We start from the raw sequence: 57671 nt of genomic DNA, 5'->3' as shown, positions 1-57671 counted from the left end.
AGCGACGCTCTGAAGGTACTTTCCGGGGCCGCCACGATCTTGGTCCCCGAGGTAGTCCAGCAGCAGCGCACCGCGCGAGCGCGCCTCGGGCCGTTCGTCGCACGGATTGCGCACGTTCGTCACCGCCGCGAACCGGTTCGTGCCGGTCGCCAGCCCGAGCCAGGTGCCGATCCGCCCGCGCGCGCCCAGATCGCGCCCGGCCAGCAATCCCGGCGTCTCCGGCCACCACCGCATCGACTCGGTGGGCCGGACATAGAACTCGTCCCGGTTGGCGGCGACGATCAACCGGTACTCCGGATGCGCGCGCCAGCCGAGCAACACCAAACACATGTCTTCAGAGTGCCCCAACAATGCGAAAAGGCCGACAGCTGCCCGCTGTCGGCCTTTTCACAGGGCTGTCAGTTGGTGTTGATCCGCAGGCCCGGGTTGTCGGAGAGCACCACGCTCAGCGGCTGCGCGAACAGCTGCGGCGTATTGCCGGTGAGTAGGCCGAGCAGGTTGGGGATCTCGCAGATCGGGTAGTCGGCGACCGAGGAGGCGCTGGAGATGCCGAGCGCGAGCCGGCCGCTCACGATCGGGCCGCCGCTGTCACCGGGCAGGGCGCAGATGTTGGCGGAGAAGCTCTGGGTGAGCTCCCGGTCGCCGACCTGCACAGTCTGATCGATGCCGTTGACCACGCCGCAGCTGAAGCCGGTGCGCGAACCGGACTTGCAGACCGGGGCGCCGACGACCGGGGTGGCCACGCCCTCGAGCACGATCGGCGCGCCGCCGGAGCGGACGCCGCTGTTGTCGAACCGGCCCCGGTGCTGGTCGGCGATCTTCACGATGGAGTAATCCTGGCTGCCCAGCACCGACTTCTGGAAGGAGCCGAGCTGCTGGCCGAGCTTCTCGCCGCCGATCAGCTCGTGCACTGCGGTGGGGGCGTCCAGGGCCGGGTTGCAGTGGCCGGCCGTGATGTTGACGGTGTTGCCCGCGCGGTCCACACCGTTGAAGCCGAAGGAGCAGCGCAGCGAGGAGCGGCCCGCGACGGAGGCGAAGCCGTCGCCGCCGGTGAGCGAGCCGCGGTTGATCTCGCCCGCGACCGGGGCGGCCGCCGGCAGCTGCTCGGCGGCGATCGGCGGGGCCATCACCAGCACCCGGGCCGGATCGACGAAGGCGGGCATCGAGATGCCGGCCTGATCCACCCGGACGGCGATGGTGTTGTTGACGGTGTCGATCACGACGCCGCGGATCAGCTTGGCGACCGCCTCGGGCTGGCCGTCCACCCAGCGCTCGAAAGCCGACTTCTCGCCGCGCAGCGCGGTTTCGCTCTTGGCGACCGCGCGCACCTCGAAGCCCGCGTCCTGCGCGGCCTTGCGGGCCTCGTCGGCGCCGGGGCCCTCGGTGAGCGCGACCACGGCCTGGCCGGCCTCGTTCAGCCAGGAGCCGCCGTAAACGGACGGGAACTGCCGCTGCGCGGTAGCCGCGAAACCGGCCAGCTGCTGGGACAGATCGGCCCGGCGCAGGTACTCCTCGGGGGAGATCTTCAGATCCCGCGTGACCGCGGCGATCAGCTCGGCGGGCAGTGCCGGAGCCGGGGCCGGTTCGGGTTCGGCATTCGCCATCGCCGCTGTCGGTGCGAACAGCAGAATCGCCGCCGAAGCGGCGATCGCGGATTTCGAACGGAACAATCCCAGACGTGGCAGACGCATGCCGAAACTATATGGGGTAACGACCGGGATCACTACTCCAAAGATGCTGTTTCGGCGAACTACCGAATTCGCGTCAGCCGGCGTTGGGCCGGGTCCGCACGGTGATCCCACTGCCCAGACCGCCGCCCGCGGAAGCATCGATGTCGGCCAGGATCGCCCGGATCGGGATGCCCAGCGTCGCGGTGCCGCCGTAGGGCGCCAGCGCGGTGTTGGCCTCGTCGCAGCTCGGGGCGTCGGCGGCGTTGGAGCCGCTGGTGATGCCCAGCGCCAGCGTGCCGGAGACGATCGCACCGCCGCTGTCGCCGCCCAGGGTGCAGGCGGAGCTGGCGAAGCCGCGCACGATCCGGCTCACGCCGTCGGCGGTGTAGAGCTGGGTCTCGACCCGGTCGGCCACCACGAACCCGCAGGTGAAGGTGGAGGACTGGCCGGACTTGCAGATCGGCGCGCCGGTGATCGGCTCGGCGGTGCCGGTGATGGTCAGGGTGGTGCCGTTGGCGCCGCGCACCGAGGGCTGATCCATGCCCGAGCGCACCGCGCGGTCCGACAGCTTGATCACCGAGTAGTCCAGGCCGGTGTCGCCGCCGACCTTGGCGGCCACGAAGGTGCCCAGCTCGGGGCTGGCGGGGATGTCCTTGATGTTCGGGTAGTACACCGTGGCGGTCTGATCCGGCTTGCCCAGATTCGGATCACAGTGGCCCGCACTGATGTTGAGCGCGTTGCCGGCCGCGTCGACGCTGTTGAAGCCGAACGAGCAGACGTCGACGCCCGCCAGCGAGGTGTCGCTGAGCGCCGTGGGGGCGCTGATGTAGGTGTCGCCGCCCATCGGCCGGCGCTCGACCGGACCGCCGCCGCCGGGCGAGAGGATGACCTTCACGTTGGCGATCAGCGTGGGCAGGTTCAGCGCGTGGCCGACGGTGGTGTTGGCGACGCTGAGCACCAGCTGGCTGTTCAGGAAGTCGATGGCGACGGAGTTGATCGCGTCGGACAGGCTCATCGGCAGCGTGCCGATCCACTGGTTCACCTGCGTCAGCGAGGTTTCCAGCTTGGCGGCCGAGATCGGGGCCATGTGGGTCTGGTAGCCGTCGTCGGCGGCCAGCTTCGCGGCGTCCGGAGAGGTCACGGCGACAACGGGTTTGCCGTCGGCGCCGATCCACGCGCCCGCGTAGGTGTCGGGCTGGGCGGCGCGGAAATCGCGGGCGTAGGCGCTGAGCTGCTGGGCCTTGGCGGCGCGCTCCAGATACTGGGCCGGCGAGATCTTCAGGTCGCGCTCGATGGCCTGCGCCAGTTCGGCGGGCAGGTTCTCGGCGGTCAACTGCGCGGGCTCGGCCGGTTCCGCCGAGGCGGGGTTGGCGGCGAGCACGGGGGCGAGGAAAACGGTCGTGGCCGCGCCGATCGAGGCTGCCTTGACCGCGGCGCGACGCGCCACCAACTTGCGCATGAAGTCCCTTCGTAGGCACAGGTGTGCCAGCTACATCCGTGCACCAGATCCGTTGGCGCGCAGTCTTCCCAGCAACGGACCGAAGTTCCGCTATCTTTCCGGCAACACCGGTCAGCGGATCACTTTAAGGCACAAACCCCGGTTGGTCGCTAGTGAATCGAATGATTCAGTTCGGGACCGGTATCACGAAGGTCGGCGGGGTCCAATCGTTCTGCGGCGGTTCCCACGCCGGGGGCGCTTGGAAGCCGGGACGCGTGGTGGTGGTGCGCCGCGTGGTGGTGGGAGTCGTGGTCGGCGGTTCGGTGGTGGTCGGCTCCGCCGTGGTGGTCGGCGGCGGCGCGGTGGTCGTCGGTTCCGGCGGCTCGGTGCTGGTGATGCTGATCGGCGGCTCGGTGGTCGGCGGCAGAACGGGCTGCGGCGTGGCGCTCGGCGTCACCGTCACCTGATCGGATTTCGCGTCGCGCTCCGGCGGCACCGCGGGGGTGTCGTCGCCGCGGAAGAGCAGCGCGACGCCGATGCCGCCCAGCACCAGACCGATCAGCGCCGCGGCCGCGATGAGCAACGGAATACGGCGGTCGCGGGCGGGCGGTGGCGCAGCGACGTCAGGTGCCGAATTGGCCAGCACCGCCGTCGGAGTCGGGGCGGGCAGCGGGGAGGCGGCCGGCATGGTGGCCGAATACGCCTGCGCCGTCGCGCCCGCGGACACCTGCGGGATGATGTCGGTGACCACGGTCGAGTTCTCGGCGTTGCCGGGATCCGGCGGGGTGGTGCCGGCCGGGGTGGCGAGCACCGCGGCCAGGGCGGCGCGCGCCGCGTCGTAGGCGAACGCCTTGTTCGGTTCGGCGGTGTCGATCGCGGGCAGATCCGCCTCGCTGACCAGCACCACCGAACGTAGGCCCAGATAGTCCAGGGCTTCGCGCAGGCCCTGCACATCCTGGAGGAGCCAGTGCGCGGGATGGGTGGCGTAGAACTCGGCGGGGCCGCTGAGGTGCTCGGCGGTGAGGTTGATCAGGCAGAACAGCGCGGTCGCGACCAGATCCTCGGCGCGATAGGCCTCGCCGTCGTCGACCGGGATGCCGGCCGGATCGCCGACCGAGCCGAGGAAGCCGCTGATGGAATGCGCGTTCGCCGGCGCGGGGCCACCGAGCACGGTGTCACCGTCGTCGGCCATGTGCAGGATCGACTCGCGGACGACGTACTGCAACTCACCGGCGTCGGTGACGATCGCTGCCGTACTTTCGTCCTGGGCGATCCGCAGGCCCACCCCAGTGGCCATCCCAAAACCTCGCTTCGATCTCGATCAACCCACGCCGCGCGCGAGCCGGGCGCCGCCGTCGGACACCACTCACACGGACAGCGAGCCCTGCTGGTGAGCCGCACACCCCATGGCGCGAAGCATCGACAATAACTCCGAGCGTGAGGTCGCACCGATCCGGCGTCGGATCCGGGCGACATGATGCTCCACCGTTTTGGCGGAAATGTATAGCCGTGCTCCGATCTCCCGGTAGGTCAGACCGAGCAGCACCAGCTCGGCGACCTCGCGTTCGCGTTCGCTCAGCACCGCCTCGGCCTCGATGACGGGCGTGGGTTCGGCGCCCGGGCGGCCGTGCGCCGGCGGCGGGGCCGGCGGTTGCTGCGGACGCAGGGTGGAGCGCGCGGCGCGAGCCAGCTCGCCGAGCGCCGCGGAGGTGATCGCGTCCGCCGCGGCGGCCGTCGCGGACGCCGCGGCGAGCTGCGCCGCCTCGCGGGCCAGGCCGAAGTCGCGCAATCCGGCGACGGCGGCCTCGGCCCGGGTGGCAACGATCTGCTTGCGCAGGACCGAGGTCCAGGCACGCGCGGCCAGCGCGAGCACGCCCGCGTGCCGGTCGCCGGTGGCGGCCGCGGCGTCGAGCGGGCGGGACGCCGCGAGCAACCGCTCCGGATTGTGCGCCGCGATCGCGGCCTGCACGGCGTACCAGTGGAAGATGTTGGCCCAGCCGGGCGGCTGGCGCAGGCGCCGCAGCAGCGCGTGCGCGGCCTCGACGAGCGGAGCGATGCGGCGTTCCTCGTGCAGCAGCACGCCCGCTGTCCAGAGCTCCCCGATCGGCAGCATGGTGAGCAGGTCGGCGTCGACCGCGTCGAACAGCGGGCAGGCGGCCTGCCAGGCACGGGCGAGCGCGGCGTGGTCACCGGCCCGGCGGGCCAGCCCGACCACCACGCCGTGCGCGAGCAGCCGGTCCCGGATGTCGAGCCGGTCCCAGTTCAGCGTGGCCGCCGTGGCCGCCGCGCCCTGCTCGTCGCCGTCCAGCAGCGCCGCCCAGGCGGAGAGCACCTGCAGTTGATGACAGCGCAGGCCGCCGGCGGTGGCCCGCTGCAATGCGTCGGCGGCGCGCTGCGGCGCGCCGGTGCTCAGGCAGAGCAGGGCCGCGATCGACACCGCGGTGCAGGGCAGGAAGACATCCGGGCCGGACCCGCTGTCGGCGGCCTGCACGAGTGCGGAAACCGCGGCGGCGGTGCGGATTTCGGTCTCGGACTCGGCCAGGGTGTCGGCCAGCGCGACGGCGATGAGCCGGGCCTGGGCACCGGCCTCGGTCGGCGGCCACTGCGGCGCGGATTCGGCCAGCTTCGCCGCGGCGGCGGTATTGCCGGCGAGATAGTGCACGGTCGCGCCGACCGCCCAGTCCGCGCCGGTGCGGTCCGGGCCGAGCCAGGTGTAGAGCTGGGCGGCCCGGCCGGTGAGCCCGCGCCGGGCCAGCACAGCCGAGCAGATGCGCACGGCGTCGGCGAGGTCGGTCCCGGAGCTGCCGGTGCGGGCCAGCATCGGCTCGGCCAGGCGCATCGCGGTCTCGCCGTCGCCGGTCTGCGCGGCCGCCTCGGCCCAGCGCAGCGCCATCCGGTTCAGATCGGCGCCGGCCGCGGCCGCGGCGGCGTAGTAGCGCACCGCCTCGCGGCCCGCGTTTTCGGCTGCGGTGCAGAGGAATTCGGCCAGGTCCGGGTCGCGGACACCGGATTCGGCGACCAGCAGGGCGGTGTGGTCGCGTAGGAGCCCGGCTTCCAGCCGCGCGGCGAACAGCCGCCGCTGCACCGCGAGGTAGCGGTGGTCACCGAGCAGCGTGCGCAGCGGCCCGATGGCCGGGGCGAGCAGCAGATCGGCGTCGGTGACCAGGGCGGTGGCCCGGGCTCTGTCGATCAGCGCCTGGGCGTCGGCCGTTTCCACGCCCAGCACCGCGGTCAGCTCGCTGGAATCCAGACCGGTGCCGGTGGTGGCGACCGCCAGGGTTTCCAGCAGGTCGGGGGCGAGATCGTCGAGCTGGGCGCGGGCCCAGTCGGTGACGGCCGCGTCCACCGCCGCGATGCCGGCGTCCAGGCGCGCCGAGCAGGCCGCGGCCAGCGCGGTGACCACCCCGCCGCGGATTCCGCCGGTCTGCTGGTGCAGGTGCTGTGCCACGTGGCGCGGCACCGTCATCCCCAGTTCGCGGGCGAACGGGCCGATGTCGGCGACGCCGAGCGGGCGCAGGTCCAAAACCCGGCCGCGCCGCGAGACCGCGTCGGCGAGCGCGCGCAGGTCCGGATCGTGCGGGCGCGGCTGCACCGTGACGATGATGGTGCAGCGCCCGGATTCGATGAATCCGCACAGGGATCGGAGATCCTGTGGGCTCAAGGTGTGCGCGTTGTCGATCAGCAGGGCCGGGCGCGGGCCCTCCGGATGACTTTCCGGGCACGGGTGACAGACCGTGTCGCACAGCGGAATTCCCTGTTCGTGCAGGCGCGTCCGCACCGCCGCGAGCAGCGTGGACTTCCCCGTCCCCGAGCGGCCGCGGATGAGGGCGACGACCGGCGCGTGCGTGCTGCGGCGCGCGGCGGCGGAATCCAACTCCCGGAAGATGTCTCGCGCACACGGCATGGTGTCGAATGCAGTGTCAGGCACGGGCAGCTCCGATCATGTTTGCCAGTTCATAGCTTATCGACGCGTGATCGACTCTGTCACCGGTTGCGCAGTGGCGCAACAGATCCGGGGCGCGCAGCGGCCTTGCGGCCGGGCAGTACCGGGCCCCGGTATCGCCGATAATCCCCCATGCCGCCGTAGCGGCCGAATTCGACGCTGCGACAGTGCCGCCGAGCGTCAGACGCTGTGTCATTGGTGAACCTCGTTCGAAACCGGGTGCCCCGGCAATGCTGGTCTTGACAATCCGCAATCGCGGAATTCGGGTCCGGAAAGACCCACCCGTAGTGTCGGTTGCTGGCAAACCGCCGTTACCGCGAAACGCCGATTCAATTGTCTACGATGATTCGACGCGGCGCGCGGCGCGGAGCCATTTGCGGTGCGCGAAAGTCGCGGAGCGTGCGCTCGGCGCGCCTCGTAGACCCGGCGAAGGCCGGGATCCAGTCGCCAACATGCGGATAGTCGTCACCCGCTTGGATCCCGACCTTCGCCGGGACGGCGAGACGCCGCCCGGTCCAGGGCATTTCCGCTCAGAACAGCGGATCGTGCCGGATGTTCTTGGTCTGCGTGCCCGCCGCCATCAGGCGGAACTTGGTGGTCTGCACCATCGACGGCGAGCCGACGATCTGCACGTCGCGGTCCGCCCAGGGGCCGAAACTCGCGACCACCTTGCCGATCTGACCCGTCATGCGCGGCTCCAAACCCGGCAGGTGCGGATCCGGCTCGCCGGAGTCGACGTGCCACCACGGGTTGTCCTCGTATTCGGCGACCGGGGTGACGGTGAGCCATTTGTTCGCGGTGGCGAGCGTGCTCAGCGTCTCGAGGTCGTAGAGATCGCACGGGTGGTGCCCGCCGACGAACAGGTGCACCTTCGGGTTGGTGCGGCGCTGGGCCATCTGCAGCAGTTGGGCGCGCAGCGGCGCGATGCCGGTGCCGCAGCCGATCATCAGCATCTTGCGCTTGGTGTTGCGGGGGACGCCGAGCCCGCCGAGCGGCGAGCCGAGCAGCCATTTGTCGCCCACCTCGGTGTGGTTGACCATGGCCGGGCTGACCCACCCGCCGAGGACGCCGCGGATGTGGAATTCGATCTCGCCGTTGGCATTCGCGGGGACCGACGGCGAGAGGTAGCGCCACATCCGCGGCCGCGCCGGGACCTGCACACTGATGTACTGCCCGGCGGCGTATCGGATCGGCTGGTCCAGCTGGAGCCGGACGACGGCCAGATTGTGCAGGACCATGCGCCGCTCCAGCACGGTGCCGGTCCACACCGCCGGCGTCGTTTCCTTGGCGGCGGCGCCGATCATGGTGTCGGCGATCAGCGTCAGGCCCTCGTCCCAGGCCCGGTCCACCTCGTCGGTCCACATCTCGTTGCCGGCGAAGCGGCTCATCGCCGTCTTCAGGGCGTGTGCCACGGCCTGGTAATGCTCGTCGCGCACACCGTATTTGCGGTGGTCACGGCCGAGCTGGGCCAGGAAGGGGAGCAGCTTGTTCGGTTCTTCCAGGCGGTCCAGGGTGTAGGAGATGGCCCGCACCAGACGGTCGCGCTGGGAATCCATGGCCGCGGGGAAGAAATCGCGGGTCTGCGGATACTCGGTGAACAAGATCGAATAGAACGAGCGGGATAGTTTCTCGGGGCCGCTCTCCTCCGCAGCAACCGCCTTGAACGTGGTTCTGATCAAAGCGACAGTCCGCGAATCCATATGCGTCACAACCCCATTCCGCGCTCGAACACAGACCGTGCAGGCGAGTGAAAGTAGTGTGGGTCACTCGACAGCAGCCGATGATTGGAGTGTAGGGGAGGTTTGCCAGCAACGGAATCATTCGTATAAACATCACGCGTGTAATTCCTCGAAAACGAGGACGTGTAATGAGAAAGTCCTTGGAAACCAACTGGTATTCAATCTTTGGACGAGAAATCGGCCAGTCTCTCGTTGAATTCGCAGGACCCGATTTGGATGATTCGCCCGGTTCGTCGCTGTCGGGCGATCATGTGGCAACAGCGCGTATATCCTCAGTTACCTTGCCTGGCAACCGATCCGCATCCCGTCACCTGGGCGGAGTCGAAATTCGCCGGACGATCCGACAATCCGCGCGCGCCAGCAAACATCGCTAGTGGACAGCAAACCTGGCGTTCGGTCGGCTATCTTTCGCGCATAACGCAAACGGGCCCCGGAACCCGGCTCGCCGCGTGGCGAGCCGAGCCCCGGGGCCCGTGGTGTTGCTGACTATCTGCTGGCGGCCCAGCTACCGCTGATGCCGCGGCTTCCAGACCACCAGCGCCGTACTGCGTTGCGGCGGAGCGAAGTCGGGCCGATAGCCCGCGCGCATCCGCTCCAGCTCGGCGGCCAGCTCGCCCACCCGCTGCTGCAACTCTTCGACCTGGTTGGTCAATTCGATGATCCGTTTGATCCCCGCCAGATTGACGCCCTCGTCCTGGGACAACCGCTGCACCTCGCGCAGCAGCTCGACATCCCGGGACGAGTAGCGCCGGCCGCCACCCGAAGTGCGTTGTGGCGTCACCAGACCCAGGCGGTCATACGTGCGCAGGGTCTGCGCGTGCATGCCCGCCAGCTGAGCGGCCACCGAGATCATGAAGAACTCGGTACGCGACGCCCCGGAGCCCGGCGCGTTCTTCGGATTGTGGGACATCAGGAACCTGCCCATCCTGCACGTGGATCGAAACCGCTGGCCTTCTCCGCCGCCTGATAGCGCTCCAGCGCCTGCTTGGCCTCGTCGTCCAGCTTCTGTGGAACCGCGACCTTGACGGTGACCAGCAAGTCACCGGCGCCGCCGCCGCGCTTGGGCACCCCGCGCTCGCGCACCCGCAGGATGCGGCCATCGGCGGTGCCCGGCGGCACCTTCACCCCGACACGACCCTCCAGCGTAGGCACGGAAACCGTTGTGCCCAGCACCAACTCACTGTAACTGACCGGCAGCACCAGGGTCAGGTCGTCGCCGTTGCGGCCGAACACCTTGTCCTGGCTGACGTGCACCGTCACGAACAGATCGCCCGAGGGCGCGCCCCGCAGGCCCGCCTCGCCCTGCCCGGCCAGCCGGATCTTCTGCCCGTCACTGACGCCCGGCGGGATCCGGACCGTGATCGTGCGCGTGCGGTTCTGGATACCGCTGCCGTGGCAGTCGACGCACGGGTCGTCGATGATCGACCCCGAACCCCGGCAGTCGTCGCACGGCTCGCTGAACCCGAACGCGCCCTGGTTCCGGCTGATGATGCCGGTGCCGTTGCAGTTCGGGCAGACCCGGGGACTGGTCCCCGGCTTCGCGCCGCTGCCGTGACACGTGGTGCACGGTGACGGACTGGTCATCCGCAGCGGAACGGTGACACCCTGGGCCGCCTCGCGGAAACCGAGGGTCGTCTCGGTCTCCACATCGGAGCCGCGCCGCGGCCGGCTGGTGGGCCGCTGCCCGCCGGTCCGGTTGAACAGACCGCCGAACAGATCGCCGAGCCCGCCGTCGGCGCCGCCACCGGCCGCGCCGAAGATGTCGCCGATGTTGAAGTCCTGCGAGAAACCGCCCGAGGCACCGGGATTGAACCCGCCGCCCCGGCCGTACCCGCCGCCCGCGAACAGCCGGCGGGTCTCGTCGTACTCCTTGCGCTTGGCCGGATCCGACAGCACGGCGTGCGCCTCGCTGACGGACTTGAACTTCTCCTCGGCCTTGGTGTCGCCGGGGTTGGCGTCCGGGTGCAGGTCACGAGCCAGCTTGCGGTAGGCCTTCTTGATCTCGTCCTGCGTGGCGCTGGAGGAGACGCCCAGCTCCTTGTAGAAGTCTTTCTCGATCCACTCCCGTTGGCTCACCGTACGTCTCCTCCTCTCCCTGATTCGCGGGACTCGCTACGCCCTTCATGGTCACGCTGCGCTACCGCCTCCGGGCGCTGAGCTCGCCCCGCGGTCGCTCTAGTCGTTATCGGTTTCGGCATCAGCATCCGATGCCTCTGTCTCTGCCACCGGCTCGGCGGCCGCGGCCACCGGATCGGTTACCCCGACGAGCGCGTGCCGAAGCACCCGATCGCCGAAGCGGTAGCCCTTGCGCATGACGAGCCCGATCACCGGATCGTGGCCGGAGCCCTCGTGCTGCACGGCTTCGTGCAGCGTCGGGTCGAAGGGCTCGCCCTCGACGCCGAACTCCTCGAGGCCCTGCTTCTGCAGTGCGCCGGCGAGCTTGTCGGCCACCGCCTTGAGCGGGCCCTCCAGGTCGCCGTGCGCCCGGGCGCGATCCAGATCGTCGAGGACACCGAGCAATTCGGTGACCACGGCGGCCTTGGCGCCATCGATGGCGGCCTTGCGGTCGCGATCGACCCGGCGCCGGTAGTTGGCGTACTCCGCGGTCAGCCGCTGCAGATCGGCGGTGCGCTCGGCGAGTTCGATGCCGATGGTGTCGGCGACCTCCTCGACGACCTCGTGCGCGTCACCGGCGCCGTTCCCGGCCGCGGCCTCCTCGGCCACGACCGGTTCCCGCACCTCACCCGTCTCGGGATCGATCTTTCGCTTGTCCACGAAGGTAACCGGCTCCTGCTCCGAGTTCCCCTGAGTCACTTCTTCTCCGTGTCGATCGGATCGTCGACGACCTCGGCATCCACCACCTGATCGTCATCGGCCTGAGCGGAAGAGCCGTTGCCCGAGGCGGCGGCGTCGGCGGCCTGCGATTCGTAGATCGCCTGGCCGAGCGCCTGCGACTCGGTCGCCAGCTTCTCCACGGCGGCCTTCACGGCGGCGATGTCGGTGCCCTTGAGCGCCTCGTTCGCCTCGGCGATGGCGGCCTCGACCTTGGACTTGACCTCGCCGGAGACCTTGTCCTCGTTGTCCTTGATGAACTTCTCGGTCTGGTGCACCAGCGACTCGGCCTGGTTGCGGGTCTCGGCCTCCTCGCGGCGGGCCTTGTCCTCGGCGGCGTGCGCCTCGGCGTCCTTGACCATCCGGTCGATCTCTTCCTTGGACAGGCCGGAGCCGTCCTGGATCTTGATCTTGTTTTCCTTGCCGGTGCCCTTGTCCTTGGCGGTCACGTGCACGATGCCGTTGGCGTCGATGTCGAAGGTGACCTCGATCTGCGGCACGCCGCGCGGGGCCGGCGGCAGGCCGGTCAGCTCGAAGGAGCCGAGCAGCTTGTTGTGCGAGGCGATTTCGCGCTCGCCCTGGAACACCTGGATCTGCACCGAGGGCTGGTTGTCGTCGGCCGTGGTGAAGGTCTCCGAGCGCTTGGTCGGAATGGTGGTGTTGCGCTCGATGAGCTTGGTCATCACGCCGCCCTTGGTCTCGATGCCCAGCGACAGCGGGGTGACATCGAGCAGCAGGACGTCCTTGACCTCGCCCTTGAGCACACCGGCCTGCAGTGCGGCGCCGACGGCGACGACCTCGTCCGGGTTCACGCCCTTGTTCGGCTCGCGGCCGCCGGTCAGTTCCTTGACCAGCTCGGAGACGGCGGGCATACGGGTGGAGCCACCGACCAGCACGACGTGATCGATATCGGCCACGTTGATGCCGGCGTCCTTGATGACCTGCTGGAACGGCGCACGGGTGCGGTCGAGCAGATCGGAGGTGATCTTCTGGAACTCCGAGCGGGTCAGCTGCTCGTCGAGGAACAGCGGGTTCTTGTCCGCGTCGACGGTGATGTAGGGCAGGTTGATCGAGGTGCTCTGCGAGGAGCTGAGCTCGATCTTGGCCTTTTCGGCGGCTTCGCGCAGCCGCTGCAGGGCCATCTTGTCCTTGGTCAGGTCGATGCCGGCCGAGGCCTTGAACTTGTCGACCAGCCAGGTCACGACGCGCTCGTCCCAGTCGTCGCCACCGAGGTGGTTGTCGCCGGAGGTGGCGCGGACCTCGACGACGCCCTCGCCGATTTCCAGCAGCGAGACGTCGAAGGTGCCGCCACCGAGGTCGAAGACCAGGATGGTCTGTTCCTTGTCGCCCTTGTCCAGGCCGTAGGCCAGCGCGGCCGCGGTCGGCTCGTTGACGATGCGGAGCACGTTCAGGCCCGCGATCTGGCCGGCCTCCTTGGTGGCCTGGCGCTGGGCGTCCTCGAAGTAGGCGGGGACGGTGATGACCGCGTCGGTGATCTCCTCACCGAGGTAGGCCTCGGCGTCGCGCTTCAGCTTCATCAGCGTGCGCGCGGAGATTTCCTGCGGCGTGTACTTCTTGCCGTCGATCTCGGTGGTCCAGTCGGTGCCGATGTGGCGCTTGACCGAGCGGATGGTGCGGTCGACGTTGGTGACCGCCTGGTTCTTGGCGGGCTGGCCGACCAGAACCTCACCGTTCTTCGCGAACGCGACGACGGACGGGGTGGTGCGCGATCCTTCGGAGTTCGCGACGACAACGGGCTCGCCGCCTTCGAGAACGGCGACGACCGAGTTCGTGGTCCCGAGGTCGATTCCGACCGCACGAGCCATGGTGGTTCCTCCTAGTTGACGTATTACTTGTCGGTGCCGGGCGCGGGGTTGGCGGCTCCAGACACCTTTCGCGGAGCACGGTCCCAGCAACGCTGAGCGTGGTCGGCTCAATCCTGCCCTCGGCTCGGCCGGGAGTCAACTGAGACTTGAGTCGCACACGCTCAACATCTAGATCTGCTCAACCGGCGGCCTGCGCGATCTATTCCCAGATCCCGGCGGACGCCCTTCGCCATTGTCGTCAGGCAGGCGGCACCCGGCCACGATGTAGCCGGTTCGTAATGGAAATAGACCGAATGGTCCGGTCTACTGCAGGCCCTCGAACTGGATGCGCTCGGCCGGCGTACCAGTCTCGAGCAGCCGGTTCACCGTGGCGTGCACCATCGCCGGCGAGCCGCAGACCAGCACCTGGTGCCGATCGAAGGCGCCGTGCGTGCCGATCACCTCGGCCAGCGTGCCCTGCAGCAGATCCTCGGGACCGAAGCCGATGTCGACCCGGGAGTGCTCGTACCAGTCGTCGGTCCAGCCCGGATCCTCGACGCTGTCGACCACGGGCACCACCGTCAGCCAGGGCAGTTCCGCGGCCAGCAGCACCAGCATGTCCCCGGCGTAGAGATCGCGCGGGCTGTGGCCGCCGAAGAACAGATAGGTGGGCGGCGGCTCCGCGTGCCGGGCCAGCTCCAGGATCTGCGAGCGCATCGGCGCCAAACCGGTGCCGCCCGCGATCATGACCACCTCGTCGCCATCCGGATCCACCTGGAACATGCCCGCGGGCGCGGTGATTCGCCACTCGTCACCCGGCTGCGTCTCGGTGACCAGCGTGCTGCTGAGCCAGCCGCCCGGCACCGTGCGCACGTGGAATTCCAGCTTCCCGTCCAGCGAGGGCGGCAGCGCGGGGGACAGCCGCCGCCGCACCTCCGGATGCTGGGGCACCCGGACCTCCACCGACTGGCCCGCGGTGAACGGCACGAACTCGCCGATCAGCCGGATGACGGCCAGGTCGTGCCGGAGCCGGTGATGCCCGACGACCGTGGCCGTCCACTCTGGGGACGCGATGCGGCTGGGATCGATCTCCAAGGATGTCTCGCTTACACAGGATCGGAGGTGATGATGTGCTCGGGGGTGCCGACGGAAATCAGGGCGCGGCGGGTGTCGGCGATCATGCGCGCCGAACCGGCGATCTGGATCTGCCGGTCCGCCCATGCGCCGAAGCTCGCGACCACCGCGCCGAGATTGCCGGTCAGCCTGCGGTGCATGCCGTAGGGCTCCTCGGCGGGCGGGTGCGGGAACCACCACGGATTGGTCTTCTCCTCGCAGACCGGGACGATGGTGAGCCACGGATTGCTCTGCGAGAGCTGCCACATGTTCTCCACGTCGTAGAGATCGCAGGGGTAGTGGCCGCCGATGAAGAAGTGCACGCGCGGGTTCACCCCGCGCTGGCCCATCTCGATGAGCTGGGCGCGCAGCGGCGCGATGCCGGTGCCCGCGCCGATCAGCAGCACGTCGCGACCGCTCTCGCGGTCCACGTGTAAGCCGCCCAGCGGGCCGGCGATCTGCCAGCGGTCTCCGACCTTGGTCTCGTTGACGATGGCCGGGCTGACCCAGCCGCCGCGGATCTTGCGGACATGGAATTCGATCTCCCCGTACGGATTCGCCGGAATCGCGGGGGAGAGATAGCGCCACATCTTCGGGCGCTGCGGCACCGCGATCGGCACGTACTGCCCGGCCTGGTAGGGGATCGGGCTGTCGGATTGCAGCCGGACGATCGCCAGATCCTCCAGCACCCGCCGGTGCCCGACCACCGTCGCCTCCCAGAACGGTTGCGACTTATCGGAATTGGCGCCGATGGCCATGGACGCGGAGATCAGGATGGTGACGTCGCGCCAGCCCTCGTGCAGTTCCCGGTTCCAGCCGGGGCCGTTGTAGGACCGGAACGCCTGCAGCAGCGCGTGGCCCGCCGCGTCGTAGTGCGTGGCCTGGACGCCGTACTTGCGGTGGTCGCGGGCGAGCTGTTCGAGGAACTTCTGTGCTCGCTCCCAGTCCTCGAGGTGATCGATGACGAACTGGATCGCGGTGACCACCCGCTTGGCCTGCATGTCCATCGCGGGTGGGAACAGCTCTCGGAGCTGGGGGTTCTCGGCGAACAGAAAGCCGTAGAACGTGCTGATCAACCGCTCGGGTCCGTTCGGTGCGTCGGTCACCGAACGGAAGTTGGCGCGGACCAGCGCTGCTGAACGCGCATCCACGACGTGGAGCTTCCTTTCCCTCGTCTTGCCCAGGGACATACCCGCGGCCGTGTCGGAACCCAGTATCCAGGAAAAATCGACGGCCGTCAGGGTATGACCGCTGCGGACCGGGGCCAACCGTAGCCGACCCTGCGGGGCGACGTACAAGCAGTCGCAAGCAGTCGGCAAACCGGACTGTCAGCGGACCTATAGCGGAAGCGGACGCTGGAGTTACAGGTCAGATCGTCAGGACGGTCTTGCCCCGGGCTCCGGGTTTGTCCAGGACCGCGGCGAGCTGGGCCAGCGGCGCCGTCTCCGCGACCGGGATCACCACGTCACCCTCGGCGATCCGGCGCAGTAATCGGGCCAATTCCGGCGCGGCGCCGCATGTTTCGAAGTTGCCGCCCTCGATGCCGCGGTCCCGCAGCAGCTCCGGATCGGCGGCGCCGACGGTGGAGTACACCGAGCCGCCGGGTCGGACCAGGTGGGTCAGCCCGGATAGCTCCTCCGGGGCGCTCACCAGATCGAAGAGCGCGTCGATGCCGCCGGGGTGACGCGCGGCCACCTGCTGGGCCACCGAACCCTGTGTGTAGTCGACGGTTTCGGCCGCGCCGAGCCGGTTCATCTGATCCGCCGCGTCGCCGCGCGCGGTCGCGATGACATGCGCGCCGGCGAGGTTGGCCAGCTGCACCAGGAACACGCCCACCCCGCCGGTGGCGCCGACGATGAGCACCGTCTGATCGGGCTCGAGCTTCGCGGCGTCCACCAGATCCTGTGCGGTGATGCCCGCGGTCGGCACCGCGGCGGCCGCCGGGGTCGGGACGGGCTCGGGGATCCGGACCAGGGTGGCGTCCTCGGGCAGCACCGAGTGCTCGGCGAACGAACCGTGCCCGGCCCGGCGTGCCAGGAACTTGCCGACGACCCGGTCGCCGACCGCGAAGCGAGTGACCTCGACACCCGCCTCGACCACGGTGCCCGCGCCGTCCACGCCCAGGATGAGCGGGAAGTCGTGCGGCAGCGCGCCGTCGAGGACGCCCTCGGCGATCTTTCTGTCGAACGGGTTCACCCCGGCGGCCTCGAGCTGCACGCGGACCTCGCGCGGACCGGGTTCCGGCACCGGCATATCGGACGCTTCCGGGGTGGCTCCGAACTGACGTATCACGATCGCGCGCATCGTTCCGCTCCTCGATTTCGAGCTGCATACACCGTCCTATGAATCCCTACACCACCTGCGCCGGGATTCATCGCATTCGACCCGGGTGCGGCGTAGCGTGGACGATTGGTGCTGGTCGACCGGCTCCCGGATAGTTAGCTGCAAAATTGCAAACTTGAGCGGAACAGACTCAACCTTTCCAGCGTTGGACGGTGTAACCAACTCGACTCGTAGGAAGGTGACCGTGGACTCGTTCAATCCCACCACCAAGACCCAGGCGGCCCTGACCGCCGCCCTGCAGGCGGCCTCCGCGGCGGGCAATCCGGAGATTCGTCCGGCGCACTTGCTGGTGGCCTTGCTGGATCAGACCGACGGCATCGCAGCGCCGTTGCTCAAAGCGGTCGGCGTCGACCCGGCCGCGGTCCGGCGCGAGGCCCAGGACATCGTGGACCGGCTGCCGCGCGCCAGCGGCGCCACCACCCAGCCCCAGCTCGGCCGCGAGAGCCTGGCCGCGATCACCGCCGCCCAGCACCTGGCCAAGGAGATGGGCGACGAATACGTCTCCACCGAGCACGTCATGGTGGGCCTGGCCGCCGGCGACTCCGACGTCACCATGCTGCTGAAGAAGTACGGCGCCGACGCCGACGCGCTGCGCGAGGCGTTCACCGCCGTGCGCGGCAGCGCGAAGGTCACCACGCCGGACCCGGAGGGCAGCTACCAGGCGCTGGAGAAGTACTCCACCGATCTGACGGAGCTGGCCCGTGAGGGCAAGCTGGATCCGGTCGTCGGCCGCGATTCCGAAATCCGCCGGGTCATCCAGGTGCTGAGCCGCCGCACCAAGAACAACCCGGTGCTGATCGGCGAGCCCGGCGTCGGCAAGACGGCCATCGTCGAGGGCCTGGCCCAGCGCATCGTGGCCGGCGACGTACCGGAGTCGTTGCGCGGCAAGACCGTCGTCTCGCTGGATCTGGGCGCGATGGTGGCCGGCGCGAAATACCGCGGCGAATTCGAGGAGCGGCTCAAGGCCGTGCTCGAGGACATCAAGAACAGCGCGGGGCAGGTCATCACGTTCATCGACGAGCTGCACACCATCGTCGGCGCGGGCGCGACCGGCGAATCCGCGATGGACGCCGGCAACATGATCAAGCCGATGCTCGCCCGCGGCGAGCTACGCCTGGTCGGCGCGACCACGCTGGAGGAGTACCGCCAGCACATCGAGAAGGACGCCGCCCTGGAGCGCCGGTTCCAGCAGGTGCTGGTCGGAGAGCCCTCGGTGGAGGACACCGTCGGCATCCTGCGCGGCATCAAGGAGCGCTACGAGGTGCACCACGGCGTGCGCATCACCGACTCCGCGCTGGTCGCGGCGGCCACCCTGTCGGATCGCTACATCACCGCGCGCTTCCTGCCGGACAAGGCGATCGACCTGGTGGACGAGGCCGCCTCCCGGCTGCGCATGGAGATCGACTCGCGCCCGGTGGAGATCGACGAGATCGAGCGCTCGGTGCGCCGCCTCGAGATCGAGGAGATGGCGCTGAGCAAGGAGACCGACGAGGCCTCCAAGGTCCGGCTGGAAAAGCTGCGCTCCGAACTCGCCGACGGCAAGGAGAAGCTGAGCCAGCTGATGACCCGCTGGCAGAACGAGAAGGGCGCGCTGGACCAGGTGCGCACGCTCAAGGAGGAGCTGGAGTCGCTGCGCGGCGAATCCGAGCGCGCCGAGCGCGACGGCGATCTGGGCAAGGCCGCCGAGCTGCGCTACGGCAAGATCCCCGAGCTGGAGAAGAAGCTCGCCGCGGCCGAAAAGGCTTCCGCCGGTGCGGGAGACGGCGAGGTCATGCTCAAGGAGGAGGTCGGTCCGGACGACATCGCCGATGTGGTCTCGGCCTGGACGGGCATCCCCACCGGCAAGATGCTCGAGGGCGAAACCCAGAAGCTGCTGCGGATGGAGCAGGAACTGGGCCGGCGCGTGGTCGGGCAGAGCGAGGCCGTGCAGGCGGTGTCGGACGCGGTGCGCCGCGCCCGGGCCGGCGTCGCCGACCCGAACCGCCCGACGGGCTCGTTCCTGTTCGTCGGCCCGACCGGTGTCGGCAAGACGGAGCTGGCCAAGGCCCTGGCCGACTTCCTCTTCGACGACGAGCGCGCCATGATCCGCATCGACATGAGCGAGTACAGCGAGAAGCACGCGGTGGCTCGCCTGGTCGGCGCTCCGCCCGGCTACGTCGGCTACGACCAGGGCGGTCAGCTCACCGAGGCGGTGCGCCGCCGGCCCTACTCGGTCATCCTGTTCGACGAGATCGAGAAGGCGCACCCGGATGTGTTCGACATCCTGCTGCAGGTGCTCGACGAGGGCCGGCTCACCGACGGCCAGGGCCGGACCGTGGATTTCCGCAACACGATCCTGATCCTGACCTCGAACCTGGGCGCGGGCGGCGACACCGAGTTCGTGATGAACGCGGTCCGGTCGGCGTTCAAGCCCGAGTTCCTGAACCGGCTCGACGACGTGGTGATGTTCCACCAGCTCGACGAGGAGCAGCTGCGCTCGATCGTGGACATCCAGCTGCAGCAGTTGCAGAAGCGACTGGCGCAGCGCCGGTTGACGCTCGAGGTCAGCGAGGCGGCCCAGCTCTGGCTGGCCCTGCGCGGGTACGACCCGCTCTACGGCGCCCGCCCGCTGCGCCGGCTGATCCAGCAGGCCATCGGCGACACGCTGGCCAAGGAACTGCTCGCCGGCGAGGTCACCGACGGTGACACGGTCAAGGTCGATCTGGATCAGAACCGTGACACCCTGGTGGTAGGGAAGTAGGCGGCGCGGTGCGAGCTCAGCGCCCGGAGGCGGCAGCGGACGGGTGACCACGGCGGGCGTGGTGAGCACCGCGAAGGCAACACAGCTCGGTCCGACCTCACGGCCGGACCGAGCTTCCGCGCCTACCCTGGAGTCATGACGAACCCGAAGGATCCCTGGGGGCAACGTCCGGAGGATGCACCGACCGAACACCTCGGTCCGTCAGGCACACCGCCCGAGTACGGCCAGGGTCCCTCGGTCTACCCGTCGACCGAGCAGTACGGCGCGTGGCCGCCGCCGCCCCCGCACCCGACCGAGCGGCTGCCGCAGGCCGAAAACCAGTGGGGCGCCTACGAAAGCGGCTATGCGACCCCCTATCCGCAGCCGGGCGCGCCGGTGCCGCCGGGCGCGGTCCCGCCGGGCGCGATGCCGCCCGGCCCGCCGCCCGGCGGTCCGCCGCCCAAGCGCAACACCGGCCTGTGGATCGCGCTGTCGATCGGCGTGATCGCGTTGATCGCGGTGGCCGGGGTGGTGCTGGGCGCGTTGCTCGGCAGCCGGGATTCCGGCTCGAGCAGCACCGCCGCGAGCACGACGCCCCCGGTCCGCAGCGTGCCGGTGCTGCCCCCGCAGTCGGGCCAGAGCTCGACCACCGGGATCCCCGGCCTACCCGGTTTCGACAATCTGGGCGCGACCATGGGCACCATCAACGCCAACGACGGCGGCACCCTCACCCTGGAATCCTCCTCGGGCGGCACCGTCACCGTGCGCACCGACGAGTTGACCCAGGTCATTTCACTCTCCGGTGCGAAGGTGTCGGACCTGCCCGTCGGTGACATAGTGATGGTGCAGGGTGACAAGAATCCGGACGGGTCCATCTTGGCCAAGTTCATCATCAGCACCGCGCTGCCCGGCGGCCCTCGGTGACACCGCTGGTGGCCGCTCCCCGGTCACTCGAAGGGGTCGGCTCGGCTCGGCGCGGCACAATGACGAACTCTGCCGGGCTGCGCCCATTAAGGTAGACGGCGATGACGGCATTGTGGTTCGGGTTGGCGGCGATCGCACTGATAGGTGCGATCGTGCTGCTGTATTTCGATCGGGTCCAGCGGCAGCGGACCGGTCACGCGCGCCAGGTCTGGGCGAAAGCTCAGGGCTACACGTATGTATCGGTGGAACCGGCGCTGCCTTCCACCTGGCGGCGCGGCGCGCTGGCCAAGCTCGGCTACCTCTCCGCCGTGGATGTGGTGTCGGGAATCCGCAAGGGGGAGAAGTTCGTTCTGTTCGATCTGGAAGACGCGGCGACGCTGGTCGCGGTGCGCCGCCAGATCGGTTCCGACATCGATGTCGACATGCGCCTGAAGACGGCCGCCCCACCGAAGGACGCGGATCTGGAGCTGCTCGGCGCCATCGGTGACCGGGTGGTGTTCGCGACCAATCCCGAAATCGCCAGGCACGCCGTCGATCAGCGCATGGTCGCGTTCATCGAGACTTTGCCCGACACGGTCCAGATGCTGTGGTCGGAAGGCAATTGGACGCTGGGCATGCTGTCCATCGGCACCTCCGCCAAAGACTGGGAGACCGCGATCGACGCGGTGCTGCGCCTGTCCGGCCTGCTGCACGTGCTGCCGCCGGTCGCCGATCCGCGCGCCGGCGCCACCGGTCACGAGCCGGGTCGCGCGCGGCCGCGCCGCGACGAGGACGACGACCCCGACTTCGACGGCCCGACCGTGCGGGTGCGGTCGTCGAACGCGCCTGAGCGCGAGGACGATCGGGATTACGACGATCGGGATCTCGACGAGCGTTCCTACGCCTACGACGATTTCGACGAGGACGACGAACCCGAGCCGCGCGAGCCGGAGCCGCCGCGCCGGCCGTCGCTGGCCGTCGTCCCGGATGCCCGCTCCCGCGCGCGCGAGGAGCAACTCGACGAAGACGACGAGCCGCGCGGGCGCGACGAGGCGCCCCAGCCCGGCGGGCCGTTCCACCCCGGCTTCCGCCCGTATCAGGGGCCGGTCCCGAAATAGATCGCTGATTGGAATGTGGTCGCCATGACCGAAAGTGCTGCTTCCGCGCGTCTGCCCGGCGCCACCCGTCCGGTCGCCCTGATCACCGGGCCCACCTCCGGCATCGGCCACGGCTACGCGACCCGGCTCGCCACGCTCGGCTACGACCTGGTCCTGGTGGCCCGCGACACCGAGCGGCTGACCACCCTGGCGGGGGAGCTGGAACGCAAATACGCCACCCGCTCGGAGGTGCTGCCCGCCGACCTGGCCGTGGCGGCCGATCGCGAGCGGGTCGCGGCCAGGGCCGCCGAAGGCATCGAATTCCTGGTCAACAACGCCGGTTTCGCGCACAGCGGCGAGTTCTGGACGCTGCCCTACGAGCAGCTCCAGGCCCAGCTCGACGTCAACGTCACCTCGGTGCTGCAACTCACCCACGCCGCCCTGCCCGCCATGGTCGCCGCGGCCAAGGGATCCATCGTGAACGTGGCCAGCGTCGCGGGCCTGGTGCCCGGACGGGGCTCGACCTACTCGGCCTCCAAGGCCTACGTCGTATCCTTCACCGAGGGCTTGGCGGGCGGCCTGGCCGGCACCGGGGTGAAAATCCAGGCGCTGTGCCCAGGGTTCGTCCGCACCGAGTTCCACGAGCGGGCCGGCATCGAGATGTCCGCGACACCGAAGGCCATGTGGCTATCGGTCGAGCAGGTGGTGAGCGGTTCGCTCGGCGATCTGGAGAAAGACCGGGTGGTTAGCGTGCCCGGAGTGCAGTACAAGGTGCTCACCACGGCGGCTGGCATGATTCCGCGAGCCCTGCAGGTGCGCCTGAATCGCGGCCTGTTCAATTCACGCGGAAGGACTTAGGAATACATGAGCGAGGCATCATCCGGTGGTGCTGACGACCGCAGCGGCGATCCGCTCGGGCAGCATCGTTTGCTCGATCGCGACAAGCTGGCGGCGCTGGTCCGGGAGCTGGCGGTCGTACACGGCAAGGTCACGCTGTCCTCGGGCAAGGAAGCCGACTACTACGTCGACCTGCGCCGTGCCACCCTGCACCACGAGGCCGGCCCGCTGATCGGCCGCCTGTTGCGGGAACTGGTCGCGGATTGGGATTTCGATTCCGTCGGCGGCCTCACCATGGGCGCGGACCCGGTGGCGCTGGCCGTGATGCACGCCGAGGGCCGCCCGATCGACGCGTTCGTGGTGCGCAAGTCCGCCAAGGCGCACGGCATGCAGCGCCAGATCGAGGGCCCCGACATCGTCGGCAAGCGGGTGCTGGTGGTCGAAGACACGACGACCACCGGTAACTCCCCACTGACCGCGGTGCGCGCGCTGCGCGAGGCGGGCGCTACTGTCGTCGGTGTCGCCACCGTCGTCGACCGGGAGACCGGCGCCGACCAGGTGATCGCCGCCGAGGGCCTGGAGTATCGCTCTATCCTCGGTTTGAAAGACCTTGCCCTGGGTTAGCCTGGGCGCGGTTTACAGGGTTGTCCGGTGAAGGGTCGTGTGAGTCACCCATGGTGAGCATTGCTGTCAATAAAAATCGCGAGAACGTTGCGATGCTCGGAATCGGTGCCTACCGTCCGGCGCGCATCGTCAGCAATGACGAGGTGTGCAAGGTCCTCGACTCCACTCCCGAGTGGATCTTCGAGCGCACCGGCATCCGCAATCGCCGCTGGATCAGTGGCGACGAGACGCTGCGCTCGATGGCGGCCGCGGCCGGTGAGCGGGCGCTGAACAACACCGGGATCGACCGGTCGAAGATCAGCGCGGTGATCCTGTGCACCTCCAGCTGGCTCAAGCTCACGCCGCACGGCGCTCCCACCATCGCCCACGACCTGGGTATCAACGGTGTTCCCGCATTCGACCTGACCTCGGGTTGCGGCGGTTTCGGGTACGGCCTCGGCGTTGCGGCCGACCTGATCCGCGCGGGCTCCGCCGAATACGTGCTGGTGATCGGGGCCGAGACGATGACGGTCGGACTCGATCCGACCGACCGGGGCACCGCCATGATCTTCGGTGACGGCGCGGGCGCGGTCGTGGTCGGCCCGAGCGAGGAGAACGGCATCTCCCCGACGGTCTGGGGCAGCGACGGCGAGCACGCCGAAGCCATCGCCCAGGACGTCGATTTCCTGGAGTACATGAACAAGGCGCAGGCCATGCAGGGCATCGACCCGGAGATCGAGACGATCGGCCGGATGTCGCTGCGCATGCAGGGGCCGAGCGTGTTCCGCTGGGCCGCGGTCACCCTGCCGCGCGCACTGGCCTCGGCGCTGGAGATGTCCGGCGTCGCCAAGGACGACATCGAGGTGTTCATCCCGCACCAGGCCAACTCCCGCATCAACGAGCTGATGCGCAAGAACCTGGGCCTGGCCGACGACATCCCGATGGCCAACGACATCGAGAACACCGGCAACACCTCCGCCGCGTCCATTCCGCTGGCGATGGAGGAGATGCTGGTCTCCGGCAAGGCCAAGGGCGGCCAGACGGCGCTGCTGCTCGGCTTCGGCGCGGGCCTGAGCTACGCGGGCCAGGTCGTCACGCTGCCGCCGGCGCCCGCCGAGCCGAGCTTCTGAGGAATCCCATGCGTGCCTTGCGGGCCGGATATCTGGCGGCCGCCGCGGTCACCGTCCTCGGCGCGGTGACCGGCCGGGAGAAACTTCAGTGGGCGGCCAAGCCATTGCTCATGCCGCTGCTGGCGGCGGACGTGGTCACCTCCGGGGTCGAGCTCGAGCCGGCCGACCGCGCCGTGCTGCTCGGCGCGCTCGGCGCCGCCACCCTCGGCGACATCCTGCTGATCGATCCCGACGACGACCGGCGCCTGATCGCGGGCGCGTCCTGCTTCGCCGTGATGCAGACCGGATATTCGGCGTTGTGGCTGCGCCAGGGCGCCCGCCCGCTGCCGGGGATCGCGGTGCCGCGCGTCGCCGCCTGGCTCGGCGCGGGCGCGCTGCTGCGGGCCCGGGCGCGCACGGTCGCGACGCCGTTGACCGCCTACGGCGCGACGCTGGGCGCCGCGGCCGTGCTGGCCTCCGATCCCGGTCTGGCGCCGGGCGCGAAGAACGTTGCGGGCCTTAATATCCCGGACGCCGATCCGCGCAGCCGGCTCGGCCTGGGCGCGCTGCTGTTCACCGTGTCCGACGGGCTGATCGTGCTGCGCCGCCTGTTCGCGCGCAGCAGCCGGTCCCGGCATCTGACCGAGGGTGTCATCCTGAGCACCTACGCCGCCGCCCAGTACCTGCTGGCCGATCCGCGGGTGCACGCGAAACCGGGCCCGCGGTAGGCGGATTCACAGCACCAGGATGATCCGGTCCCGGTTGCCGGGGTCCACCCGGATCGAGACCGTCTCGCCGACCGCGAGTTTCGGGCTGTCGCCCGGCGTGAGATCGAAGGTGATCGAGCCGGAGTAGGTCTCGGCGCCGGGGATCGTCAGCTCCAGATCCAGCTGGGTCAGTTCGCTGTGGTGATCGGTGCGGCCCAGTGGGCGCCGGCCCTTGACGGTGGCCCACCCCTCGAGCCCGTGCCGCCACAGCCGTCGGTCGGCGCGGGAGGGGCGGGTGCTCAGCAGCATGCCGAGCCCGACGGCCGAGCCGAACAGGCCGACCATGGCGACGATCTGGTAGGGCACGGTACCGGCCGGCATGTGATGGATGAGCCAGCCCAGCCACAGGCCGAGCAGGATCAGATACCCGGCGGTCACGCCGAGCACCGTGCGGAGAACACGCGCGTGGTCCATGGCCAGCCCTCACCCCGGAAACCCTGCAACCCTCAGAATAGGTCGGCGGGCCGATTCCGGAACGGGCCTTGACGAAAGTCAGCCTTTCAACCGCAGCACGGCCAGCACCCGCCGGTGATGCGTATCCGACACCGGCAGATCGAGTTTCACGAAGATGTTGCCGATGTGCTTCTCCACCGCGCGCTCGGTCACGGTGAGCGCCTCGGCGATCGCGTTGTTGGACAGGCCCTGTGCCATCAGCTCGAGCACCTCCCGCTCGCGCGGGGTGAGCCGGGCCAGCGAATCCTGTTGCCGGGAGGCGCCCATCAGCTGACTCACCACTTCCGGATCCAGCGCGGTGCCGCCGGTGGCGACCCGCTGCAGGGCGTCGACGAACTCGCGCACGTCGGCCACCCGGTCCTTGAGCAGGTAGCCGACGCCGCTCGCGCCGGCGGCGAGAAGTTCGGTGGCGTACCGGGTTTCGATCCACTGGGAGAACACCAGCACGCCGGTCATCGGGAACTTGCGGCGCAGCTCGATCGCGGCCAGCAGGCCCTCGTCGGTGAAGGACGGCGGCATCCGCACGTCGACCACGGCCACGTCCGGATCGTGCTGGGCGACGACGTCGCTGAGCGTGGCGGCGTCACCGACCATGGCCACCACCTGGTGCCCGTGATCGGCGAGCAGCCCGGCCAGCCCGTCGCGCAGGATCACGCTGTCCTCGGCGATGACGATCCGCAGCGGTGTGCTCATCACGGTCCTACCTTCGGCAGCAGCATGGTCACCACGGTCGGCCCGCCGGCCGGACTGTCCACGGTCAGCGTGCCCTCCACCGCCCGCGCCCGCGCGGCCAGGCCGGACAGGCCACTGCCCCCGGCGGCGGCTCCGGGCGGCAGCACGCCGCCGATCCCGTTGTCGCGCACCGTGACCGCGAGCGTGCGCGCGTCGTGCGGCACGACCGACACCCACACTCGATCGGCCCGCGCGTGCTTGACCACGTTGGTGAGCAGTTCGGCGACGGAGAAGTAGGCGATGGCCTCGATGGCCGGGCTGGGGCGCTCGGGCAGGCCGACCCGCAGATCCACCGGGACCGCGCAGCGCGAGGTCAGCGTTTCCAGCGCGGGCGCCAAGCCCAGTTCCAGTGCGGGCGGATGGATGCCGCGCACCAGCTCGCGCAGTTCGGTGAGCGCCTCCTTGGAGCTGGCGTGCGCGTCGGCGATCAGGTCGTGCGGGTCGCCGCCGGTGGCCAGGCGTTCCTCGGCGCGGCCCAGCGCCATGGCGATGGTGACCAGCCGGGCCTGGGTGCCGTCGTGCAGGTCGCGCTCGACCCGGCGCAGTGTCGCGGCCGCGTCGTCCACCGCCACCCGGCGGCTCTCGCGCAATTCGGCCAGCTGCTTGTCGCGCACGGTGGCCGAGAGCAGCGCGAGGGTCAGCGCCCGGTGCGTCAGGCAGAGGCTGCGGAACAGCCAGGGCACGGCGAAGCACAGCAGGACGCCGACCGCGCCGACGCCGAGCACCCGCGGCCAGGTATCGACGTAGTAAGTGCCGAACTGCATCATCGACTGGCGTTCGACGCCGTACTCGTCGACGTTGACCGGCCGCAGCACGCCCCAGATGATCGGCGAGACCGCGAGAAAGGCGATCATGGCCGCGAGCACCATCGCGAGATAGCCGAGCACGACGCCGAGCGGGAACTGCAACACCAGGAACAGCAGCGTGCGCCAGCTCGGCCGATCGGTGAACGCGCTCTTGAGGAATCCGGTCAGGCCGGGCTGCCGCACGAACGGCGGCGGCGGTTCGACAGGCGTGTCGAGCAGGGTCCGGCACAGCGCGCGATAAACCCAGGCCCAGAGCCGGCCGCCCAGCAGCAACAGCGCGAGCAGCGGGATGCCGACGATCGTCACCGCGGCGAGCAGACCGCCGCCGAAGCCCAGGAACAGGTAGGTGACCGTCGCCAGGCCGAGCACGAATACCGCCAGCAGATAGGCGAATTCCTTCCAGGCGCGGGCCTGGAACGGTGCGCTGAGCACGGTGCGCCACAGCGGCGCCGCGGACGGCCGCGACGCCTGGGCGACGACGGGGAGGGCCTGGGTATCGGTCATGGCTTCCATGCTGGTCGGTGCGGGCCCGGTCATCGAGGGAGCTGACCGCCGAAACCGTGGTGGTGCCAGCTACACCTCGTACGATCGATGGGGTGAGCGCGTACCCGGGGCCGCAGTACTACTACGGCCACCCACCCTATGTTCCTCCGCCGGATCATCCGCAGGCGACGACGTCCATGGTGCTCGGGCTCACCTCCCTGATCGGCACGTTCATGTGCCCGCTGCTGGTGGTGCTCGGCCCGTTCGCCTGGGTGATGGGCAAGCGCGCCATGGACGAGATCGACGCGGCCGCGGGCGGACTCGGCGGCCGCGGCTCGGCCCAGGCCGGATACCTCTGCGGCATCATCGCCACCGTGCTGCTCAGCCTGGGCGTGGCGGTGTTCCTCACCATCGTCATCGCGGCGATGATCACCGCGCCCGGCTGATCTCGCCCAGGTCACGGCGACGGCGGGATCTCGAGCAGAACCACCGAAGCGGAACGCCGACGGCTAACATCTCCCTCATGAGTTTCCCGCCGTCGATGGACAAATCCGGTCAGCCGGAGCAGCCCTATGGGCAACAGCCGTACGGCCAGCAGCCGTACGGCCAATCCGATCCGCATGCCCAGCAGCCCTACGGGCAGCCCTCCGACCCCTACGCGCAGCAGCAGCCGTACGGCCAGCAGCCCTACGGTCAGCAGCCGTATGGCCAGCAGCCGTACGGGCAGCAACCCTATGGTCAGCAGCCCTATGGCGCGCCCTACGGCCAGCAGGAGCATCCGCAGTCCACGATGGTGCTCGTCCTGGGCATTCTCGGGGTGACCCTCTGCGGGCTCTGCGCGCCGTTCGCCTGGTTCATGGGCAAGAAGGCGCTCGACGAGATCGACGCCTCCGGCGGCGCGCTCGGCGGCCGCGGCAAGACCCAGGCCGGCTTCATTCTCGGCATCATCGGCACCGCCCTGATCGCCCTCGGCATCGTGTTCGCGATCCTGGGCATCGCGCTGGGCCTGTTCAGCGCCAGCACCTCCAGTACCTACTGACCGTTCCGCCGGGAATAGCATCGTCGGAGTGACTCATCCACAGCCCGACACCGCCGAGCCCGCCCCCGGACCCACCGAATGGGGCGAGCATCCGCACGGTGTCGGGCCGTGGTCCGAAGAATTCGGCACGCCGCCACCCGCCGACCCGCGCCTGGACGCCGAACTGCTGGCCCACGGTGACCGCCGCAATGTGGTGGACGGCTACCGCTACTGGACCCGCGAGGCCATCGTCGCCGACATCGATCGGCGCCGGCACCCGTTCCATGTCGCCATCGAGAACTTCGGCCACGACGCCAATATCGGCACCGTCGTCCGCACGGCCAACGCCTTCGCCGCGGCGGCGGTGCACATCGTCGGCCGGCGTCGCTGGAATCGCCGCGGCGCGATGGTGACCGACCGCTACCAGCACCTCGAGCACCACGCCGATCTGGCCGAGCTGCTGGCCTACGCGGAGCGGCACGGGCTGACCGTGGTCGCCGTGGACAACGTGCCGGGCGCGGTGCCGCTGGAAACCGCCGAGCTGCCGCGGGCGTGCCTGCTGCTGTTCGGGCAGGAGGGGCCCGGGGTCACCGAGTCCGCCAAGCACGCGGCGGCGCTGACGGTGTCGATCGCCCAGTTCGGGTCCACCCGCAGCATCAACGCCGGCGTCGCGGCGGGTATCGCGATGCACGCCTGGGTGCGTCAGCACGCGGATCTGTCCACCGCCTGGTAGGCGTCTCAACCGCGCCGTCGACCGGCCGGACCGGTCCCGCACGTGTAACAAATAGGCCACGTAATGCACGCTCGAGCTGGCACCATTGAGAGATGACATCGCGCAGCCCGAACACCGGGCAGGACGCCGCGGGGGGAGCTCAGGGCCCGGAAACGGCGGCGAAACGGCCCCGGGCGGCGCACCGCGAATCCGGCAGCGCACCGACACCCGAGCTGTGGTCGGAGCGGGCCGATATGGCCGAGTCCGCGATCATCTCCCGGCATCTGCGGGCGCTGTGGGCGATCCCGGGTACCGAGCTCGGCGTGGTCGGCTGGCCCGCGACCAAGCGTGAGCGCGCCTTCGTCTACTGGCACTACTGGTGGCAGGCGCACCTCATCGACTGCGCGGTCGACGCCGCCAACCGGGTGCCGACGCCGGCCCGCCGCAAGCGTGTCGGCGAGCTGGCGCGCTCGCACCGGATCCGCAACATGACCGGCTGGACGAACAACTACTACGACGACATGGCCTGGCTGGCCATCGCCCTGGAGCGCGCCGAGCGCACCCAGGGGCTCACCGAGGTGCGCGGCGCCCTGCTCACCCTGGAGAACAAGCTCTACGACGCCTGGAATCCGGCGGTCGGCGGCGGCATTCCCTGGCGGATCGGATCGGATTTCTACAACGCGCCCGCCAACGGCCCGGGCGCCATCGCGCTGTGCCGGCTCGGCCGGTACCAGCGCGCCCAGGACATGGCCGACTGGCTGGACGCGAACTTACGCGACCCGGACACCGGCCTGATCCTGGACGGCGTGCACCTGCCCGCCGGCACGATCGAGCCCGCCGTCTACACCTACTGCCAGGGCGTCGTGCTGGGCCTGGAGACCGAACTCGCGGTGCACACCGGTGCGCCGCAGCACGTCGAGCGGGTGCATCGGCTGCTGCACGCGGTCGACACCCATCTGGTCACCGGCGGCGTCATCCACGGCGGTGGCGGTGGCGACGGTGGCCTGTTCAACGGGATCCTGGCCCGGTATCTGGGCGTGGTCGCCCTGATGCTGCCCGGTGACGAGCGCGAACAGGTCGAGGATCGGCAGCTCGCGGCCGCCATCGTGCGCAAGTCCGCCACGGCGGCCTGGTCCAACCGGCTCGAGGTGGAGGGCGAGCCGCTGTTCGGCGCGGATTGGAGCCGCCCGGCCCGGGTGCCCGGCGGCAGCGCCGGTGCGGGCGTGTTCAGCGCGGGCGGTTCGGTGCTGCCCTCGCAGGTGCCCGAACGCGATCTGTCCGTGCAGCTTTCGGGGTGGCTGCTGATGGAGGCGGCCTACCAGGTCAGCGCCGGAGGGCTGTAGGTCTCAGCGGTCCGCGGGCGCCGATTCGACGTCGAAATCCTCCGCGGGCTTGGCCATTTCCTGCCGGTAGTGCCGGATGCCGAGGGCGGTGCCTACGATCAGCCCGATCACCAGGCCCGCGATCACCATCGGCATCAGCCACGGCACCCGCTGCAGCCAGCCGCCCGCGTAGTAGCCGATCAGCAGCAGCACCGGCGCCCAGATGATCGCGCCGATGGTGCTGGCGATGGTGTACTTCCGGTGATCCATCCCGGCCGCGCCCGCGACCATCGGGCACAGCGTGCGCACCCACGGAATCCAGCGGGCCACCAGGACCGCGAGAAAGCCGTGGCGCTGCAACAGATCCGAGACCCGGGCCAGGTTGCGCGTGTTGATGTAGCGCCCGTTCTTGCGGGCCACCAGATGGTGGCCGGTGCGCTGCCCGATCACATAGCCGACCTGATTGCCGGCGATCGCGGCGAACATCGCGCCCACCGACAGCGCCCACACCTGGGCCTCGCCGGAGGCGTGCGCGGCCATCACGATGCCGGCGGTGATCAGCATCGAATCGCCGGGCAGGAACAGCCCGACGATCAGCGCGCATTCCAGGAAAACGAAGGTCAGGACCACGGTCCAGACGAGCGTGGGACCCGCCGAGAGCAGCGGGTCGAACGAGCCGACCGCGAGCGGTTCGACTGCTAGGAGAGACGCCGCCGTAGCCACCGGCTCAGCGGCTCGTCTCGTTCGGGCTGGTCGCGGTCAACTCGGCCTCGAGCACCTCTTTGACCGGGGTGTCGCCGCGATTGCGCAGCTTCTTCGCGACCGTGATGATGGCCGGCAGGATCGACACGAAGACGATCAGCAGGAAGATCGACTCGATGTGATCGCGCACGAACGCCACATTGCCGAGGAAGTAGCCGATCACGGTGACGCCGCCACCCCACAGGATCGCGCCGACGATGTCGAAGGCCACGAACTTGCGGTAGGTCATCTGCGAGACGCCCGCGAGCACCGGCATGAAGGTGCGCACGATCGGCACGAAGCGGGCCAGGATGATCGTCTTCGGGCCGTGCTTCTCGAAGAACTCGTGCGTATCGGTGACGTAGTGCTTCTTGAAGAAGCGGGTGTCTTCCTTGTGGAAGATCTTCGGGCCGATCGCGCGGCCGATCCAGTAGCCGCACTGATCGCCGAGGAAGGCGACCAGCACCACCGCGGGCAGCAGCACCCAGATCGACACCGGCGGATCGGGCTGCGCGGCCAGCATGCCGCCGGTGAACAGCAGCGAATCGCCCGGCAGGATCGGGAACAGCAGACCTGTCTCGATGAAGACGATGATCAGGATCGCGGGCAGCACCGCGTTCGCCAGCCAGGTCTTGGTCAGCAGATCCAGCGGCTTGAGCAGATTGCTCCATACCGATTCATCGGCAACCGCCAGTAGATCGGTCGCTGCCAGCAGATTCACGCGGCCTCCTGTCCGGGATCGGCCGACGCGCGTCACAGTTCACTGTTCGAGTGCTGCCAGCCCGATTACCCGGCCCACAGTACCGGGTAACCCCCGGATGCCTCGTGCCGTCCTGGAAACTACCGATCGGTCACCGCTGTCCCAGGTGCGACAACCGGGCCAGATGCCGGTCGAAACCACCCTGGCCTAGGGTATGCCCTGACAGAATTGTCTTTTGCCGCACGCTGAGACATGGAACTACTCGGAGGTTGTCACTGTGCCCATCGCGACTCCGGAGGTCTACGCCGAGATGCTCGGTCGGGCCAAGGCGAATTCCTTCGCCTTCCCGGCCATCAACGTCACCTCGTCGGAAACGATCAACGCGGCCATCAAGGGCTTCGCGGATGCCGGCAGCGACGGCATCATCCAGTTCTCCACCGGCGGCGCGGAATTCGGTTCCGGCCTGGGCGTGAAGGACATGGTCACCGGCTCGGTCGCGCTGGCCGAGTTCGCGCACGTCATCGCCGCGAAGTACGACGTGACGATCGCCCTGCACACCGACCACTGCCCCAAGGACAAGCTGGACGGCTTCGTGCGCCCGCTGATCGCCATCTCCCAGGAGCGGGTGAACGCCGGGCTGAACCCGCTGTTCCAGTCGCACATGTGGGACGGCTCGGCGATCCCGATCGACGAGAACCTGGAGATCGCCAAGGAGCTGCTGAAGGCCACGCACGCGGCCAACATCATCCTCGAGGTCGAGATCGGCGTCGTCGGCGGTGAAGAGGACGGCGTCGAGGCCGAGATCAACGACAAGCTCTACACCTCGCCCGAGGATTTCGAGAAGACCATCGCGGCCCTGGGCCACGGCGAGAACGGCAAGTACCTGCTGGCCGCCACCTTCGGCAACGTGCACGGTGTCTACAAGCCGGGCAATGTGAAGCTGCGTCCCGAGGTGCTGGCCGAGGGCCAGCGGGTGGCCGCCGCCAAGCTCGGCCTGGGCAGCGACGCGCAGCCGTTCGACTTCGTCTTCCACGGCGGATCCGGCTCGCTGAAGTCCGAGATCGAGGACGCGCTGAACTACGGCGTGGTGAAGATGAACGTCGACACCGACACCCAGTACGCCTTCAGCCGCCCGATCGCCGGCCACATGTTCGCCAACTACGACGGCGTACTCAAGATCGACGGCGAGGTCGGCAACAAGAAGGTCTACGATCCGCGCAGCTACCTGAAGAAGGCCGAAGCGGCGATGGCGGCGCGCGTCGTCGAGGCGTGCAATGATCTGAAGTCGGCGGGTCGGTCGATCAGCGCCTGACCCTCTTCGCCTCTCGGGGGCAAGGGTTCTGCCGCCGATGAGGGAGCAATAGGAAGTTCATGAGTGTGGATGTGCGCGTGCTCGGGCCCGTCCGGTTGTTCGTCGGTGGCGTACCGGTGGCGGTCGGCGGGCCCAAGCCGCGCGCGTTATTGGCGGCGCTGACCGTCAATCGGCGGCGCGCGGTGTCCTCGGCCGTACTGGCCGACATGGTGTGGAACGAGGATCCGCCGGATTCCTACGCGGCGAGCCTGCAGGTGTTCGTCTCGAATATCCGTAAGGCGCTGCGTAATTCGGGTATCGACCCGGCGCAGGTGCTGCGCACCGAGTCCTCGGGGTATCGGCTGGAGATTTCCGAGGAAGCCTGCGACATCGGCCGTTTCGAGGCCGCCCGCGAGGCCGCGTCCAAGGCCGCCGGCGTGGGTGACCACGAGAGCGCGTCGCGGCTCTACGGCGCCGCGCTGCAGGAGTGGAGCGGGCGGGCGCTGGCCGATCTGGCCGGGCTCGGCTTCGCCGACGGCTTCGCCACCGCCATGGAGGAGGAGCGCCTGGTCGCTGCCTCGGCCCGCATCGATGCCGAGATCGCCGCCGGACGGCACTCCGCGGTGATCGGTGAGCTGCGCTCGATGACCGCTGAACATCCACTGCGGGAACCACTGTGGGGCCAGCTGATCACGGCGCTGTACCTGTCGGGGCGGCAGGCCGACGCGCTCGCGGCCGCGCGGCAGGTCAAGGAGGTGCTGGCCGAGGAGCTCGGCATCGATCCCGGGCCCGCGCTGGTCGAGCTGGAGCAGCGGGTGCTGCGCCAGGAACCGTTGCAGACCACGGAGTTCCGGCGCACCGAGGACTTGCACAAGTACATGACCGAGACGGTCACCGAGATGCCGCGTACGGTCCGCAACGGTCAGTTGCGCATGCCCGACGGCCGCGCGCAGGTGATCCCGCCGGCCGGGCTGCGCATCGGCCGGATGACCGACAACGACCTGATCCTCGACGATCCCAAGGCGAGCCGGTATCACGCGCACATCATGCCGAGCCGGGCCGGTCTGCTGATCAAGGATCTGGGTTCTGCTAACGGCGTCTACGTCAACGAGGAAGCCATCGACAACGGCGCGCTGCTCGCCGACGGTGATCTGATCCGGATCGGCGCGACCGTGCTGGTGTTCCAGGCGATCACGTAAAGCGGCGGGCGGGAAGCCGCTGCGGAGAGTCTGCCCGGAAACCGGGGCACCGGCCGGTATGGTCTGCCGCTGTGTCCAAGGCCAGGCAGTTGCTGGCCGCGGCCGGCGCCGCGGTGCTGTGCAGCTCTATCGCTCCGGTCGCCGCGGCGGCCCCGAAAACCGAACCGGCGCAGGCCGTTCCGGGCGCCGGCCCGTGCCTGGGCGATCCGAAACCGGTGCACGAGGGGCTGGTGCCGAAAAAGCTCGAGGTGCCGATCCCGTATCCGGTGGTCACGGTGCTGCCGCCGGAAGCGACCGGGCCGGCGCCGGTGCGCACCCGCATGGCGCTGCCCGTCGACCCGTGCGTGAATCCCTGCCCGGACCTCACCGATCTGCCCGCGCCGCCGCCGAGCCCGGCCAACCAGTTCGGCATCCCCGAAATCCTGTTGAGCCCCCAGCCCTTTCACTTCGGCGTGCCCGGTCCGGGGCCGGATCCGGGCCCGGTGCCGCCGCCACCGCCGCGCGTGCGGCCGGTGGACGAGGCCGCGCCGCGCACACCGGCGCGGCCCGCGCCCCGCTTCACCGAGGTGCGCGAGATCGCCAAGCTCACCGGTGCGAATTCGGTCAACCGCACCGACAAGCGCTGGCAGGTGGACGGCACCGACCTGGGCATCATGTGGGAGAGCGCGCCGGGCGAGATCATCACCGCCTTCGGTGACACCGTCGGCCGCGGTTTCCACCCGCCCGGCGGGATGGGCGGAGACTGGCGCAGCAATGTGCTGGCCTTCAGCACCGACCGCGAGCTGTCCGACGGCGTCACCTACGACTCGATGGTCACCGACGACCGCTGTCACGCCGCGGAGGTCCTCGCCAGCCGCAAACTCGACAATGTCGAGATCACCACCATTCCCACCTCCGGGTTCGCGCTCGGCGACCGGCAGTACCTGAGCTACATGTCGATTCGCACCTGGAACAGCGTGCCGGGCACCTTCTACACCAACTACGGCGGCATCGCCTACTCCGACGACCACGGCCAGACCTGGACCAAGGATCCCTACGCCCGCTGGGACAACATCTTCGGGCTCGCGAATTTCCAAGTGGCGGCGATGGTTCCGCACGGCGAGCACGTGTACATGTTCGGTACGCCGAATACCCGCCTGGGCGCGGTCGGGCTGGCGCGGGTCGCCAAGGACCAGCTGCTCAACACCAGCGCCTACCAGTATTGGAGCGAGGGGCAGTGGCGCGCGGTGGCCGGTTCGGCCGGCGCGACGCCGATCGTGGACGCGCCGGCGGCCGAACTCTCGGTCCGCTACGACGCCGAACGCCAGGTCTGGCAGATGAGCTACCTCGACACCGCCCAGGCCGCCCTGGTCCTGCGCGAAGCGAATGCGCCACAGGGGGAGTGGTCGGGCGGGACCCGCACGGTGACCGTGGCCGAGCACGCCGAACTCTACGGCGGATTCATCCACCCGTGGTCGCGCGGCCGCGAGCTGTACTTCACGATCTCGACCTGGAACGACTACAACGTCTACCTGATGCGGGCGACGCGGGCGGACTAGGCGAAGCGGACCTCGGCCAGCGCCCGGCCGAAGAGCTTGCGCCCGTCCGCGACGCCGCTCAAAGTGATGGCGCCGGTACGGGTTCCGGCGTCCAGGGACTTGACCTTGCCGCTGAACTCGACGGTGGTCGCGGCATCGGCGGCGACCGGGACGAAACCGGAGAACCGCACGCTGAACTTCAGGATGGCGGTGGGATCGCCGAGCCAGGAGGTCAGATAGTCGGCGGCCAAGCCCATGGTGAGCATGCCGTGCGCGACCACGGTCGGCAGGCCGACCAGCTCGGCGGCGCGGTCGCTGAAGTGGATCGGGTTCGGGTCGCCGGAGACGCCGGCGTAGTTGGCCAGGTCGCCGCGGGTCAGCTGGGCGGTTCCGGCCGGCAGTTCGGCTCCGGGGGTCAGCTGCTCGAACGCCGGAAGGGTGTGCACGAGGGCGGTTTCGCGCGCCGGCAACGGCGCGCCGCCGCCCGCGGGTAGCTCGATCAGCGGCCCGTCGACCGGGTCCGCGGGACGCACGTGCATGAAGATGCTGTCCACGGCCTCGACCAGATTCGCGTCCACCTCGGCGCCGCGGCGGGCCACGATGGTGCTGGACCCGACCAGGGCGACCTCGTCGCGCTGGTTGCGCAGCACGAACTTGACGTTGATGAAGTCGTTGTCGCCGAACTGGCGCAGCGAATCGATGAGCAGTTCGGTCTGGATCCGGTCGCCCGCCAGGATCGGCCGGTGCAGCTCGAAGACCTGGTCGGTCTGCAGCACCTGGGCCAGGTCGTAGTCGGTGAGCACCGAGTCCATCAAGGCGCGGGTGCTGGACATGCCGATCACCGAGGCGAAGGTCGGCGGGGCGATCAGGCCCTCGTAGCCGAGCTTGCGGGCGTCGGGTTCGCGCAGATGCGCGCCATGATGGTTCTGGACGGCGCGGGCGAACTCGCGCACCTTCTCGCGGCCGACCTCGTAGTGGTCACGTACCTGGAAGCGTCGTCCGGCCAGCACAGTCGACCTCCCGACGGCCGTGGTTTCCGGCTGCGCCATCGTCTGTTCCCTCATCATGATCCGGGCCATGCTACTGGCGTCCCGGACCGATGACCAGGTGAGTGTGACGGGGGCGACGGGTGACCTGGGACTCCGTCCAGCGGGCGTTTATCCCGCTTGACGGGCCAGGATCAGCTGCCGGCGGGCGGGTCGCACACCTTCCAGCCGTCGTCGGTGCGCTCCAGATCGAAGGTGCGCGCCGACTTCTTCGACGGGTCGGCCGCGGTGTAGACGGTGGCCTGCGCCAGCGCCTTGCTGTCGGTGATCTGGATGGCGTCCACGACGTCGACCACCGGGATGGCCTTCTGATCCACCGAGAGTTTGTGCACACCGGCGAAATCGGCCTCGGGCAGCTTCGCGTAGTAGTCGTGCAGCGCGCCGCAGGTGCTCGCGCGCAGCGCGGCGAGGTCACCGTCCTTCAGGGCGCTGGTGTACTCGCCGATCGCGGACCGGACCTGGGCCTGCGGCGAATCGTCGCCGCGATTGGCGAAGGCGGCCCCGCCCGCGATCAGCGCGAGCACTACCGCCGCCGCGGCGCCCAGGCCGATGAGCAGCCGCTTGTTGTTCTTGCCGGACTCGGGCGCGGCCGCCGGTGCCGCGGGCTCCACCCGCTGCGGCGCGGCCATCGGCTGCGGCTGGTGCGGGCGCTGCTGCTGCCCGGCGGGCTGGAACACCGACTGCACCGGCAGGGTCATCTGCACGTCCGCCGGCGACTGGGCCTGCGCCACCCGGCGCGGTTGCGGCTGCTGCGGGCCGGGGCCCTGCTGCTGGCCGGGCCCTTGCTGTGGCGTGGGGCCCTGCTTGCCCGGCTGCTTGGGGCCCGGGGCGGGCCGCGGGGTGGTCGGCGGCTTGGTCATCGGGGCGGCGCGCGGCGGCACGCGATCCGCGCCCTCCGGCTTCGGCCCGCCGTCGGTCCGGAACTTCTGGGTGGCCTGCTGATCCGGGCGCTGGATCGGCAGCGCGGTGGTCGCCGGGTCGTCCACCTCCGGCCGCACGATCGGCATCGCGACGGTCTCGGCGTCGGCTCCGGTCGCCTCGGGGGCGGGCGGAGGCGGGGGCACATCCAGAGCCTCACCCGGCTGCATCCCGACCGTCTCGGCGTCGTCCACGTCGGCGGGCGGCGTGACCTCCGGGCGCTGCTGCACCTTCATGACCACGGTCTTCGCGTCCGCGTCGCCGGGCGCGGAATCGGTTGCCCGGTCGGCGTTTTCGGCGGTCGGGCCCTGCTCCCGGCGGATGACGCTGGTCGCGGCGTCGGCGGCTCCGGCTTTCGGCGCGAGACGCTGATCGGCGGCGTCACCGCCCCCGGCCTTCGGGGCGTGGCGCTGATCGGCGGAGTCGGCGGCCCCGGCTTTCGGCGCGAGACGCTGATCGGCGGCGTCGGCGGCTCCGGCTTTCGGCGCGAGACGCTGATCAGCGGAATCAGCTGCGGGAGTACCGGATTCGTCGTCGCGCCGAGCGGCGCCTGCCGGTGGGGCATCGCCGTTCGGCGTGCTGGAGGCGTCGCCCGCGGTAACACCCGCTGCGGCTCCCGCGTTCGGGCTCGCGTCGGCGGCGTTCTCCGCGGGGCCGTCAACCGGCCCCGACGCAGGCGTGGTTTCCGAAGCGGCGGTGGGCCGTCCGATGCCGGAGACAGGTGCGGGGTTCGAAGGCGCGCTGCCGTCCTGTGCGGTGGCGTTCCCGCGCGCATCGGCGTTGCTGTCACCCTGGGGTGCGCTGCCAACGCTCGGTCCGCCAGCCGCGGCATCAGAGGAAGGTGCCCCCTCGGCGGCAGCTTGAGCAGCAGCGGCAGCGGGAGCGGTGGGGGCATCGGCAGCGGCAGGCGCGGGGGCACCGGCAGCGGAAGGGTTGGTGCCGGTGCCGGTGTGCTGTGCGCCGTCGCCGGACGGTGTGGCGTCGGCCTTGTCCAAAGGTGCGGCGGCACCCCGATTCTCGGTCGGTGCCGCCGCTGCGGCGTCCACCGCCGGCTCGGCCGGGGCGGGCGTACCGGCGGCAGATCCGGTGTCGGCCTGGGCATTCACCGGTCGTCCGGAGTCCGCGGCGCCCGAGGGGGTGGCGGCCGGACCGGACGCGGGCTTGCTGACCGAGGGAGCGGGATCGGGCGTGCTGTTCGACGGTCCGGGCTCGGCGGGCGTGCTGTTCGACGGTCCGGGCTCGGCGGGCGTGCTGTTCGACGGTCCGGGGTTGGCGTGCGTGCTTACCGACCGTCCGGGGTTGACGGGCGTGCTGACCGACGGTCGGGAATTGGCGGGCGTGCTGACCGACGGTGCGGCCTTCGCGGCCGGGGCGGGCTCCTCGGTCTTCCACTCGCTCGTCGGCGCGCCCGCGGACATGGGCACGGTTGGGGCGGCCGTGGCGTGCTTGACGGTGGGGTCGTCGGCGGCCGGTTCCACGGCGGCGTCGCGGCGCGCGTCCTGCGGACCGGCGGAATCCTGGGCCGGCTTCTTCTCGTCGTTCGGGTCGGACACCTAGTACCCCTCGCTCAGGCGGAACATGTGGAACTCGACGGCCAGCCTAGTGGGCGGACGCGCCCGCCATGCAGAATGAACCGCATGACCTCCTTCGGTGACTTGCTCGGACCGCAGCCGGTACTGCTGCCGGAAAACACGGACGCGGAATCGGCCCTGCTCGACAAGGTCGATCCGGTGCAGGTAGCGGCCGACCACCCGGCGGCCTCGATCGCCTGGGCCTACCTCGCCGAGGCCGCGCTGACCCGCGGCGGCGCCGACGGCTCCGACGCCACGGTGAACCACGACATCGTCTCCGCCTACGCCTTCGCCCGCACCGGCTACCACCGCGGCCTGGATCTGCTGCGCCGCAACGGCTGGAAGGGCTTCGGCCCGGTGCCGTGGAGCCACGAGCCCAATCAGGGTTTCCTGCGCAGCGTCGGCGCGCTGGCCCGCGCGGCCAAGGTGATCGGCGAGACCGAGGAGTACGCGCGCTGCCTGGACCTGCTCGAGGACTGCGACCCGCGGGCCGCGGCGGAACTCGGTCTCGGTTAGTTGCAGCTGGACGCGAATTCGCGACTGGTCACGGCCCGGACGAGCAGCGCGGATCGGCTGCGGAAGTCCTGGGCGCGGCTGCGGCTGTCCTGGCTGCCGATCGTGCAGTGCGCGCTCGGCGCGGCGCTGGCCTGGTCGGTGGCGCACTACGTGATCGGGCACCCGCAGCCGTTCTTCGCGCCGACGGCGGCGGTGGTGTCGATCGGCGTCTCCTTCGGCGCGCGGCTGCGCCGCTCGGTGGAGCTGGTGGTCGGCGTCGCGGTCGGCATCGGCATCGGTGACCTGTTCATCTCCCGCGCCGGCACCGGCATCTGGCAGATCGCGCTGGTGGTCGTGGTGGCCATGGCGCTGGCGGTGTTCGTCGACGGCGGCTCCATCATCACGATGCAGGCCGCGGGTTCGGCGGTGCTGGTCGCGACCCTGATGCCGCCGTCCTCGGGCACCGGTTTCCCGCGCATGATCGACGCCCTGGTCGGCGGCCTGGTCGGGGTGGTGATCGTGGCCGCGATCCCGTTGCATCCGGTGCGCCGGGCCCGGGAGCAGGCCGCGGAAGTGCTTGCGGTGATGGGCAAATCGCTGGTCGAGTGCGCGGACGGCCTGCTGGAGCAGGACGCGGACAAGGTGCAGGTGGCGCTGGATTCCGCGCGCGCCACCCAATCCCAGATCGACGGGCTGCGCTCCTCGCTCGAGGGTGGTCGCGAGATCAGCCGGATCTCACCGCTGTACTGGAATTCGCGCGGCCGCCTGGAGACCATCCGGGCCGCCGCCGATCCGCTGGACAACGCTATCCGCAACACTCGCGTGCTGTTGCGCCGCTCGCTCACCCTGGTGCGCGACGACGAGATCCTGGACGCGCGCCTGATCGAGGAGGTGCGCAACCTGGGCGAGGCGATCGAGGTGGTGCGCCAGATGATGCTGGCCGATCCGGGTGAGCAGCCCGATCAGGTCGAGGCGACGCGCGTGCTGCGCGCGGTGGCCAAGGGCGCGAAACCGGAACTGGTGGCGGGCGCCGGGCTCTCCGCGCACGTGGTGTTCGCGCAGGTGCGCTCGATCGTGGTCGATCTCATGCAGGCCTGCGGCATGCAGCGGATCTCGGCGATGGCGCTGCTGCCGCCGACCGTCCCGAACCCCTATGTGCGGCCCGCGGACTAGGTCCAGAACCGAGTCAGGCGCGAGCCCCACGCGCTCCAATTGCGCGGCACGCCGGAAAGTTCGTAGAGCCAGTACACGGCGTCGAAGAACACCTGGTTCAGCTGCGGGGTGAAGAGCAGCGCGAACAGGATCAGCATGCCGAACGGCTTGAACTGATCGAGCGCCTGCCGGGTCTTGTAGCTGAGCGAGGGCTCGAGGATCCCGTAGCCGTCCAGGCCGGGGATCGGCAGGATGTTCAGCAGGAACGCGGTGATCTGCAGGAACGCCAGGAAGGCGAGCCCGCACCAGAACACCGCGTGGGTCGACATGTCGGCGAAGATCTGGATCACCAGCAGCAGCGCGATGCCGCAGAGCAGGTTCACCGCCGGACCGGCGAAGCTGATCAGCCGCTGGATGCGCGGGCTGAAGTTGTGGCTGTGCACGTAGACAGCGCCACCGGGCAGGCCGATGCCGCCGAGCGCGATGAACACCATAGGCAGCACGATCGACAGCAGCGGATGCGAGTACTTCAGCGGATTCAGCGTCAGATAGCCGCGCATCTCCACGTCCTGATCACCGGCCCGCCAGGCGGTGAAGGCGTGCGCGAATTCGTGCAGGCACAGCGTGACCACCCAGCCCGCCACGACCAGCACGAAGACACCCAGCTTCGCCAGGTTCGAGTCGAGTTCGGAGTCGGACATCCAGGCCAGCACGCCGCCGGCGACGGCGAGGGCGACCACCGCGAGGAACACCGGGCTCGGACGGACCGCACCGGTTCGCTTGCGCGGGAAGGAGTATGTCATCGGACCAGCAGCCAGGACTCGTGGTGCCGGTAGAAACTCGAGCGCGGCACGGTCCGGTCGGAGCGGATGCCGTCGCGGGTGACGACCGCGCCGGGGGTGCCGAGCTGGGCGGCCCGGCCCTGCAACCAGACCCGTCTACTGAAGCGGCCGCGTTTGACGGTGGCCCGCACGCCGGGCAGGTGCATGCTGGGGGAGATCTGCATGGCGGTGACGAGGCCGGAGAAGAGCCGATTCTCGTCCACGTAGGCCTCGCCCTCCAGTTTCGCGCCGTCCACGCCGGTGATGGACGCGCGGCCGACCAGCACGGTGCCGGTGTCGTCGCGGACCAGCGGGGTCTGGGTGGCCCGGCCCTCGATCGCGCGCTTGGCCGCGGCGTTGCCGGTGCCGGTCTGGTAGGCGCGGGAGCCGTAGGTCTTGTCGATCGGGACGTAGCCGATCTCGACGTGCAGGCGTTCGGTCTTCATCAGGTGGGTCAGGACCGCGGCCAGCCCGGCGTCCTCGCCGAGCACGATCAGGCGGGGCAGGCTGTCGGCCGCGAGCACGGGGAGCAGTTCGTCGATGACGCTGTTGTCCGGGATGGCGGCCGTCGGAGTGGTGGGCAGTGCCGCGAGCGCGATCGGAACCGGTGCGCCGTCGCAGCGGAGAACGTGGGTACTCAAACTGCCGTACACCCCTCCTCGTTCCGGGCCGACACACCCGGCACGCGGGTGGCCGGCGGTGGCCGCTTTCGGCCAACCATACCGGCCGATAAGCGAATGTCGCGCCCTCCGACCAGGCTGGTCATAGGGCGTCGGCTAAAATGAGTTACCGGCCACCTCCTCAGACGGGCAGGTAGCTGCAACACAGGTGTGTTGCGCCTCGAACCGTAGGAGACAACGATGCCGGCGATCGTCCTGATCGGCGCCCAGTGGGGCGACGAAGGAAAGGGCAAGGCCACCGATCTACTGGGTGGCCGGTTGCAGTGGGTGGTCCGTTACCAGGGCGGCAACAACGCCGGTCACACGGTGGTGCTGCCCAACGGCGACAAGTTCGCCCTGCACCTGATCCCCTCGGGCATCCTCACCCCCGGCGTCACCAATGTCATCGGCAACGGCGTCGTGGTGGATCCGGGCGTGCTGCTCGCGGAGCTGGCCGGCCTGGAAGAGCGCGGCGTGGACACCTCCGGCCTGCTGCTCTCCGCCGACGCGCACCTGATCATGCCGTACCACGTGGCCATCGATAAGGTCACCGAGCGTTTCCTCGGCAACAAGAAGATCGGCACCACCGGCCGCGGCATCGGCCCCTGCTACCAGGACAAGGTCGCCCGCGTCGGCGTCCGCGTGGCCGACGTGCTGGACGAGAAGATCCTGACCCAGAAGGTCGAGGCCGCACTGGAATTCAAGAACCAGGTGCTGGTCAAGATCTACAACCGCCGGGCGCTGGAACCGCAGCAGGTGGTGGACGAGGTGCTGGAGAAGGCCGAGGGCTTCAAGCACCGCATCGCCGACACCCGGCTGCGCCTCAACGAGGCGCTCGAGCGCGGCGAGACCGTGCTGCTGGAGGGTTCGCAGGGCACGCTGCTCGACGTGGACCACGGCACCTACCCGTACGTGACCTCCTCCAACCCGACCTCGGGCGGCGCGGCGGTGGGCTCGGGCGTGGGCCCGAACAAGATCACCACGGTGCTCGGCATCCTCAAGGCGTACACCACCCGCGTCGGCTCCGGTCCGTTCCCGACCGAGCTGTTCGACAACTTCGGCGAGTTCCTGGCCAAGAATGGCGGCGAGGTCGGCGTCACCACCGGCCGCGCCCGCCGCTGCGGCTGGTTCGACGCGGTGATCGCGCGCTACGCCACCCGCGTCAACGGCGTCACCGACTACTTCCTCACCAAGCTGGACGTGCTGTCGGGCCTGGACACGGTGCCGATCTGCGTCGCCTACGAGATCGACGGCGAGCGGGTCGAGCAGATGCCGACCACGCAGACCGACTTCCATCACGCCAAGCCGATCTTCGAGGAACTGCCGGGTTGGTGGGAGGACATCTCCGGGGCCAAGACCTTCGAGGAGCTGCCGGCCAACGCGCAGGCGTATGTGCTTCGGCTGGAAGAGCTTTCGGGCGCGCGGATCTCCTGCATCGGCGTCGGGCCGGGCCGGGAGCAGACCATCGTCCGGCACGACGTCCTGGGCTGAGCGCTTCTTCGACTTCCACTGGGCGGCGCCACCGGTTCCGGCTACCATGTCGGGAGCACACGAGCGGAATCGGTGTGCGCTGCGCAGTTCTGGATGAGGATGGTGTTCGTCGACGTGTCGGCTCAGACCCGTAAGATGCGGAATCGGTTGTCGCGGAGCACGTTTCGGTTAGCGGTGGGTGCGGTCGCGATCGCGCTCGGCACCGGCGTGGCGGGCATCGCGCTGGCCCAGCCCGCCCAGCCCGGCGTCACCACGCAGACCCCGCCCGCGGCGCCCGCCCCCGCGCCGGAGGAACCCACGGAACTGAAGGTCGCCAACCCGCAGGCGCCGCCGCCTCCGCGCGCGCCGCGCACCACCACGCCGGAGCCCACCCCCGAGCCCAAGCCGCACGCCGTGCAGTTCGGCGACGTCACGGTGCCGGTGCCCACCGAGGTCCCCGCCGAGATGGTCGAGGGCTGGAACGAGGCGCTCAACGGGGGCAAGCCGCGCCCCTAGGCGAGGAAAATCGGCGCCGGGCGGAGCCGGCGCCTCCGGGCCCCACGCTGTGCCCGCACCGGCGGGTGCGTTTCCGAACGGAACTGTCTCACACGCCAGTTGGTGGTTGGGTTCGATCATGGTCTTGTAAAGAACTACTCTTGAGTACATGGCGCGGAATTGGCCGATGATCGAGCGCGAGACCGAGTTCCAGGCGATCCGGTCCGCGCTCACCGGTCCGGAATATGTCGGTACCGTGCTGACCGGGGATGCCGGGGTGGGCAAGACGACGCTGGCCCGGCAGGCCACCGCCGCTGTCGGCGGCAATATCCGGTGGGTCGCGGGGACGGAATCGGCGCGCAGCATCCCGCTGGGGGTGTTCGCGCACATGGTCGGGGTCTACACCGCCCACGACCCGGTGACGTTCATGTCCGCGGCGCGCGAGGCGCTGCTCGCCGACGGGCACACCATCATCGGCGTCGACGACGCCCATCTGCTGGACCAGCTTTCGGCCACGCTGCTGTTGCAACTGGCCATCGACAAGGCCGCGCACATCGTCGCGACGGTGCGCAGCGGCGTCCCGGTGCCGGACGCGGTGACCTCGCTCTGGAAAGACGGCCACCTGCTGCGGATCGATCTGAATCCGTTCACCCAGCGCCAGAGCGTCGATCTGGTCGAGTCCATGCTCGGCGGCCAGCTCGAAGGCTTCACCGCCAACCTGATGTGGGAGTCCTCGGGCGGAAACGCCTTGTTCCTGCGGCATTTGGTGGAGGGCGCGCTGGAGGCGGGCACGCTGCGCCAGGTGAACGGCGTCTGGCAGCTGCGCGGTCGCGCCGCGGTCACCTCGGAACTCGCCGCGCTGCTGGAGGATCGGGTCGAGCAGCTGCCCGAGGACGTGCTGCGCGTGCTGGAGCTGCTCACCTTCTGCGAACCGATCGATCTGGACGTGCTCGCCGAGATCGCCGGTGAGGAAGCGGTGGAGGCGGCCGAGACCAAGGGCGTCATCCGGGTGGTGGAGAACGCGCGCCAGCTGATCGTGCGCTACAACCATCCGCTCTTCGGCGAGGTCATCCGGCGCCGGCTCGGCATCGCCTCGGCGCGCCGGCTGCGCGGCCGGTTGTATTCGGCCCTCAAGGAACGGCGCATCAACTCCGCCGCCGACCGCATCCGGCTGGCCGAATTGGCCCTGGACAGTGACAAATCCGCCGATCTGGAGCTGTTCGAGGCGGCCGCCGCCGACGCCATCGCGCTGGCGAACCTGCCGCTGGGCGAGCGTTTCGCCCGCGCCGCGGTGGAGCGCCGCGGCGGCGTGGAGGCCGCCGACCTGCTGGCGCGCGCCCTGCTGTGGCAGGGCCATCCGATCGAGGCCGAGCGCACCCTGGCCAGCTTCGACCCGAACGAGCTGAACGAGGTGCAGCTGGTCCGCTGGGGCAGCACACGGGTGTCGAACCTGTTGTGGGCCATGGGCGATGCCGATCGCGCCGACGAGGTGCTGGCGCTGGTGCGCGCCAAGGTGACGCACCCCGGTTGCGCCGCCACGCTGGCCGGGCTGTCCTCGGCCTGCGCGGTCAACGAGAACCGGATCGGCGACGCCATCACCGAGGCCGACGCGGTCATGTCGGCGAAAAGCGCGCCGCCGTGGGCGGTCTGGTGGGCGGCCTTCGGCGGCGGGCTCGCGCTGGCCCTGATGGGCAAGAGCGAAGCCGCGCGGCAGTATGTCGCGCGCGGGCATCAGGTCGAGAGCGAGATCGACGGCCTGAACCGGTTCATGTCCACCCACGCCGAGGTGCTCGCGCTCACCTTCACCGGCGAGCTGGAAGCCGCGCGGCGCTGTGCCGCAGCCTATTTCGGCTACTCCGCGCCCGGGCAGTACCTGGCGTGGGGCATGTCGAAGATCCTGCAGGGCACCGCCGATGTCGCGCAGGGGCGTTTCTCCGACGGCGTGGAGCACTTGGAGCAGGCCCTGGCCGCGCTCGCCGCCGAAGGCGCGGCGTCCTGGATGCTGCCCGCGCGGATCCGGCTGGCCGAAGCGTATTCGGCGCTCGGCCGGACGGCCGAGGCCGCCGAGACCATCGCGGAGAGCACACGGCGCGGCGGCCGGCACAGCGCCGTCTACGAACCGCAACTGGAGATCGCGCGCGCCTGCCTGGCCGCCGCCGAGGGCGCGGTCACCCCCGCCATCCGGCTGGCCCTGAGCGCGGCCGACGCCGCCGCCCGCTCGCAGCAGCACGCCATCGAGGCGATGGCGCTGCACACCGCCGCCCGCTTCGGCGAGCAGACGGTGGCGGGCCGGCTGGCCGATCTGGCCGCGCGAGTGGAGGGACGGCTGATCCAGGTCCAGTCCCGGCACGCGGTCGCCCTCGCGGCCCACGACGGCGCCGGATTGGACGCCGCCGCAGCGGAATTCGAGCAGCTCGGCGCGCTGCTCTCGGCCGCCGACGCCGCCGCCCAGGCCGCGCTCGCGCACGACCGCGCCGGTGATCGCCGCCGCCTGCACGAGTCCGCCGCCGCGGCGAACCGGCTCGCGGCGGCCTGTGGCGGGGCCAGCACGCCGTCGCTGCGCCAGGCCGCGCAACCGCTGCCGCTCACCGTGCGGGAGCGCGAGATCGCGAATCTGGTGGCAGCCGGGCTGTCCAACCGGCAGATCGCCGACCGCCTCACCGTTTCGGTGCGCACGGTCGAGGGCCACCTGTACCGGGCCTGCAGCAAGATGGACGTCACCGACCGGGAATCGCTGGGCGCCCTCATCCGGGGAGAATCCCCGAACTGATCCGGCCGCCGGGTCGGTCTCGCGCCGGCGCGCGCTCCGGTCCGGCGCAGCGCGGGCCGGAGGTCTCGATGGTGGGTAGCGCGGCGCTCGGGCGCGGGGTGGGTTACGGTCGGAACAGACGGGTGCGCGACCCTCGGCACTCCGGAGCGCACAGCGGCTGACCTGCTCGGATTCGGCAATCAGGCCGCTGACCGGCCGAATGCGAACGATGTTGACACCGTGGATGTGGAGGGTTGTGGATGGATTCGAAGTGGCCGGTTCGAGTCGGCACGACGGTGCTGGCGCTGGGCATGCTGGCCGGGTGCGGGTGGGGGCCCGGCGTGGAGCCGAAGACCAGTACCGTGCCGCTGACCTCCGCGACATCCAAGCCGCTCACGCCGGAGCAGGAGCGCAATATCCGGATCCACAAGCAGCTGCTGGAACTGGGCTGCGACAGCAACAGCTGCATCCAGACCTACTTCGCCTGCATGGACGGGCAGCTCACCGGCGAGCCGTGTGAGTTCTACCGGCAGCACCCGCTGAACTGAGCCGACCTCAGAACAGGGTGGGCTCGCCGAAGCCGGGCGTGCGCTCGAGCTCCAGCAGGCGCTCTTTGGTGGCCACGCCGCCGGGGGCGGAAAACCCCGTCAGCGCGTTGTCGGCGGCGAGCACGCGGTGGCACGGGACGATCAGCGCGATCGGGTTGCGCCCCAGGGCCTGACCGACGGCCTGGGCTGCGCCGGGCGCACCGACCCGATCGGCGACCTGGCCGTAGCTCAGCGTGTGGCCGGGGCCGATGGCCCGGGTGACTTCGTAGACGGCGCGGTGGAACTCGGGCACACCGTCCAGGTCCAGCGGGATCCAGCGCAGATCGTCCAGGGTGCCGGCCAGGTGGGCGCGCACGCCCGCGATCGCCTCGGCGATGACACCGGTGGGCTCGGCCTCGGGCAGCTCGGTGCCGGGCACACCGCGCCGGCGGGTGATGCTCGCGCGGGTGGCGGCCGGGAGCTCCGGAAGCCGGAAGCGGATGACCCGGTCGCCGCTCCACGCGATCGTGCAGGCGCCGATGGCGGTGTCGAACAGCGCTGCCGCCGCGGGCAGTCGAGTGGACGCGCTCATGGTGTTCAGTGTGCACCCGGGGTCGGACAAAGTCGCCTCGATCAGTCCAGTCACTAAAAACTGGCCTGGACCGAGCCGCAGCTCGGATTCGGGTTGGTCATCCGCAGGACTTGTGGCGGCTCCGGCAGCGGGGCGGCGTCCGGGTCCGGGACATCGTGACGGCCGTAGATCGCGGCCAGGTCCGAATACTGGCGCTGGGCTTCGTAATCGGTGGTCATCGTGGATTCGAAGAGCGGTCCGGGTCCGACGAACCGTTCCAGCCGGAACAGGTCCCGGCGGCGCTGCGGGGCGAAGTGGTAGATCGAGTAGGCGAAGGCGGCGGTCACGAGGAAGGTCAGCAGTGCGGTCATGTCCGCTAGCGTGCGCGCAACTGGCCTTGCCAAGAAAGAGCCAATCCAGGAATACTGGACTGTATGGCTACCAGAGTGATCGGCGCGGGCAGTTTGGCCAGGGATCTGGGCAATTGGCGCAGTGTGGGCGCGGACGAGGAGGCGGGCGGGCGCCGTGCGGCCCGCCCCGCCTATCTGGCCCTGGCCGAGGGCATCCGCCTGCTCATCCACGACGGTCGCGCACCGCTGGGCGTCGCCCTGCCCAGCGAACGCGATCTGGCCACCACCCTCGGCGTCAGCCGCACCACCATCACCTCGACGTACACGCTGCTGCGCGAGCACGGCTACCTGATCAGCCGCCAGGGTTCGCGCAGCACGGTGGCGCTGCCGCCCGCGGTGCCGCACGACGGCACCAAGCCGGTGCGCGGCATCATGGCGCTGATGTCGGACGAGGTGGCCACCATCGACCTGACCTACGCCGCCATGGCCGCCCCCGCGGAGATGCAGGCGGCCTATGCCGAGGCGCTGCAGGGGATTCCGGCCTACCTCGGCACGCACGGCATGGATCCGATCGGCGTGATCGCGCTGCGCGAGGCGGTGGCCCGCCGCTACACCCAGCGCGGCCTGCCCACCGAGCCGGACCAGATCCTGATCACCCTGGGCGCCCAGCACGGCCTGCGGCTACTGCTCAACGTGCTCACTGCCCCGGCGGCGCGGGTGCTCATCGACCACCCGACCTACCCGAACGCCATCGAGGCCATCCGCGATGTCGGCGCGCGGCCGGTGCCGGTGCCGCTGCTGCCCGAGGGGCCGGGCCGCGGCTGGGATCTGGACGGAATCCGCAGCGCCGCACGGCAAACCGCCGCCACGCTCGCCTATCTGGTGCCCGATTACAACAACCCCACCGGCCTGCTGCTCGACGACGACGGCCGCGAGGAACTGGCCGCGATCGCCCGCGACACCCGCATGACCATCGTGGTCGACGAGTCCATGGCCGATCTGCGGCTCGACGATCACCTCCGGCCGCTGCCCGCGGCGGCGTTCGCCAAGGGGGCGGAGATCGTCACCATCGGTTCGGCGTCCAAGTCCTTCTGGGGCGGCCTGCGGGTGGGCTGGGTCCGCACCAACCAGGCGCTGATCACCAAGCTGCTGGGCATCCGCTCCACCGTCGACCTCGGCACCCCGGTCATGGATCAGCTCGCGGCCATCCACCTGCTGGAAAACGAGGACGCGATCCTGGCTCGCCGCTGCGACCAATTGCGTTCCCAGCGCGCGGCGCTGCTCGGCGCGCTGGCCGAGGATCTCCCGGATTGGCGGGTCGAGGCCGGGCCCGGCGGCATGTCGCTGTGGGCGCAGCTGCCCGCGCCCGTCTCCACCGCGCTCGCGGCCACCGCGCCCAACCACGGCGTCCTGCTCGCCGCCGGACCGCGTTTCGGCGTGCAGGGCGCGTTCGAGCGCTTCGTCCGGCTGCCGTTCACCCACCCCGAGGCGGAGCTGCGCCTGGCGGTCAAGGCCATCGCCGCCACCTACGCGGCGCTCACCCCGCGCGCCGCCGATCCGTTGCAGCCGCTCACCGTGTTCTGACGGGCAAGGGCCGCGCACGGCGACCGTGCGCGGCCCGGTTGGCCCGAATGCTCAGTCCGCCCAGACGGATTCGATCGGGGTGGCCTCGTTCGGCGGCGGCGTCGGGATGCCCGCCGGGGTGCGCGAGAAGCGCGGTGCCGGGGCGTGCTGGACGACGCCGTCGATGTCGACCAGGCCGGTGCGGGCCACGATGTGCTCGTTCGCCGTGGCCTCGGTGAGGGTCAGCACCGGGGTGGTGCAGGCGTCGGTGCCGTCGAAGATCGCGGTCCACTCGTCGCGGGTCTTGGTCTTGAACTTCTCGGTGAACAGCTTCTTCAGCTCGTCCTGGCCGTTTGGGTCGATCTGCATCGGCAGGCCCTCGGGGTCGATCTCCAGGCCCTTCAGCAACTCGGCGTAGAACTGCGGCTCGATCGCGCCGACCGCCATGTACTTGCCGTCGGAGGTCTCGTAGGTGTCGTAGAAGGCCATGCCGGTGTCGAGCAGGTTGGTGCCGCGCTCGTCCGACCACAGGCCCACGCCGCGCATGCCCCAGATCATGTGCGACAGCGCCAGCGCGCCATCGATCATGGCGGCATCGATGACCTGGCCCTTGCCGGAATTCTGCCGTTCCACCAGCGCGGCCAGCACGCCGAACACCAGGAACATCGAGCCGCCGCCGAAGTCGCCGACCATGTTCAGCGGCGGCACCGGGCGCTCGCCCTTGCGGCCGATCGCGTTCAGCACGCCGGTGAGGGAGATGTAGTTGATGTCGTGCCCGGCCCGGTCGGCCAGCGGCCCGTGCTGACCCCAGCCGGTCATCCGGCCGTAGATCAGGCGCGGGTTTCGGGCCAGCGCGTCGTCCGGGCCCAGGCCCATGCGCTCGGTGACGCCGGGCCGGAAGCCCTCCAGCAGCACGTCGGCCTTCTCGATCAGGCCGAGCACCTTCGCGATGTCGGCGGGATCCTTCAGGTTGGCCTCGACGATGGTGCGGCCGCGCCACTGCGGGCGCTCCATGAAGCCCGGCAGCTGGTTCGGGCGCTGCACGCGCACCACGTCGGCGCCGAGGTCGGCCAGCAGCAGCGCCGCGTGCGGGCCGGGGCCGATGCCGGCCAGCTCGACAACCTTGATGCCCGCGAGCGGGCCCTGCTTGGCGGTGGATGGAGTGCTCACGCCCTACCTCGGTTCATCGTTGATCCTGCGTCCTCCGGACGGCCCCGGAGGTGTATTGACAGTATGACAATAACGCTGGAGGGCCGGTCCGCGGCCTTCGCTGTGCACGCGACCAGCCGGTAGGCGAGAATTCGGGCAAACGGACGAGACCGGAGGGCAAGTCGTGAGTATGTGGGGAGAGGTCGCCGTCGGCCTGGCGATCCTGGTGGGGCTGCTCGGGGTCATCGTCCCGATCCTGCCCGGGGTGATTCTGATCTTCGCCGCGATCCTGGTCTGGGCCATCCTGACCGGCGGCGTCACCGCCTGGATCGTCTTCGCGATCGCGGCGGTGTTCCTGGTGCTGTCCGGGGTCATCAAATACACCTGGCCGGGCCGGAAGATGAAGGAAGCGGGCGTCGCCAACCGCGCCCTGCTGCTCGGCGCGATCCTCGGCATCGCCGGGTTCTTCATCATCCCGGTCGTCGGCCTGTTCGTCGGATTCGTTCTCGGCGTTTATCTTTCGGAGTACCAGCGCCTCGGCAAAGGCGAACCCGCCTGGACCGCAACCAAACACGCGCTCAAGGGCGTCGGATTGTCCATGCTCATCGAGCTTTTCGGCGCGCTGCTGGCGACCGGCGTCTGGCTGATCGGGGCTTTCGTCGCCTAGCGCTCGATGATGGGCAGCGGGAGGGTGGCGTTGGGGTCCAGTTTCGGGAGCTGGTCGCGATGCAGCGGAAGGGTGGGCTGGTCGGTGCGGGGGAGCGGGGGCAGCGAGCGGTTGCGCGGGGGCAGGCGGTAGAAATCGCGCGCGTTGTCCTCGAGGACGGCGAACATGTCGGTGCCGACCACGTCGCAGATCAGATCGACATCGGCGTCGCGGAAGGGCCGGCCCGCGCGGGTGCCCGGCAGGTCGGTGCCGAACATCAGGGCTTGCGGATTCACCGCGTGGATGCGGCGCAGGGTGTCGGGCACGTGCATCGCCACCCGGCCGAAACCCGTCGCCTTGACCCGGGCGCCGCGATCCACCAGATCCAGCAGATACGGCAGGCTCTCCTCGGACATGCCGAGGTGATCCACCGACAGCGCGGGCAGCTTGGAGATCACCGGCTGCAACGAGGCCAGCATCGAGCCGTCGATGTAGACCTCGACATGCCAGCCCACCAGATCGTGCGCCCGCAGCGCCTGCAACGTCATGCCGGTGATGTCGGCGGCGGCGCGCTTGAGGTTGAACCGCAAGGCGCGCACGCCGATTCGATCCAGCTCGACGATCTCCTCGTCGGAGGCCTCCAGGTTCAGCGTCGTCACGCCGACCCAGCCGGGGCCCAGCTCCGCCAGCGCCGTCTTCAGGTACGTCTGATCGGTGCCCTGGAACGAGGCGCTGACCACGGCGCCACCGCCGACATCGAAGCGCGCCATGCGCTTTCGATAATCGGCGATGGTGTACGGGTCGGGCAGGTAGCCGTCGTTCTCGATCAGCGGGAACCGCGGATCGATGACGTGGACATGGGCATCGAACACTTGTACAGAATGCCTCAGTTACGGAGATTTCGCTGCCGTGGCAGGCGCTCCGGCTAGACCTTGTGCGGTTCGCTGGCGCGCAGCATGTCCTCGCGCTCGACCACCTTGACCCGCTCGCGGCCCTCCGGCTCGCCGAGGGCGCGCTCGTGCGCGTCCAGGCGGTACCAGCCCTGCCACGTGGTGAACGGGATGCCCTTGCCCTCCAGGAAGGTGGTGACGGCGTCCAGCTCCGGCTCGGGGGCCGGGGTGAAGTTCACGCTGTCGTCGAGCAGGCAGGCCACCGTCTCGTTGGCGTCGCCCTTGGTGTGGCCGATCAGGCCGACCGGGCCGCGCTTGATCCAGCCGGTGACGTAGGTGGCCGGCAGGTAGCGCGCGGCGCCGTCGGCGTCCTCGTCGGCCAGCACGCGACCGGCCTCGTTCGGCACGGTGCCCGCCTGGTCGTCGAAGGGCAGGCTGCTGATGTTCTGCGAGAGGTAGCCCACCGCGCGGTAGATCGCCTGCACGTCCCAGTCGCGGAACTCGCCGGAGCCCTTGACGTTTCCGGTGCCGTCGAGCTGGGTGCGCTCGGTGCGCAGGCCCACGACCTTGCCGTCCGCGCCGAGCACCTCGGCGGGCGACTCGAAGAAGTGCAGGAACAGCTTGTGCGGGCGGTTGCCCTGATCGCGGATCGCCCACTGCTCGAGGGTGTTGGCGACCATGTCGACCTGCTTGGAATGCCGGCGCGCGGCCTCGGAGCCGGCGTCGTAATCGATGTCCTCGGGATCGACGATGACCTCGATGGTCGGCGAGTGGTCGAGCTCGCGCAGCTCCAGCGGGGTGAACTTGGCCTGCGCCGGGCCGCGACGGCCGAAGACGTGCACCTCGACGGCCTTGTTCTCCTTCAGGCCCTGGTAGACGTTCGGCGGGATCTCGGTGGGCAGCAGTTCGTCGCCGGTCTTGGCGAGCACGCGCGCCACGTCCAGGGCCACGTTGCCGACGCCGAGCACCGCGACCTTCTCCGCGTGCAGCGGCCATTCGCGCGGCACGTCCGGGTGGCCGTCGTACCAGGAGACGAAGTCGGCGGCGCCATAGGAGCCGTCCAGATCGATGCCGGGGATCTCCAGCGCGCGGTCGGCGTTGGCGCCGGTGGAGAAGATGACCGCGTCGTAGAAGCGGCGCAGATCGTCCAGGGTGATGTCGGTGCCGTAGTCGATATTGCCGAGCAGGCGCACCTGCTCCTTGTCCAGCACCTTGTGCAGGGCGGTGATGATGCCCTTGATGCGCGGGTGATCGGGCGCGACGCCGTAGCGGATCAGACCGAACGGCGCGGGCATGCGCTCGTAGAGGTCGATGCTCACCTCGGCATCGGATTTCATCAACGCGTCGGCGGCGTAGATACCGGCCGGTCCTGCGCCCACGATCGCGATGCGGAGCGGGCGAGTGCCGGCGGCGTGAGCGTCGGCCCCGGAGGCGGCAGCCTGGGTAACCACGGAGGGGCCGGGAACGCCGCCGGTGGATTCAGCACTCTGTTCGGTCATCTCTTACGCGCACCTTCGGTCGAAAAATAATGGCGTTCTTCTTAGCCTAGGCTAAGTCGAGCGGCCGCTGCGGTTTGCCCCTGACGATGCCGACGCTGGCGCTGCTGGCTCGTAACTGCACGGCCCCCAGGTCGCTTCCCGGACACCACCGCCTCGGGTGCGGGCAGCGGGCACGGTTCCCGCGATTCTATCGGGAAGCCACCCCGGGGCTGCACGGGTGCCTCTCACCAGGGATAAGGGATCATGGCCGGATGAGCAAGCAGCAGCCAGCGCCCGAGGACGAGCCCATCGCGGTCGATCAGACCGACCAGCGGTCGATGACGCCGTTCATCGCCGCCGCGATCGTCGCCGCGATCGTGCTGATCGCCGTGTTCGCCGGCGGGCTGCTGTCCCCGGCTGAGAAAAATGTCACAGAAGCCGACCGGATCTCGGCGGCGGTGAGCAACTACGTCGGCGGGCGCGCCCAGAGCGACGAGGTGCCCGCACCGGGGACCGCGTGCGCCGGATTCGACGAGGCCAAGTCCCCGCTCGCCGCGCAGTTCGGCGCGGGCGGACGAAAGTCCGTGGAGATCGCCAGGATCGAAGGGCACAGCGTCAACGGCGACAAGGCCAAGGCCACCGTCACCACCAAGGCCGGCGACAAGGAGACCACCGAAACCTGGAATCTGGTCCGCGTCGACGGCCGCTGGCTGGTCTGCGGGTAGGTCGCGTTCCGGTGTTTGACAGCCCGGCCCCTGTCCAGGCAATCTCAGTCCAGGTCATGAGCACCAGCGCCAAGCCCCGGCTCGCTGGTCGGCAACCCTCCTCCGCGGTGGGGTGCTCCGGGTGACGACCTGGCACGCATCCGAACCCCGATGCGGCAAGTGCGGATTCACAGGAGGATCGCAATGACTTACGCCGGTGACATCACCCCGCAGCAGGCGTGGGACCTGTTGCGCGAGCACCCCGAAGCCGTCCTGATCGACGTGCGCACCGAAGCCGAATGGCGCTTCGTCGGCGTACCCGACACCACCGCGATCGAGCGCCCCACCGTGCTCATCGAATGGGTGGACGGCACCGGCGCCCGCAACCAGGCGTTCGCCGACCAGCTCGGCAAGGCCCTCGACGGCCGCGCGCCGGACGCCCCCGTGGTGTTCCTGTGTCGCTCCGGCCAGCGCTCCGCGCACGCCGCTACCGTGGCCACGCAGCTCGGCATCGCGCCCGCCTACAACGTCGACGAAGGCTTCGAGGGTCCGCTGGACGCCGCGGGCCACCGCGGCGGATCCGGGTGGCGGGCCCGCGGGCTGCCGTGGCGGCAGTCGTGAGCCCGAATTCTGTGGAGGAGCAGTCATGATCACCGGTGGTGCGTTCGACAAGCCGCTGCCCGAGGGCGTCGGCCCCGGAACCCTCAGCGTGCGCGGCGGATTGCGGCGCAGCGGATTCGAGGAGACCTCCGAGGCGCTGTACCTGAGCTCCGGCTTCGTCTACGAGAGCGCCGAAGCGGCCGAGGCGTCGTTCACCGGCGACATCGAGCACTTCGTCTACTCCCGCTACGGCAACCCGACGGTGGCCATGTTCGAGGAGCGGATGCGGCTGATCGACGGGGCCGAGGCGTGTTTCGCCACCGCCAGCGGCATGTCCGCGGTGTTCACCGCGCTCGGCGCGCTGGTCGGCGCGGGTGACCGGCTGGTGGCCGCGCGCAGCCTGTTCGGATCCTGCTTCGTCGTCTGCAACGAGATCCTGCCGCGCTGGGGCGTGGAGACCGTCTTCGTCGACGGTGACGACCTGGACCAGTGGGAGCAGGCGCTGTCGGTGCCGACCCAGGCGGTGTTCTTCGAGACGCCCGCCAACCCCATGCAGACCCTGGTCGACGTGCGCCGGGTCACCGAGCTCGCGCACGCGGCCGGCGCGAAAGTGGTGCTGGACAACGTCTTCGCCACCCCGCTGCTGCAGCGCGGCTTCGACCTGGGCGCCGACATCACCGTGTACTCCGGCACCAAGCACATCGACGGTCAGGGGCGCGTGCTCGGCGGCGCCATCCTGGGCCCGCAGGACTACATCGACGGCCCGGTGAAAAACCTGATGCGCCACACCGGCCCGGCATTGAGCCCGTTCAACGCGTGGACCTTGCTCAAGGGGCTGGAGACGATGCCGTTGCGCGTCCGCCAGTCGGCCGATTCCGCGCTGCGCGTCGCGAAGTTCCTGGAGGACAACAAGTCCGTGAACTGGGTGCGCTACCCGTACCTGGAATCGCACCCCCAGTTCGACCTGGCCCGAAGCCAGATGAGCGGCGGCGGCACCGTCGTCACCTTCGAGCTGAACGCGCCCGCCGACGAAGCCAAGAAGCGCGCCTTCGAGGTGCTGAACCGTCTGCGCATCGTCGACATCTCCAACAACCTCGGCGACGCCAAGACCCTGATCACCCACCCTGCCACCACCACCCACCGCGCCATGGGCCCCGAGGGCCGCGCCACCATCGGGCTCACCGACGGCGTCGTGCGCATCTCCATCGGCCTGGAGGACGTGGAGGATCTGCTCGAGGACCTGGACCACGCCCTGAGCTGAGCGCTAATTCTGCGGCGGCGGCAAACGCCGCAGGATTTCGTCGAACTTGGTGTTCATCTCGGTCTCGAGGCTGTCGAACCGTGTCCCCAGCCCGTCGAACCGTGTCTCGAGGCCGTCGAACCGTGTCTCCAAGCCGTCGAACCGCGTCTCCAGGTTGTCGAATCGCGTCTCCAGCCCGTCGAACCGCCTCTCCAAGCCGTCTATCCGCGCCCCCAAGCCATCGATCTTGCTGTTCAGGCCGGTCTGGACGTCCTCGATTTTGATGGCGAGGTTGGTGACGGTCAGCTGAATCTGCGAGACCTTCTCGTCGAGGCTGTCCAGCCGTCCGTTGATCGAGGCGAGCGTGGCGGGATCGCGCCCGGCTTGGATGTCCATGCGTGCCTCCAGGTTCGCTACCCGAGATTCGAGATCGGTCATGTCGAGTTCCCCTCCAGCGATCGTACTGGCGCGGGTCTGCCCGCGCGGGCGCTTCTCCTCGCTGATCTTGGCGGGGGCCGGCACGAAAAACACCCCCCGATCCACGGAATGTGGATAACTCGGGGGGTGTGGATAACTGCTGGTCAGATGACCTAGCTGTACTGACCCGAGAGGTTAGGAACGCGGCTGGCTGGTGGGTGACCGCCCAGTGCGGTGTGGCCGCGGTGGTGATTGTAGGTGTGTAGCC

At 69.7% G+C, this 57671-nt stretch carries 53 protein-coding genes and 1 riboswitch (1 of these 54 running past the window's edge); of the genes, 25 read left to right on the top strand and 28 right to left on the bottom strand.

Going from position 1 to position 57671, the window contains the following annotated elements; all coding sequences use genetic code 11:
* The 13 genes from AB0I43_RS40050 to AB0I43_RS39990 form a co-directional block, all read right to left on the bottom strand.
* Window positions 1-330: the start of an NRDE family protein gene (locus AB0I43_RS40050; protein ID WP_356981329.1), read on the bottom strand. Its footprint begins 510 nt before the window's first position; only the first 330 of its 840 coding nucleotides appear in the window; the start codon lies at window positions 328-330; its stop codon lies beyond the left edge, outside the window.
* A 68-nt stretch (window positions 331-398) separates the two neighbouring features.
* Window positions 399-1691, bottom strand: a complete 1293-nt coding sequence (locus AB0I43_RS40045; RefSeq protein WP_356981327.1) for a S1 family peptidase — start codon at window positions 1689-1691, stop codon at window positions 399-401.
* 73 nt (window positions 1692-1764) lie between these two features.
* The gene (locus AB0I43_RS40040) at window positions 1765-3129 is read right to left on the bottom strand and encodes a protease (protein WP_356981326.1); all 1365 of its coding nucleotides are present in this window, start codon (window positions 3127-3129) and stop codon (window positions 1765-1767) included.
* Window positions 3130-3295: 166 nt separating this feature from the next.
* A complete protein-coding gene (locus tag AB0I43_RS40035) occupies window positions 3296-4405 on the bottom strand; it encodes a hypothetical protein (protein WP_356981324.1) in 1110 nt (369 codons plus the stop codon).
* 69 nt (window positions 4406-4474) lie between these two features.
* Window positions 4475-7036: a LuxR C-terminal-related transcriptional regulator gene (locus AB0I43_RS40030; protein ID WP_356981322.1), complete on the bottom strand. Its 2562-nt coding sequence runs from the start codon at window positions 7034-7036 to the stop codon at window positions 4475-4477.
* A 545-nt stretch (window positions 7037-7581) separates the two neighbouring features.
* Window positions 7582-8751 carry a globin domain-containing protein gene (locus AB0I43_RS40025; RefSeq protein WP_356981320.1) on the bottom strand — a complete coding sequence of 390 codons (1170 nt, stop codon included), beginning with the start codon at window positions 8749-8751 and terminating at the stop codon, window positions 7582-7584.
* A 544-nt stretch (window positions 8752-9295) separates the two neighbouring features.
* Window positions 9296-9700, bottom strand: a complete 405-nt coding sequence (locus AB0I43_RS40020; protein ID WP_356981318.1) for a helix-turn-helix transcriptional regulator — start codon at window positions 9698-9700, stop codon at window positions 9296-9298.
* Window positions 9700-10866: a molecular chaperone DnaJ gene (gene dnaJ, locus AB0I43_RS40015; protein WP_356981317.1), complete on the bottom strand. Its 1167-nt coding sequence runs from the start codon at window positions 10864-10866 to the stop codon at window positions 9700-9702. The genes AB0I43_RS40020 and dnaJ overlap by 1 nt, the downstream gene beginning before the upstream one ends.
* Before the next feature lie 99 nt (window positions 10867-10965).
* On the bottom strand, window positions 10966-11604 hold the full coding sequence (gene grpE, locus AB0I43_RS40010; RefSeq protein ID WP_356981315.1) for a nucleotide exchange factor GrpE: 639 nt from the start codon (window positions 11602-11604) through the stop codon (window positions 10966-10968).
* Entirely contained in the window at window positions 11601-13448 is a 1848-nt protein-coding gene (gene dnaK / locus AB0I43_RS40005; RefSeq protein ID WP_356981313.1) for a molecular chaperone DnaK, read from the bottom strand. Before dnaK ends, grpE begins: the two co-directional genes overlap by 4 nt.
* Before the next feature lie 303 nt (window positions 13449-13751).
* The gene (locus tag AB0I43_RS40000; protein ID WP_356981312.1) at window positions 13752-14522 is read right to left on the bottom strand and encodes an FAD-binding oxidoreductase; all 771 of its coding nucleotides are present in this window, start codon (window positions 14520-14522) and stop codon (window positions 13752-13754) included.
* An 11-nt stretch (window positions 14523-14533) separates the two neighbouring features.
* Window positions 14534-15691: a globin domain-containing protein gene (locus tag AB0I43_RS39995; protein ID WP_356981310.1), complete on the bottom strand. Its 1158-nt coding sequence runs from the start codon at window positions 15689-15691 to the stop codon at window positions 14534-14536.
* 217 nt (window positions 15692-15908) lie between these two features.
* Entirely contained in the window at window positions 15909-16844 is a 936-nt protein-coding gene (locus tag AB0I43_RS39990) for an NADP-dependent oxidoreductase (protein WP_356981308.1), read from the bottom strand.
* A gap of 223 nt (window positions 16845-17067) precedes the next feature.
* Between AB0I43_RS39990 and clpB the strand changes: the two genes are divergently transcribed.
* From clpB to AB0I43_RS39955, 7 genes are all read left to right on the top strand, one after another.
* Complete coding sequence (gene clpB, locus AB0I43_RS39985; protein WP_356981305.1) at window positions 17068-19623, top strand: ATP-dependent chaperone ClpB; 2556 nt, start codon at window positions 17068-17070, stop codon at window positions 19621-19623.
* 135 nt (window positions 19624-19758) lie between these two features.
* Window positions 19759-20526, top strand: a complete 768-nt coding sequence (locus AB0I43_RS39980; RefSeq protein ID WP_356981303.1) for a DUF5666 domain-containing protein — start codon at window positions 19759-19761, stop codon at window positions 20524-20526.
* Window positions 20527-20627: 101 nt separating this feature from the next.
* Window positions 20628-21623, top strand: a complete 996-nt coding sequence (locus tag AB0I43_RS39975; RefSeq protein WP_356981302.1) for a hypothetical protein — start codon at window positions 20628-20630, stop codon at window positions 21621-21623.
* 24 nt (window positions 21624-21647) lie between these two features.
* Entirely contained in the window at window positions 21648-22460 is an 813-nt protein-coding gene (locus AB0I43_RS39970) for an SDR family NAD(P)-dependent oxidoreductase (RefSeq protein WP_356981300.1), read from the top strand.
* Between the two features lie 69 nt (window positions 22461-22529).
* Entirely contained in the window at window positions 22530-23063 is a 534-nt protein-coding gene (gene pyrE / locus AB0I43_RS39965) for an orotate phosphoribosyltransferase (RefSeq protein WP_356981336.1), read from the top strand.
* A 50-nt stretch (window positions 23064-23113) separates the two neighbouring features.
* Window positions 23114-24172 (top strand): beta-ketoacyl-ACP synthase 3, encoded by a 1059-nt coding sequence (locus AB0I43_RS39960; protein ID WP_356981298.1) that lies wholly within the window; start codon window positions 23114-23116, stop codon window positions 24170-24172.
* An 8-nt stretch (window positions 24173-24180) separates the two neighbouring features.
* Window positions 24181-24879 carry a lysoplasmalogenase gene (locus AB0I43_RS39955; RefSeq protein ID WP_356981297.1) on the top strand — a complete coding sequence of 233 codons (699 nt, stop codon included), beginning with the start codon at window positions 24181-24183 and terminating at the stop codon, window positions 24877-24879.
* Window positions 24880-24885: 6 nt separating this feature from the next.
* On the opposite strand, the gene AB0I43_RS39950 is transcribed toward AB0I43_RS39955, so the two are convergent.
* The 3 genes from AB0I43_RS39950 to AB0I43_RS39940 all read right to left on the bottom strand — a co-directional run bounded on the left by AB0I43_RS39950 (window position 24886) and on the right by AB0I43_RS39940 (window position 27413).
* Complete coding sequence (locus AB0I43_RS39950; RefSeq protein WP_356981295.1) at window positions 24886-25332, bottom strand: hypothetical protein; 447 nt, start codon at window positions 25330-25332, stop codon at window positions 24886-24888.
* A gap of 78 nt (window positions 25333-25410) precedes the next feature.
* Window positions 25411-26064 (bottom strand): response regulator transcription factor, encoded by a 654-nt coding sequence (locus AB0I43_RS39945; protein ID WP_356981293.1) that lies wholly within the window; start codon window positions 26062-26064, stop codon window positions 25411-25413.
* Complete coding sequence (locus tag AB0I43_RS39940; RefSeq protein WP_356981291.1) at window positions 26064-27413, bottom strand: sensor domain-containing protein; 1350 nt, start codon at window positions 27411-27413, stop codon at window positions 26064-26066. Before AB0I43_RS39940 ends, AB0I43_RS39945 begins: the two co-directional genes overlap by 1 nt.
* 92 nt (window positions 27414-27505) lie before the next feature.
* On the opposite strand from AB0I43_RS39940, the gene AB0I43_RS39935 reads away from it, so the two are divergent.
* The 4 genes from AB0I43_RS39935 (at window position 27506) to AB0I43_RS39920 (ending at window position 30465) form a co-directional block, all read left to right on the top strand.
* Window positions 27506-27838, top strand: coding sequence for a DUF4190 domain-containing protein (locus AB0I43_RS39935; RefSeq protein ID WP_356981289.1), 333 nt, complete (start codon window positions 27506-27508; stop codon window positions 27836-27838).
* 77 nt (window positions 27839-27915) lie between these two features.
* Entirely contained in the window at window positions 27916-28431 is a 516-nt protein-coding gene (locus tag AB0I43_RS39930) for a DUF4190 domain-containing protein (RefSeq protein ID WP_356981288.1), read from the top strand.
* Window positions 28432-28459: 28 nt separating this feature from the next.
* Window positions 28460-29143: a TrmH family RNA methyltransferase gene (locus tag AB0I43_RS39925; RefSeq protein WP_356981286.1), complete on the top strand. Its 684-nt coding sequence runs from the start codon at window positions 28460-28462 to the stop codon at window positions 29141-29143.
* 233 nt (window positions 29144-29376) lie between these two features.
* A complete protein-coding gene (locus tag AB0I43_RS39920) occupies window positions 29377-30465 on the top strand; it encodes a glycoside hydrolase family 76 protein (RefSeq protein ID WP_356981335.1) in 1089 nt (362 codons plus the stop codon).
* 3 nt (window positions 30466-30468) lie between these two features.
* Here the strand turns inward: AB0I43_RS39920 and AB0I43_RS39915 are convergent, their stop codons facing one another.
* Both AB0I43_RS39915 and AB0I43_RS39910 read right to left on the bottom strand, forming a co-directional pair.
* Window positions 30469-31167 (bottom strand): DedA family protein, encoded by a 699-nt coding sequence (locus AB0I43_RS39915; RefSeq protein ID WP_356981284.1) that lies wholly within the window; start codon window positions 31165-31167, stop codon window positions 30469-30471.
* Window positions 31168-31171: 4 nt separating this feature from the next.
* Window positions 31172-31846 carry a VTT domain-containing protein gene (locus AB0I43_RS39910; protein WP_356981334.1) on the bottom strand — a complete coding sequence of 225 codons (675 nt, stop codon included), beginning with the start codon at window positions 31844-31846 and terminating at the stop codon, window positions 31172-31174.
* Window positions 31847-32120: 274 nt separating this feature from the next.
* Here AB0I43_RS39910 and fbaA point away from each other — a divergent pair, with 274 nt between their 5' ends.
* The 3 genes from fbaA (at window position 32121) to AB0I43_RS39895 (ending at window position 35913) form a co-directional block, all read left to right on the top strand.
* The gene (gene fbaA / locus AB0I43_RS39905) at window positions 32121-33197 is read left to right on the top strand and encodes a class II fructose-bisphosphate aldolase (protein WP_356981282.1); all 1077 of its coding nucleotides are present in this window, start codon (window positions 32121-32123) and stop codon (window positions 33195-33197) included.
* Window positions 33198-33256: 59 nt separating this feature from the next.
* A complete protein-coding gene (locus AB0I43_RS39900; RefSeq protein ID WP_356981280.1) occupies window positions 33257-34375 on the top strand; it encodes a BTAD domain-containing putative transcriptional regulator in 1119 nt (372 codons plus the stop codon).
* Between the two features lie 116 nt (window positions 34376-34491).
* Entirely contained in the window at window positions 34492-35913 is a 1422-nt protein-coding gene (locus AB0I43_RS39895; protein ID WP_356981333.1) for a DUF4185 domain-containing protein, read from the top strand.
* Here AB0I43_RS39895 and AB0I43_RS39890 read toward each other — a convergent pair.
* Window positions 35910-36959, bottom strand: a complete 1050-nt coding sequence (locus AB0I43_RS39890; protein WP_357434067.1) for a fused (3R)-hydroxyacyl-ACP dehydratase subunits HadA/HadB — start codon at window positions 36957-36959, stop codon at window positions 35910-35912. The genes AB0I43_RS39895 and AB0I43_RS39890 overlap by 4 nt on opposite strands.
* A gap of 113 nt (window positions 36960-37072) precedes the next feature.
* Window positions 37073-39409, bottom strand: coding sequence for a hypothetical protein (locus AB0I43_RS39885; RefSeq protein ID WP_356981276.1), 2337 nt, complete (start codon window positions 39407-39409; stop codon window positions 37073-37075).
* 75 nt (window positions 39410-39484) lie between these two features.
* Here AB0I43_RS39885 and AB0I43_RS39880 point away from each other — a divergent pair, with 75 nt between their 5' ends.
* Window positions 39485-39943 (top strand): DUF3151 domain-containing protein, encoded by a 459-nt coding sequence (locus AB0I43_RS39880; RefSeq protein WP_356981274.1) that lies wholly within the window; start codon window positions 39485-39487, stop codon window positions 39941-39943.
* A complete protein-coding gene (locus AB0I43_RS39875; protein WP_356981272.1) occupies window positions 39944-41095 on the top strand; it encodes an FUSC family protein in 1152 nt (383 codons plus the stop codon).
* On the opposite strand, the gene AB0I43_RS39870 is transcribed toward AB0I43_RS39875, so the two are convergent.
* Both AB0I43_RS39870 and AB0I43_RS39865 read right to left on the bottom strand, forming a co-directional pair.
* Window positions 41092-41877, bottom strand: coding sequence for a site-2 protease family protein (locus AB0I43_RS39870; RefSeq protein WP_356981270.1), 786 nt, complete (start codon window positions 41875-41877; stop codon window positions 41092-41094). The two genes, AB0I43_RS39875 and AB0I43_RS39870, sit on opposite strands and share 4 nt — an antisense overlap.
* Window positions 41874-42536: a hypothetical protein gene (locus tag AB0I43_RS39865; RefSeq protein WP_356981269.1), complete on the bottom strand. Its 663-nt coding sequence runs from the start codon at window positions 42534-42536 to the stop codon at window positions 41874-41876. Before AB0I43_RS39865 ends, AB0I43_RS39870 begins: the two co-directional genes overlap by 4 nt.
* A gap of 219 nt (window positions 42537-42755) precedes the next feature.
* Between AB0I43_RS39865 and AB0I43_RS39860 the strand changes: the two genes are divergently transcribed.
* From AB0I43_RS39860 to AB0I43_RS39845, 4 genes are all read left to right on the top strand, one after another.
* Window positions 42756-44045: an adenylosuccinate synthase gene (locus AB0I43_RS39860; RefSeq protein WP_356981267.1), complete on the top strand. Its 1290-nt coding sequence runs from the start codon at window positions 42756-42758 to the stop codon at window positions 44043-44045.
* Window positions 44046-44219: 174 nt separating this feature from the next.
* On the top strand, window positions 44220-44540 hold the full coding sequence (locus AB0I43_RS39855) for a hypothetical protein (protein ID WP_356981265.1): 321 nt from the start codon (window positions 44220-44222) through the stop codon (window positions 44538-44540).
* Between the two features lie 148 nt (window positions 44541-44688).
* Entirely contained in the window at window positions 44689-47289 is a 2601-nt protein-coding gene (locus tag AB0I43_RS39850) for a LuxR C-terminal-related transcriptional regulator (protein WP_356981263.1), read from the top strand.
* A gap of 239 nt (window positions 47290-47528) precedes the next feature.
* Window positions 47529-47816 (top strand): hypothetical protein, encoded by a 288-nt coding sequence (locus AB0I43_RS39845; protein WP_356981261.1) that lies wholly within the window; start codon window positions 47529-47531, stop codon window positions 47814-47816.
* 7 nt (window positions 47817-47823) lie between these two features.
* Here the strand turns inward: AB0I43_RS39845 and AB0I43_RS39840 are convergent, their stop codons facing one another.
* Both AB0I43_RS39840 and AB0I43_RS39835 read right to left on the bottom strand, forming a co-directional pair.
* Window positions 47824-48387 (bottom strand): methylated-DNA--[protein]-cysteine S-methyltransferase, encoded by a 564-nt coding sequence (locus AB0I43_RS39840; RefSeq protein WP_356981259.1) that lies wholly within the window; start codon window positions 48385-48387, stop codon window positions 47824-47826.
* Between the two features lie 53 nt (window positions 48388-48440).
* Window positions 48441-48737, bottom strand: coding sequence for a hypothetical protein (locus AB0I43_RS39835; RefSeq protein WP_356981257.1), 297 nt, complete (start codon window positions 48735-48737; stop codon window positions 48441-48443).
* A gap of 63 nt (window positions 48738-48800) precedes the next feature.
* Between AB0I43_RS39835 and AB0I43_RS39830 the strand changes: the two genes are divergently transcribed.
* Complete coding sequence (locus AB0I43_RS39830) at window positions 48801-50300, top strand: PLP-dependent aminotransferase family protein (RefSeq protein ID WP_356981255.1); 1500 nt, start codon at window positions 48801-48803, stop codon at window positions 50298-50300.
* A gap of 51 nt (window positions 50301-50351) precedes the next feature.
* Here the strand turns inward: AB0I43_RS39830 and AB0I43_RS39825 are convergent, their stop codons facing one another.
* Window positions 50352-51449 carry a CaiB/BaiF CoA-transferase family protein gene (locus AB0I43_RS39825; RefSeq protein WP_356981253.1) on the bottom strand — a complete coding sequence of 366 codons (1098 nt, stop codon included), beginning with the start codon at window positions 51447-51449 and terminating at the stop codon, window positions 50352-50354.
* 163 nt (window positions 51450-51612) lie between these two features.
* Between AB0I43_RS39825 and AB0I43_RS39820 the strand changes: the two genes are divergently transcribed.
* Entirely contained in the window at window positions 51613-52095 is a 483-nt protein-coding gene (locus AB0I43_RS39820) for a DUF456 domain-containing protein (RefSeq protein WP_356981251.1), read from the top strand.
* On the opposite strand, the gene AB0I43_RS39815 is transcribed toward AB0I43_RS39820, so the two are convergent.
* On the bottom strand, window positions 52092-52946 hold the full coding sequence (locus AB0I43_RS39815; protein ID WP_356981250.1) for an amidohydrolase family protein: 855 nt from the start codon (window positions 52944-52946) through the stop codon (window positions 52092-52094). The genes AB0I43_RS39820 and AB0I43_RS39815 overlap by 4 nt on opposite strands.
* Before the next feature lie 53 nt (window positions 52947-52999).
* Window positions 53000-54352: an FAD-dependent oxidoreductase gene (locus AB0I43_RS39810; protein WP_356981332.1), complete on the bottom strand. Its 1353-nt coding sequence runs from the start codon at window positions 54350-54352 to the stop codon at window positions 53000-53002.
* A gap of 362 nt (window positions 54353-54714) precedes the next feature.
* On the opposite strand from AB0I43_RS39810, the gene AB0I43_RS39805 reads away from it, so the two are divergent.
* The 3 genes from AB0I43_RS39805 (at window position 54715) to AB0I43_RS39795 (ending at window position 57007) form a co-directional block, all read left to right on the top strand.
* Complete coding sequence (locus tag AB0I43_RS39805; RefSeq protein WP_356981249.1) at window positions 54715-55167, top strand: hypothetical protein; 453 nt, start codon at window positions 54715-54717, stop codon at window positions 55165-55167.
* A gap of 52 nt (window positions 55168-55219) precedes the next feature.
* A riboswitch (SAM riboswitch) is annotated at window positions 55220-55335 on the top strand.
* 15 nt (window positions 55336-55350) lie between these two features.
* Window positions 55351-55767, top strand: coding sequence for a rhodanese-like domain-containing protein (locus AB0I43_RS39800; RefSeq protein ID WP_356981248.1), 417 nt, complete (start codon window positions 55351-55353; stop codon window positions 55765-55767).
* A gap of 25 nt (window positions 55768-55792) precedes the next feature.
* The gene (locus tag AB0I43_RS39795; protein WP_356981246.1) at window positions 55793-57007 is read left to right on the top strand and encodes an O-succinylhomoserine sulfhydrylase; all 1215 of its coding nucleotides are present in this window, start codon (window positions 55793-55795) and stop codon (window positions 57005-57007) included.
* Window positions 57008-57010: 3 nt separating this feature from the next.
* On the opposite strand, the gene AB0I43_RS39790 is transcribed toward AB0I43_RS39795, so the two are convergent.
* A complete protein-coding gene (locus AB0I43_RS39790) occupies window positions 57011-57517 on the bottom strand; it encodes a hypothetical protein (protein ID WP_356981244.1) in 507 nt (168 codons plus the stop codon).
* Window positions 57518-57671: the final 154 nt, after the last annotated feature.

The sequence above is a fragment of the Nocardia sp. NPDC050435 genome, from assembly GCF_040655395.1.
GTDB lineage: Bacteria > Actinomycetota > Actinomycetes > Mycobacteriales > Mycobacteriaceae > Nocardia.
The sequence above is the reverse complement of the archived record's forward strand: the minus strand, read 5'-3'. Positions and strand labels throughout refer to the sequence as shown.

Excerpts from the sequence above, each read along its gene's own strand:
- AB0I43_RS39860 (WP_356981267.1), top strand. The coding sequence starts at position 42,756 with ATGCCGGCGATCGTCCTGATCGGCGCCCAGTGGGGCGACGAAGGAAAG.
- dnaK (WP_356981313.1), bottom strand. The coding sequence starts at position 13,448 with ATGGCTCGTGCGGTCGGAATCGACCTCGGGACCACGAACTCGGTCGTC.
- AB0I43_RS39920 (WP_356981335.1), top strand. The coding sequence starts at position 29,377 with ATGGCCGAGTCCGCGATCATCTCCCGGCATCTGCGGGCGCTGTGGGCG.
- AB0I43_RS39970 (WP_356981300.1), top strand. The coding sequence starts at position 21,648 with ATGACCGAAAGTGCTGCTTCCGCGCGTCTGCCCGGCGCCACCCGTCCG.
- AB0I43_RS39955 (WP_356981297.1), top strand. The coding sequence starts at position 24,181 with ATGCGTGCCTTGCGGGCCGGATATCTGGCGGCCGCCGCGGTCACCGTC.
- AB0I43_RS39840 (WP_356981259.1), bottom strand. The coding sequence starts at position 48,387 with ATGAGCGCGTCCACTCGACTGCCCGCGGCGGCAGCGCTGTTCGACACC.
- AB0I43_RS39850 (WP_356981263.1), top strand. The coding sequence starts at position 44,689 with ATGGCGCGGAATTGGCCGATGATCGAGCGCGAGACCGAGTTCCAGGCG.
- AB0I43_RS39845 (WP_356981261.1), top strand. The coding sequence starts at position 47,529 with ATGGATTCGAAGTGGCCGGTTCGAGTCGGCACGACGGTGCTGGCGCTG.
- AB0I43_RS40020 (WP_356981318.1), bottom strand. The coding sequence starts at position 9,700 with ATGTCCCACAATCCGAAGAACGCGCCGGGCTCCGGGGCGTCGCGTACC.
- AB0I43_RS40035 (WP_356981324.1), bottom strand. The coding sequence starts at position 4,405 with ATGGCCACTGGGGTGGGCCTGCGGATCGCCCAGGACGAAAGTACGGCA.
- AB0I43_RS39930 (WP_356981288.1), top strand. The coding sequence starts at position 27,916 with ATGAGTTTCCCGCCGTCGATGGACAAATCCGGTCAGCCGGAGCAGCCC.
- AB0I43_RS39945 (WP_356981293.1), bottom strand. The coding sequence starts at position 26,064 with ATGAGCACACCGCTGCGGATCGTCATCGCCGAGGACAGCGTGATCCTG.
- AB0I43_RS39880 (WP_356981274.1), top strand. The coding sequence starts at position 39,485 with ATGAACCGCATGACCTCCTTCGGTGACTTGCTCGGACCGCAGCCGGTA.
- AB0I43_RS39990 (WP_356981308.1), bottom strand. The coding sequence starts at position 16,844 with ATGCGCGCGATCGTGATACGTCAGTTCGGAGCCACCCCGGAAGCGTCC.
- AB0I43_RS39940 (WP_356981291.1), bottom strand. The coding sequence starts at position 27,413 with ATGACCGATACCCAGGCCCTCCCCGTCGTCGCCCAGGCGTCGCGGCCG.
- AB0I43_RS39980 (WP_356981303.1), top strand. The coding sequence starts at position 19,759 with ATGACGAACCCGAAGGATCCCTGGGGGCAACGTCCGGAGGATGCACCG.
- AB0I43_RS39900 (WP_356981280.1), top strand. The coding sequence starts at position 33,257 with ATGAGTGTGGATGTGCGCGTGCTCGGGCCCGTCCGGTTGTTCGTCGGT.
- AB0I43_RS39800 (WP_356981248.1), top strand. The coding sequence starts at position 55,351 with ATGACTTACGCCGGTGACATCACCCCGCAGCAGGCGTGGGACCTGTTG.
- AB0I43_RS39950 (WP_356981295.1), bottom strand. The coding sequence starts at position 25,332 with ATGGACCACGCGCGTGTTCTCCGCACGGTGCTCGGCGTGACCGCCGGG.
- AB0I43_RS39890 (WP_357434067.1), bottom strand. The coding sequence starts at position 36,959 with ATGATGAGGGAACAGACGATGGCGCAGCCGGAAACCACGGCCGTCGGG.
- AB0I43_RS39805 (WP_356981249.1), top strand. The coding sequence starts at position 54,715 with ATGAGCAAGCAGCAGCCAGCGCCCGAGGACGAGCCCATCGCGGTCGAT.
- AB0I43_RS39835 (WP_356981257.1), bottom strand. The coding sequence starts at position 48,737 with ATGACCGCACTGCTGACCTTCCTCGTGACCGCCGCCTTCGCCTACTCG.
- AB0I43_RS39830 (WP_356981255.1), top strand. The coding sequence starts at position 48,801 with ATGGCTACCAGAGTGATCGGCGCGGGCAGTTTGGCCAGGGATCTGGGC.
- AB0I43_RS40045 (WP_356981327.1), bottom strand. The coding sequence starts at position 1,691 with ATGCGTCTGCCACGTCTGGGATTGTTCCGTTCGAAATCCGCGATCGCC.
- AB0I43_RS39960 (WP_356981298.1), top strand. The coding sequence starts at position 23,114 with ATGGTGAGCATTGCTGTCAATAAAAATCGCGAGAACGTTGCGATGCTC.
- AB0I43_RS40040 (WP_356981326.1), bottom strand. The coding sequence starts at position 3,129 with ATGCGCAAGTTGGTGGCGCGTCGCGCCGCGGTCAAGGCAGCCTCGATC.
- AB0I43_RS39795 (WP_356981246.1), top strand. The coding sequence starts at position 55,793 with ATGATCACCGGTGGTGCGTTCGACAAGCCGCTGCCCGAGGGCGTCGGC.
- AB0I43_RS40025 (WP_356981320.1), bottom strand. The coding sequence starts at position 8,751 with ATGGATTCGCGGACTGTCGCTTTGATCAGAACCACGTTCAAGGCGGTT.
- AB0I43_RS39870 (WP_356981270.1), bottom strand. The coding sequence starts at position 41,877 with ATGACATACTCCTTCCCGCGCAAGCGAACCGGTGCGGTCCGTCCGAGC.
- AB0I43_RS39975 (WP_356981302.1), top strand. The coding sequence starts at position 20,628 with ATGACGGCATTGTGGTTCGGGTTGGCGGCGATCGCACTGATAGGTGCG.